This is a genomic window from Pseudomonas sp. FW300-N1A1 (assembly GCF_058789115.1).
Genome location: NZ_JBYTBK010000031.1, coordinates 1 through 56285, shown reverse-complemented (window position 1 = coordinate 56285; position 56285 = coordinate 1). Strand labels below are relative to the sequence as shown.

The window sequence follows — 56285 nt, the reverse complement described above, 5'->3', positions numbered from 1 at the left end:
CAGTGTCGCCAGGGCGATGAACAGGTGGCGAACCTGCCAGGTCCGGGGATCCCAGCCGGGGAAAAACGCCATCACTTTCTTGCCGTCAGCCTGCGCGGCGACGTTCTGACGGTATTCGGCGACATCGCTGACGAAGAAGTTCGGGTGATTGAACATCACGAAATCCTGTTCGCCACGGCTTTGCCGATCCTTGAGCAACTGCGTACCCGGCACATCGAGCAATTTGAGCGCCATGCCCCGGGCATCGCGCAGGCTGTCGAATTGCGGGTAGGGGCTGCCGTTGGACAGGCGCAGGGTGGCTTGCCAGGTCTTGCCGGCCTCGCTGAAAACACCCTGGCGCAGTTCGGGCGTCAGGTCTTGTAGGACCTGAACTTCAGCGTTCAGGCAGCCGTGAGCCTTGGCGTGGGCATCACGCAAGTAGCGGGTGTTCTCCCGGTGCGAGTCGACGATGCGCACGGCAGTCTGAATGACATCCCGGGTCATCGCCGCTTCGTCGGTGGGTATCTGCTCCTGGGCAGGCACGGGCCCGCGGTGCTGCCAGGCCGACCAGGCGGTTGCCACGGCCCAGCCCAGCAGGCCGAGGCCCACCACAAACAGCACGGCCTTGCCCAGCAGAACGCACATGCGCAACCACAGTGTCATCAACATGCAAAACTCCTTGGGTTCGAGTCGGGGGTCATGGCAGTTGCGCCTCCAGCGGACCGCCGAGCACTTTCAGGTACTCCAGCAGTGCCCAGCGCTCCTGTGGTTGCAGCAAGCGTCCGATGACCCCGTTGCCACGTTCGCCGGCACGGAATTCGTGACCGCTGTTGTGGTTGCCGGTGATTCGCGTGTCGAACTCAAAACCGTTGGTAAAGGCTTGCGTGCGATACCCCAGATGCTTCGGGTCGTACTCGAAGGTGCCTTTATAGAAGGTGGTTGCCCGTTCATCCTGGGGTGAGAGCAGCTGGTAAATGCTTGGCACCGATCCGTTATGCAGGAAGGGCGCCGTTGCCCATACGCCCGCCAGGGGCCGGGCTTTGTAGGCAGTCTTTTCGCGCACCCCGATGGGCAGGCCAAAACCGTCCATGGCCGGACGTTCCTCGGGCGTGACAGCGGCCTCGCGATAAGCGCGGCGCTCAACGAAAGCGGTGACGTAGGCCAGGCCTTTGGCGACCGAGAGCTGGCTCAGGTCCAGCGGTTCCTCGGGCGCGGGCTGCAGCTTGACATCGAGGTTGGCCAGTTCCGCCGGGTCCCATTGCAGTGAGCGGAGGTCGAACCGGTGGTTGGCAATGTTGTTGGCCGCTCCCGGGTCGGTGCCAATCACCTCGACCGGGAGCATTTTCAGCTTCTTCTCCGGTCGACCGTTGGCCTGGGCCACGCTCGGAACATGGCAGCCGGCGCAGTTTTCGGCGAACAGTGCACGCCCCTGGGCCGCCAGCGGCTTGTCGATGTTGCCAAACAGTGCTTCGGGCCAGGCGGGCGGTTGGAGGCGTTTCAGGGTTTCTTCGATCAGGTGCAAGTCGCGCACACGGACGCTGGAGGGGTAGCGGTCGTCGCCCTTGAGCGGTTGGCCATTGGCATCGAAGAAGTTCAGCGTCGCGCCGACCCCCAGGGCTTCACCGACATTGCGTGCCATCGGTTGCTGGGCCGAGCCGTTCCATTGCACCCAGTCGAAGGTCCAGATATCCCAGAGCTGTGGATAGTCCACCGGGGCGTTGGCGACGCGGTAGTTGTCGGGGGAAATGGCGTCGCCGAAGGCGGCGTTGGCGATACGTCCGAACGCGTCGGTGCGCCCGGGGCCTTCTTCGGTCGGGTAGAGACCGCGATGGGTATCGTTCCAGGCGACGCCCAGGAAGATGTCCAGTGACGCCTTGACGTCCTGGCGCAGTTGCGAGTGCCCGGCGTCGTAGTCCTGGCCCAACACATTGCGGGCGAAACGCTCGAATTTCCATGGGTTGTAGTAGGTCGAGGCCAGGCTGGCGACCAGCGCCTGGCCGAAGCTACCGCCGCGCAGTGTCGGTACGCTGGAGGGCAGTACATGTTGGGCGGTACCGCCATCGATGCGTACGGCCTGGCCCTTGAACCGCAGTTCGCCGGTGTGGCAGGCGGCGCAGGTAATATCCAGAAACTCTTCTTTGCTGCCGGAATTCTGATGGCGGGTGAAGCCTACCGGCAGATTTCCAGGGTTGCCTGGCGTGGCTTTTTGCGCCGGATCCACCAGGAAACCGAAGCGCGCCAGGTACTCGGGCGCGGCGAAACGTTGCTGCGAAAACGGCAGTTCAAGGGCGTTGAACCAGGTGTAGCGCAAGCCCTTGACCTGGGTGCCCTGGGGCGTGAAATAGAACGTCTGACGGTCGTCGGCGCTCCATTGCGGCAGGTAATGCACCTGCTGGGCAGGCGTATAGGTCGGTAGTTTCGGGTTGGCAACGTAGTACAGCACCACGGCCAGCGCGACCAGCAGCAGGGCCGCGATCAGTAACAGCACACGGAATAAGAGGCGCAAGATAAACATCCTTGTCGATTAAGTATTTTGTTATGCCTGAGGCGCAGTTCAGCAGCAAGTAGCCATTACGCCAGATGTCGTGCGAATCGGCATCCGCAACCATGGGGGTAGGCTGACAGAAATTTCATGCTCACACCTGAGTAAAACGCGTTAAAAGACCTGAACTTATCGGACGTTTACTGCTCTCATGCCGGTAGCCATTGGTCGTGGCGGCCTGATAAGCTCGCGGCTTTACTCGATTGCCCTTTAGGCGCATGAACAAGGAAATAGCATGAAACAGCATCGGTTGGCGGCGGCGGTGGCCCTGGTTAGCCTGGTACTCGCGGGTTGTGACTCGCAGACCAGCGTTGAGCTGAAAACCCCGGCGCAAAAAGCTTCCTACGGTATCGGCCTGAACATGGGCAAGAGCCTGGCACAGGAAGGTATGGATGATCTGGATTCCAAAGCTGTAGCCCAAGGCATCGAAGATGCTATCGGCAAGAAAGAACAGAAGCTCAAGGATGATGAACTGGTCGAAGCTTTCGCTGCGCTGCAAAAGCGCGCTGAAGAGCGTATGGCCAAGATGAGCGAAGAGTCGGCTGCCGCCGGCAAGAAATTCCTCGAAGACAACGCCAAGAAAGCCGGTGTGACCACCACGGCTTCCGGCTTGCAGTACGAAGTCGTCAAGAAGGCCGATGGCGCTCAGCCGAAGCCGACCGACGTGGTGACTGTTCACTACACCGGCACCCTGACCAACGGCACCGTTTTCGACAGCTCCGTCGAGCGTGGCAGCCCGATCGACCTGCCGGTCAGCGGCGTGATCCCGGGTTGGGTTGAAGGCCTGCAACTGATGCACGTCGGCGAGAAGTACAAGCTGTACATTCCTAGCGAACTGGCCTACGGCGCACAAAGCCCTAGCCCGGCAATCCCGGCCAACTCGGTGCTGGTATTCGACCTGGAACTGCTGGCGATCAAGGATCCTGCCAAGCAAGACGCCGAGAAGTAATCAGCGTCTGGTATGACAACAACGCCCCGCTTATCCGGGGCGTTGTTGCATCTGGTGTCCGGTGGCCGGGCATTCGATTGAACGGATGCCCTGGGCTGGCGTGATAGCACTGAAAGTAGTGCCGATAGCCCGGAAGGTTGCCAAGTCAATGAAATATTGGGTTTTTTTATGTGAGTAAAAAACGCCCGATCTGACTGGGGGCCTTGTAAAACGGGGCTTTGAGGCGTGAAATAGGGCTCTGTTCACAAGGTTATCCACAATTTGTGTGGATAACATTTCAGTGGAGGGATGATGAAAGCACCCTGGAGTTTCGCTCGGTTTCTGCCGCTGGCCGGTCGATTGATCAGTCGTGGACGTTTGCCGACACTGCTGTTCGCGGTGGCCCGCAAGGGCGCCAATCAAGGCTGGCGGCTGGGTAAGCTCAAGGATGACCTGCGTTTGCTGCAGGCACTGTGCCTGGCGTACTGGCGTGGCGAGTACCGTGCCATCAGCCCCAAGGCGTTGGTGGCGGTGGTGGCGGGGCTGATGTATTTCCTTAGCCCGATTGACGCCATTCCTGATTTCCTTCCCCTGTTCGGCATGTTCGATGACATCGCCGTGCTCGCCTGGTTGATGAAAACCCTGGCCGATGAACTGAATGCTTTCCGTGTCTGGCGCAGCCGTCAGCGGCCGGAAAAGCTGGCCGTGGTGGAGCGGTTGCCCGATACACCGGAGCAACTGCAACTGCAGGGCCCGAAAAAAACCTGAGCCGAATCAGGTTCATCTGCAGATTGATCCCCCCTCGCGACCTTGGCGGCTGTTAGGATTACACTTCTAAGGAAAAGTGCCGACTCGCTAAGTGTTGTTGTCCTACGGGGTAGTCATGGATATTCAGATCATTGCACGTGATGGCGAGCCCGAGTATGCGGTGTTGCCATGGGCTCAGTATCAAGCGTTATTGAAAGCAGCAGGCGTTAGCGAATCACCTGCACGTGAAGCAACAGCTCGTCACGTGTCCTCCGCAGACCAGGAACTTCCAGGTCTGGATCAACTACGCAGTTTGCGTGAAGCAAAGGGCATCGCGATCGAAGCGCTGGCCCGCACGGTAGGCATCAGTCCTTCTTACCTGGCCCTGATTGAAAGTGGCGAGCGTCAACCTGACGCTGCGATCCGCCGCAGCCTGGCCTGGGAGTTGAAGGTGCAGGGATGGAGGGATGAATCGTGAGTGTGCGAATCAGTCGTCAACATTGGGACGGTTTACTGGGCGAGCTGGACCAGGCCCGTCGACAGCGCCACCTGCTGACTTATCGTGCGTTGCTCGAGCGCTTGCAACTCCCCACGCCGGCCATGCAAACCCTCACTGCGGCCCTTGAACACCTGGCGGCCCTGGATGCCAAGGCCGAGCAGCCCTTGCGCAGTTCGCTGGTGATCAGCCAGGGCGCCAGTCGCCTGCCGCGCACCGGTTTCTTCGAATGTGTCGAGCGCCTGGGACGGTTTTCCGGGCCGTCCGATGGCGTCGCGGCGGCATCCTGGCACGCCTCGGAAGTGGTTCGGGTGTTTGAATACGAATACCCTGAATCCGCGGAGGCCTGAGTGTTTCTACGACTCAAGGCGCATGTCGGTTACTGGCTGGCACGCCGGTTGTTTCACTGGTCGTGGTTCGTGCGCCAGCCGCGCGGCTGGCACTGGCTCGAAGGCCAGTTCGCACGCATGGCCAACCTGGGAGATGTCGGCGCCCAGAGCTTCTATGGGCACATCCTGGCGTTTCGCGGCGTCGGCCTGGGTGCTCGTGAGGAGGGCGTGCGCTTGCTGCGCCTGGCAGCCTTGGCGGGCGATGGCAAAGCAGCCTATCAGGTAGGCGTGATCAGCCTGGCCGGAACGCCGGGCAAGGCCCCGGACGCTGCCGAGGCGGCGCGCTGGTGGCGGATGGCAGCCAAGGCCGGGCATCCCCTGGCCGAGCACAAGCTCAAGGCGCTGGAGCCCGGTTCGCACTAGCCGTGCCGGCGCTGGCGATCTTGCGGGCGCCCGGTTTTTCAGGCGCTTGCCAGGCTATCAATCACATGCACGCTATACCCCGGCACATGCTTGGCGTGGTGCTTGGCATGTGACGCCAGCTCCGCCAAGCGGCTGGCATCGAGTTGCCCGCAGGCCTGTGGGTGCAGATGCACGACGCCGATGGACAGGGACAACAACGCATATTCCTGGCTTACACCCTGGCGATTGACGGCGATAAAACAGCCGGCCTCCAGGTGATCGGCGCGGTAGAAGCGCCGGCACTGACGGTGGAAGTCGTCGTGCAATTGGTTCAGGCGTTTTTGCCAGTCTTCCGGGCCCAGTACCAGCAGGAAGTCATCGCCGCCGATATGGCCGACGAAGTCGCGGCCGGGATCGATACATTCGTTCAGGCATTGCGCCAGGCAGAGCAGGACTTCGTCGCCACGCCCGTAGCCATAGATATCGTTGAACGGCTTGAAACTGTCGATGTCGACGTAGCAGATCACTGACTCGCGGCGCTGTTGCAGCAACCGGGTCAGGCACTGCTGGATGGGCACATTGCCCGGTAGCAGGGTCAGCGGGTTGGCGTATCGGGCCTGCTGGATCTTCAGTTCGGTTATCAGTTTAAGCACGTCGATCACCCGTCCCAGCCCCAGGTAGCAACCATTGAGGGTGATGATGAAGTCCTCTTCAATGCGTTGGCGAGCGCGGCTGGTGATCAGGCGGCTGACCTGTTGCAGCGACTGGCTGAGCTCCACGGCGAGGAAATCATCGTTCATCAGGCGGCTGATGGGTTTACGGGCGAACAGATCGGTGGCAAACGGCTTGAGCAGTGCGTCCGAGAGCGAGTGACGGTGAACGATGCCGCAGGGTTGGCTTCGCTCGTCGAGCACCGCCAGCGAGTTCAGGTTGGCTTGGCGGCGAAAGGCTTCGAGCACGTTGGCCGTTGGCGTGTCGTGGCGCACGGCGGGTTGCTCGTTGAGCAAGGCGCTGAGGTCGCGCAGTTCATCGTTGAGCGTCACGGCGCTGCTGTCATGCCTGGGCAGCAGGTTGCGGGCTTCCCGCGGCGGATGTTCCTGCGGGCGGCACAGCAGGTAGCCCTGGACCAGGTCGACGCCCATTTCGCTCAGCACCGCGAGTTCTTCCGGCAGTTCGATACCTTCGGCAATCACCTGGGCCCGCGAGGCTTTGGCGATTTGCAGGATCGAGCCGACGAACTCGCGCTTGAGGGCGTCCAGGTGAATGCCGTCGATGAAATGCCGGTCGATCTTCACATACTCCGGACGTAGTTCCGACCACAGCCGCAGGCTGGAATAGCCAGCCCCCAAGTCATCGAGGGCAATCGAAAACCCCATCGACCGATAGTGATGCAGCGCGTTTTGCAGCAGCTGGAAATCATCGGTCGGTGTTTGTTCGGTCAATTCGATCACCACCTGGCTCGGCGGGATACCGAGTTCCTGGAGCATGTGCAGGGTTCTGCCGGGTTGATGGTCGGTTTCGAGCAGGGTTTCAGGGGAGACGTTGAGAAACAGCTTGCCTGGCAACCGTTGTTCACTGAAACGACGGCAGGCGCTGTGCCTGCAGGCGATCTCCAGTTCGCTGAGGCGCCCGGCCTGACGGGCCACGGAGAACAGGGCGAGCGGGGAGTGCAGGGGGTTGTTGGAGGGGCCCCGGCTGAGGGCCTCGTAACCGAGAATGCGTCGTTCAGAGAGCGAAACGATGGGCTGGAACAGGCTGTGCAAGGCCCCTTGAGCCAGAATTGAACTCAAGGCACTCAGCTGTTCGGTGGTGGTCATGGCAATCTCTGGCGATAAAAAAGGACCGGGTCCGCCCTGTGTTGGAAGGCGGACCCGGTCCTGTATTTCACGACAGATTGATGACTGTTTGATGACGCTCCAGGGGGGAGCGTAAACATTAAATTGCCATCACTTCTTGGCGCTGGCGACCGCCGTGTTCAGCTTCAAGTAATCCAGGAGAATCCGCCCGGTTTCGCTGAGGTAGGCGTCGTCTTCCGGCTTGGTCTTGTCTGGCTCGGCGGCGATGGCGTCTTCGTCTTCTTTCTTCAGTTCTTTGAGCGGCGCTTCACCCTTGGCCTTGCGACGAAGGTTTTCCATCGCCAGCTGCTTGGCCTCGATGTCGGCGTGCTGAGCCCGGCGCTCGGCTTCGTTGAGGCTGACGGTTTTTTCCGCCATCAGCTTCTGGGCCAGTGCCAGTCTGTCACGGATGAACACGAACTCTGCGTCCTTGTCCGTGCGCGCGTCATGCTCGGCCTTGAGTTGGGCGAGGAATGGTTTGAACGGATCGACGGCAGGCTTGATCGCAGGCCGAATGGTGTCCCACGGCATCGCTTCGGGCAGGGCGCTTTCACCGATTTCCTTGGTGTCGATCAGCGATGGGTAGTCGATGTCCGGCAGTACGCCCTGATGCTGGGTGCTCTGGCCGGAAACCCGGTAGAACTTGGCCAGGGTCAGTTTCAGTTCGCCATGGTTCAGCGGCTGAATGGTCTGCACGGTGCCTTTGCCGAAGGTCTGGCCGCCGATGATCATCGCGCGGTGGTAATCCTGCATGGCGCCGGCAAAAATCTCCGAGGCGGATGCAGACAGGCGGTTGACCAGCAACACCAGCGGGCCTTTGTAGAAGGCGCCGGGGTTTTCGTCTTCCAGCACGTCGACCCGGCCATCGGCATTGCGTACCAGCACGGTCGGGCCCTTGTCGATGAACAGGCTGGTCAGCTCGGTGGCTTCCTGCAGGGATCCGCCGCCGTTGTTGCGCAGGTCGATGACGACGCCGTCGACTTTTTCCTTCTGCAGTTCGGTCAGCAGTTTCTTGACGTCGCGGGTGGTGCTCTTGTAGTCCGGATCACCGGCACGGAACGCCTTGAAGTCCAGGTAGAAGGCCGGGATCTCGATGACGCCCAGCTTGTAGTCCTTGCCGTCCTGCTTGAGGTTCAGCACCGACTTCTTCACCGCCTGGTCTTCCAGCTTCACCGCTTCGCGGGTGATCGGCACGATCTTGCTGGTCTGGTCGTTCGGTGCGTTGCTGGCCGGAATCACTTCCAGGCGCACCACGGTCCCTTTTGGCCCGCGGATCAGCTTGACCACTTCGTCCAGGCGCCAGCCAACCACGTCGACCATCTCTTTGTTGCCTTGGGCAACGCCGATGATCTTGTCGGCCGGGGCGACCATCTTGGTCTTGTCGGCCGGACCTGCCGGCACCAGGCGCACGACTTTTACCTGATCGTTGTCGCTCTGCAACACGGCGCCGATGCCTTCGAGGGACAGGCTCATGTTGATGTCGAAGTTTTCCGCGTTATCCGGTGACAGGTAGTTGGTGTGCGGGTCGTAAGACATGGCGAACGTATTGATGTACGCCTGGAAGATATCTTCCGCACGGGTCTGCCCCAGGCGCGACAGCTGGTTCTTGTAGCGCTTGGTCAGGGTTTCCTGAATCTGTTTCGAGTCCTTGCCGGCGATTTTCATGCGCAGCACTTCGTCCTTGACGCGTTTGCGCCACAGGTCGTCGAGCTCGGCAGTGGAGGTGAGCCACGGAGCGTCCTTGCGATCGATCAGCAAGGTTTCCCGGGTGGTGAAGTCGATCTTGTCGACCCCTTTGTTCAGCTCGACCAGAGCGAATTCCAGACGCGCTTTGACGCGGTCCAGATAACGCTTGTAGATCGTGAACCCGGCGTTCAGGTCGCCGCTTTTGAGGAAGTCGTCAAACTGGGTTTTCCATTTGTCGAATTCGGCGATATCGCTGGCCATGAAGTAGCTGCGCGACGGGTCCAGCAGCTTCAGGTAGCTGTCATAGATGATCAGCGAACGGGCGTCATCCAGGGGCGGCTTGCTGTAATGATGGCGCTTGAGCAACTCGACGACGTTCAGGCTGGCAATCACCTCGTCACGACCGGGCTGAAGCTTGTCCCAACTATTGGCTGCGAACGTATCGGGCGCGAGCGACAAGCTGCCCAGGCCAATGAATAGAGCGAGTGCGGTGCTGGAGAACAAATGCTTCATGCCGATTCGACGCGGGGACAATTGATAACGCATATTAGGCCGTCTTTGAAGTCGCCGGTTCCACAAGAACCGGTCGCATAATGCAAAAAACCCGGCGCTATAGCACCGGGCTCAGTCCAGACTCACTATGGAGGCACTGTGAAGGCATTGCAAGGCGTTGACGGACATGTGGCGTGGGTTGAAGCGCCGACACCGGTCTGTGATGTGGGGCAGGTTCGCATTCGTGTGGCGGCTGCGGGCTTGAATCGGGCGGACTTGTTGCAGAGGGCCGGGCTCTATCCTGCGCCCCCCGGGGCCAGCCAGGTGTTGGGGCTAGAGTGTTCCGGGGTGATCAGCGAGGTCGGCCCGGGATCTGCCTGGCAGGTCGGTGATCGCGTGTGTGCGTTGCTGGCCGGTGGCGGGATGGCTGAAGAGGTGGTGGTCGACGCTCGCCACGTATTGCCGGTGCCAGAGGGCCTGTCGCTAACCGAAGCGGCAGCCTTGCCCGAGGTGTATAGCACGGCCTGGTCGAACCTGTTTCAGCTGGCGGCACTCAAGCCGGGTGAAAAGGTGTTGTTGCATGCCGGGGCAAGTGGTGTTGGTTCAGCCGCCATTCAGCTGTGCAAGGCGTTTGGCAACCCGTGCTGGGTCAGTGTCGGTTCCACCGACCGCCTGGCCTACTGCCAGGCACTGGGCGCGCAAGGCGGGGTGGTGCGCACCGATGGGCTGGAGGGTTTGAGCGAGCTGGGGCCCTTCGATGTGATTCTCGACCCGGTGGGGGCCAGCTATGCCGAGTTGAACCTGAAGGTATTGGCGCGTGATGGGCGTTGGGTGTTGATCGGCTTGATGGGCGGTCGCGAGACCCGGCTGGACCTGGCGCAAGTACTGGCCAAGCGGATCCAGTTGTTGGGGTCGACCTTGCGCAATCGTGACGATCAGTTCAAGGCTGATCTGTTCAGCGATCTGAGCGTGCATGTCTGGCCACTGTTCACCGAAGGGCGCCTGAGCCCGCAACTGGCCAGGGCCTTCCCGATCCAGGACGCCGAAGCGGCGTTTGCCGAGCTGGCGAGCAACCAGGTGTCGGGCAAGCTGGTGCTGGTGATCGACGAGAGTCTGGCCTGAAGGTGGCGAGGGAGCTTGCTCCCGCTGGAGCGCGAAGCGCTCCCAAAACCGGCGCGCTGCGCGACCGAGCGGGAGCAAGCTCCCTCGCCACAGGGTTTGTTTGCTTACTTCCAGAGATGGATCGGCCAGCCGGCCTTTTCGGCGTGTTCGTGCAGTACCGGATCCGGGTTGACCGCATGGGGATGGTCGACCTTGAGCAGCAACGGCAGGTCGTTGCGTGAGTCCGAATAAAAGCTCGCGCCTTCAATGTTTTCCTCTTCGGCGTCCAGCCATTCCAGCAGGCGCGTGATCTTACCTTCGCGGTAGGTCAGGGTGCCGACGGTTTGGCCGCTGTAGACCCCATGCCGGACATCCAGCTCGATGCCGAGTATCTCGTCGATACCCAGGCGCTCGGCAATCGGCCCGACCAGGTGGGTGCCCGAGGCGGAGATGACCAGGATCCGGTCGCCGGCCTTGCGGTGAGCGGCAATGGTCCGGGTGGCCTCGCTGAAGATGATGGGCTCGATGAAGTCCTCCACCCAGGGCTCGACCAGGTGCCGGACTTCTTCCGGTGTCCGGCCGATCAAGGGTTCCAGGCTGAACGCCATGTACTCCTCCATCCGCAGCTTGCCGTGACTGTAGGCGTCCATCAGCGCGTTGTTCTGGCGCATGAACGACTCAGGGTCGACCCAGCCCAGGCGGCCCATCTGTTCACTCCAGAGGGTGGCGCAGTCGCCATGGATCAGGGTTTCGTCCAGATCAAAAATTGCCAGGGCCATCAGTGCAACTCTCTCTTCAGAATCGGTGGGCGCCGCCAGAACATCAGGCTACCTCACACAGGGCAGTGGGATCGATGGAAAGTGCCAGGCGCTGACCGTCGGCATGCAGGTCGGCCGCCGAGCGGTTCAGCACATCCACCACCAGTTCCACACCGCGCGCTTCGATCCGATAGCGAATCACATTGCCCAGCAGGCTATGGCTGCGGATCAACGCATCCGGCTGGCCATCGAGGCTCAGCTCGATGGCTTCGGGGCGAATCGCGATGCGGCTGTTGATGGGCCGTTGCAGCAGTTGGCTGGCGCTGGCCGCGTCGAGCAGGTTGTAGTTGCCAATGAAGCCGGCGGCGAACGCATCGACGGGTGCAGTGTAGAGCGTCTCGGCATCGCCGCTCTGTACGATCTTTCCCTGGTTCATCAGGAAAATCCGGTCAGACATCGTCAGGGCTTCTTCCTGATCGTGTGTGACGAAGATGGTAGTCAGCCCCAGTTCGCGCTGGATCTGCCGGATCTGCTCGCGCAGGTGTTTGCGGATCCGCGCATCCAGCGCCGACAACGGCTCATCGAGCAGCAACAGGCGCGGGCGGGTGACCAGTGAACGGGCAAGGGCCACGCGCTGGCATTGGCCGCCGGACAGTTGATGGGGGTAGCGCGCGGCGAAGTCGGTCAGTTCCACCAGTTGCAGCACCTCCAGTACGCGCTTGCGACTGTCGTCGGCGTTGACCTTTTGCATGCGCAAGCCGAAGGCGACGTTCTGTTCCACGGTCATGTTGGGGAACAGCGCATAGCTCTGGAACACCATGCCAATCCCGCGCTTCTGAGGGCTGAGGGGCACCAGGTCCTGGCCCTCGAGCAGGATCTTGCCCGCGTTCACCTCGGTCAGCCCGGCGATGCAGCGCAGCAGGGTGGATTTGCCGCACCCGGACGGACCGAGCAGGGTGACGAATTCGCCTTTCTGGATTTCGCAGTTGATGTCGCTGAACACGGCGGTGCCGGCGTAGCTTTTTTGCAAGTGTTGGACGCTGACGAAGCTCATTGGCTTTTGTCCTTGTTCAAGATATTGGCAGCCCAGGTCAGAACCAGCACAAAGAAGAAGTAGGAGATCACCAGCGCGCTGGTGAAGTGACCGCTGCTATTACGCATGTTGTTGAGGTAGACCTGCAGGGTTTCGTAGCGAGTGCCGACGAGGATGTTGGCGAACACGAACTCGCCGAACAGGAACGAGAACGACAGCAGCAGTGCCACCATCAGGCCTTTGCGCAGGTTCGGCAGCACCACCAGGAACGCCGCCTGCCAGGTACTGGCGCCCAGCAGTTGGGCGGCATCCATCAGGTCGCGCAGGTTGATCGCCTGCAGGTTGTTGGTGATCGCCCGGTACATGAACGGCAAGGCGACGGTGAAGTAGCACCCCACCAGAATCCACGGCGTACCGACCATCGCGAAAGGCCCCGAGCCATAGAGCTGCAACAGCCCCACCGAAGACACCACCGGTGGCACGGCAAAGGGCAGCAGGATCAGGATGTTCATCAACGGGTCGAGTCTTGGAAAGTGGTAGTGCACCACGAACAGCAGCGGCAGAATCAGCACCACCGAGAGTATCAGCGCCCCCACGCACACCAGCAGCGATTGACCGAAGGCCGCGAGAAAGCGCGGGTCGCTCCACAGCTGGATATACCACTTGAAGGTAAAGCCGCTGGGCAGGATTGTCGCCGACCAACTGCTGGCGATCGAGTAGATCAGGGTGCCGGCCAGTGGCAGCAGCAGAATGGCAAACAACAGGTAAACCACCACGCGGTGGTACACGGCGACAGAGCCGGATTCAACGCGAGACATGGTAGCTCCTCTTCAACAGCAACTGATGGACCACGGTCACCAGGGTCATCAGGCTCACCAGCACGACCGCCAGGGCACTGGCCATGTTCGGGTCCAGGGAGATGTCACCCGAGACCATCGCCGCGATGCGGATTGGCAGCACGTTGAAGTTACCGGTGGTCAGGGCGTAGACAGTGGCGTAGGCCCCCAGGGCATTGGCCAGCAGGATCACGAAGGTCCCGAGCAGGGCCGGGGTCAGTACCGGCAGACCGATGTGCCGCCAGAATTGCCAGCCGTTGGCACCCAGCAGCGCCGCCGATTCACGCCAGTCTTCGCGTAAGGCGTCGAATGCCGGATACAACAGCAAGACGCCCAGGGGAATCTGGAAGTAGGTGTAGAGAATGATCAGCCCGGTTTTGGAGTACAGGTTGAAGTCCTGGATGATCCCGGCTTGCTTGAGCATGATGGTGATGCTGCCGTTGAAGCCCAGCAGAATGATGAAGGCAAAGGCCAGGGGCACGCCGGCGAAGTTGCTGGTCATGTTGGCGAAGGCGTTGACGAAATTGCGCAGTTTCGAGTCGACCCGGCGCAGCGAGTAGCTGCCCAGGATTGCAATGACGATGCCGAACACGCTGGACCAGAAGCTGATCTCCAGGCTGTACTGGATCGCTTGCAGGTAAAACTTCGAGCTGAAAATCTTGCTGAAGTTGGCCAGGCCCCAGCCGAACTCCTCCGATTGCAGGCTGTTGATCATCACCCAGGTCAGCGGGGCGATCTGGAACACGATAAAGAACAGCGCGAAGGGCACCAGGCACAGGGCGGCCAGCCATTTGCCGCGAGTCATGGAGTTCACTTCAGCAGCTCCCTGCACACAGGTTTGTCGTGGGCCACACCCAGCAGTTCGCAGACGGTGCCGCAGATGTCGGTCTGTCTGGGGGCGGCGCCGGCATCGAGGCTGAAGGCATCGCCAAGGACGAACAGCGGCACTTCCCGTTCCTCGGCGAGCAGGCCGTTGTGGGAGCGGTCGTTGTTCATGCCGTGATCGGCGGTTACCAGCACCTGATAGCCGGCGTCGAGCCAGCCTTGCAGGTAGTCGGCCAGGATGATGTCGGCCGAGCGGGCGCTGTTACGGTATTGCGGGGTATCGAGGCCGTGCTTGTGCCCGGCATCGTCGATGTTCATCGGGTGCACCAGCATGAAGTTGGGTGCATGGCGCAGGCGCAGGTGTTCGGCATCGGCGAACAGGTGCGAGTCGGGGTAGTGATCGTTCCAGTAGAAGTGACCGTGCTGGATCGGCAACGCCGTGTCGTCGGTGTGTCGGTCCCGTGCCGCCACGAACGGCGAGCGGTTGTACAGCTCACTGACCCAGTGATAGGCCGCCGCAGCGGTCGTGAGGCCGGCCTCGGTGGCGTAGTGATAGATGCTGCGCTGATTGGACAGGCGCGAGATGTTGTTGTGGACAATGCCACTCTCGATCGGTGGCACGCCGGTGAGGATGCATTCGTAAAGCGGTCGGGACAGGGAAGGCAGTTCGCACTCCAGTTTATAGAGTGCCGCGCGTCCTGCGCCGATGTAGGCCTGCAAGTGCCCCATGGCGTGCCGGGCAACCTCGTAGTTGAGGCCGTCGAGCACGACAAGGATGACGTTGTGCTTCATAGGGGCGATGACTCCGAAAGCGAAACTGGATCAAATCGTCGTAGACGCTGCCGCAGCCTGCGGCAGCGCCTACAGTTTCAGCATTACTGCATGTTGATAATGACTTCTTCCTGCCACATCTGAGGAAGAGCCTTGGAGGTCTTTTCCCATGCATCTGCGTCTTTGATCGGGGTCACGTTTTTGTACTGCTCGTTAGGCAGCAGCTTGGCCTTCACGTCTTCCGGCAGCTTGATGTGCTCGGCGCGAATTGGACGGGCATTGCCTTTGGCCAGGTTGATCTGGCCGGCGTCGCTGAAGATGTATTCGCGGGCCAGTTTGGCTGCGTTCGGGTTCTTCGCGTACTTGTTGATGATGGTGGTGTAGCCGGAAATCACCGAACCGTCGGATGGGATCAGCACCACGTAATCATCCGGATTGGCCATCTTGGCCTTGTAACTCAGGCCGTTGAAGTCCCAGACCACGCCGACTTCGATTTCACCCTTTTCCATGGTGGCAATCGTCGGGTTGGCCATCGACAGGCGGCCTTGCTTGGCGATATCGGCGAAGAGCTCCAGCGCCGGTTGAATGTTCTTCTCGTTGCCGCCTTTGGAAATAGCGGCGGCCAGCACGCCGTTGGCCGCTTGTGCGGCGGTGCTCACGTCACCGATGGATACCTTGTATTTACCCGTCTTGAGGTCAGCCCACTGGGTGGGTGCTTCGGAACCGTGCAGCAGCTTCTTGTTGACGATGAAAGCGATAGTGCCGGTGTAGGCCAGTGCCCAATTGCCGTCCTTATCCTTGGCCCAGGCCGGAACCTGATCCCAGGTGCTTGGCTTGTAAGGCTGCACCACGCCTTGCTTGACCGCGATCGGACCAAACGCCGCACCGACGTCGCCGATGTCGGCGCTGGCGTTGTCTTTTTCGGCGGCGAACTTGGCGATTTCCTGAGCCGAACTCATGTCGGTGTCGATATGTTTGAGGCCGTAGGTCTTGGCCAGGTCTGCCCAGGTGCCTTTCCAGTTGGCCCAGTCATCGGGCATGCCGACGCTGTTCACGGCGCCTTCCGCCCGCGCAGCGGCTTCCAGGGTTTTCAGATCGGTATCAGCGGCCATGGCACTGGTGCACATGGCAATGGTCGAGCCTAACAGTGATGCCAGGAAAAGCTGTTTCATCGAAAGCTCCTTTGGGCGTATTCAACGCTGCGTTTTATCGATCGTTTGCGGTTGGGTTGGTCTAGGTCAGCAATACCTGAGCCAATTTAGGTGCGCTGGATGACACTTTGATGTCGGCCTTGCGCACTCCCGCTTTTCTTTCGCTTGGGCGCAATGCTCGCGAGGTAAGCGTAGACCATGGTTACGGTCCCGGTTTTCAAGGACTTGGCCGTTAATTTGCACAGACCTTGCGTCGCCATCCGGCGGCTTTGTCATGGATCAGTCATATGGAATGCCTAGGCTTGCGCTACGTTTGAGGAGGCGTCTTTTGGCGCGTTCCGGCCCCGAATCAGTGCTGGTCTAGTCCAGATAGGTAACGTTGATGCGTGAAGAGGCAATCAAGGCGGTGACAGCCATCGGTCAGGTCCTGCAGGAACAGATCGATCATGGCTTGCTGGCACCGGCGAGCAAGTTGCCGGCCGAGCGCAAGCTCAGTGAGCTGTTCGGCACCACGCGCATCACTGTGCGTGAGGCGCTGTTGCAGCTCGAAGCCCAGGGGCAGATTTATCGTGAGGAGCGTCGCGGCTGGTTTGTATCGCCCCCGCGCCTGGCCTACAACCTGATGCAACGCAGCCATTTTCACGCGATGGTCAGTGCCCAGGGGCGGGAGCCATCGACCGAGGTGATCTCGGCGCGTTTGCAGCCGGCGTCGGCGGCGGTGTGTGACTGGCTGCAGTTACCGGCGCTGTCGAGTGTGATTCAGATCTGCCGGTCTCGGCGCATTGATGGGCGGTTGGTACTGTATGTGGAGCATTACCTGAATCCGCAGTTTTTTCCGGGGGTTCTCGAGTTCGATTTGAATCAGTCGATTACCGAGTTGTATGCGCGGCATTACGATTTGCATTATGGGCGGGTGCGGTTCGAGATTGTGCCGACGTCGTTACCGGTGGATGCGGCGGCGGCGTTGCGGGTGTCGCTGGGGAGTCCGGGGTTGCGGATTGCTCGCGTTAATTATGATCAGTATGAGCGGTTGATTGATTGTGATCTGGAGTTCTGGCGGCATGATGCGATTCATGTGGGGGTTGATGTGGTTTGAATGATTACGGGGGGGGGGCGTGATGGCGGCCTGGCTCTTGCGGGGGTACATATCCGTTGCTGCGGTCATGGCGACTTATGGTTTCGCCTGACGGCGACTCACTTTTTTTACAAGCGCCTAAAAAAAGTAAGCAAAAAAACGCTTCGGTATGACTCACCCACATAGGTAACAAAACAGTTCAAGCACATAGGTAACAGTCTTTAACTGGCACTGGTCGATTCCGAGGATCTGACCATGCCGTGGCGAGGGAGCTTGCTCCCGCTGGGCTGCGGAGCAGCCCGCTTTGGTTGTTTGTGGCTGGTGGGAATGCGGCCCTGAACGCTTCGCGTCCGCTTGTAAGGCTTACTCCTTCTCTTGCCCGCCACCGGCGGTCATCACTTGAATGTTCATCCTCGGTGTTGCCAGGTCCAGCCCGGCTTCGTCGAGGTGGCGTTTGAGGGACAGGTTGAAGGCTCGCGACACCTCCCACTGCTTGATCGGTGCGGTTTTGAATCGGGCGCGGAGGATGGCGTTGCCGGATTCGAAGCTTTCCACGCCCTGGATTTCCAGGGGCGACCAGATGTTGCGTCGTTGCAGGGGGTCGGTGCGTATTTTCTGGCCGACTTCGCGCATCAGTTTGATGGCGTCGTCGATTTCCATATTGGAGGGCACGGCCACGCGGAAGATGGCGTAGCCGAATTCCCGTGAGTAGTTCTTGATGCTTTTGATTTCGCTGAACGGGATGGTATGGACGATGCCATCGATGTCCCGCAGGCGCACGGTGCGGATGGTCAGGCCTTCGACGGTACCCAGGTGGCCGCCGACGTCGACGTAGTCGTCGATGGCCAGGGAGTCTTCGATGATGATGAACAACCCGGTGATCAGGTCGGCCACCAACGACTGCGCACCGAAACCGATGGCCAGGCCGATCACGCCGGCACCGGCCAGCAGTGGCGTGACGTTCATGCCCATATTGGCCAGGGCCACGATCAGCGCAACGATGAAGATCGCCACGAACAGCACGTTGCGGATCAGCGGCATCATGGTCTGGGCGCGGGCGTTGGCCAGGCCCTTGCGCGAGCGGGTGAGGGCGTGGTGCACGGCGGTGTCGCTGAGGATCCAGATCAGCCAGGCGAAGATCAGGGTGCCGGCCAGGCTGAACAGTTTGACGCTGACATCGTGGCCTTCGCCTTCGGTGAAGCGGATCAGTGACAGGCCCCAGACCCGCAGGCCGAGTTCGATGAACGCCAGCCACACTATCAGGTGCACCAGGGTGTAGCAGAAATTCTTGAGGCGCTCCGAATACAGGGCATGGCGCTTGGCGCCGCGTTGTGGCTTGAGTGCCTGGCGGTGGACCAGGCCGTTGACGACCATGCACACCACCAGCAGCACGGTGCAGATCAGTGATTGGCGCAACGCTGTGCTGGTATCGCCGGCTGACAGGAAGGTGGCAAACAGCGAGACCCCCACCAGTACCAATGCAGGCAAGTACCAGAAGGTCCCGAGAATATCGATGGTGTCGCTCAATGCCCGGCGGGTCAGGCGCCTGGACAGTGGCTGGTTGCGGATCAGGTGGGCGATGGGCCGGCGAAAACGCAGGATGAACAGGCCGGTGAACAAGGCGGCCAGCACATTGGCCACGGTCGCGGTGCTGTGGGCCAGGTGGACGCCGAGGCTGGTGACCAGTCGCGGGTCGTTCAGGGCTTCGCCGAAGGCGGCAAAGCTGCCGATCAGCCACAGTGGGCGGAAAGCCTGATGCCGCAGGATGTACAGGGCGCGGTGGCGGTGCGGGCCGTCGAGCAGGGAAAATGCGATGACGCAGACAGCCGAGAAGCAGGTGCCGACCACCAGCGCATAGGCCAGCACCATGGCCAGGTATTTCCCCAGCGACGACGGTAGCGCATAGCTCATGTACACGGTGATTAGCAGGGCGATCAGCCAGGGGCCGAGTTTGCGCAGGGCGAACCGCAGCAGGTCCCAGGTCTTGGGGTGTTGCGGTAATTCTTCGGTCAGGCCGAAGCGCGTGCGTAAACGATGGCTGAGCCAGATCAATGCGGCCGCCAGCAGGCTCCAGAGCATCAGGATCAGGGCGAAGGCAAAGACGATGGGCAGCCATTCACTGGCGGGCAGTAGCAACGCGTTGAATTCTTCCTTGGCCAGGTCGAACTCGGCGGACCAACGTGCGAGTGGACTGGCGTCGCCGTAAAACTGTTTTTCGAGGTTACCCAGGGTACTGCCGATCAGGCCGAGCACCCCATCTTCGACGGGCGGCTGGGCTTGTTTGGTGGCGTCGCGCAACTTCTTCAGGTCAGCCAGCAGCCGGGTCCGTTGCTGATCGTTTTCCAGCGACTTGATCACCTCGTCCAGCGATTGCCCCAATGGTTCCGTGGCCTCGGGCTGGGCCTTGGCTGAGCCGCCGAGCAGGCCCGGCAAGCCGACCGCATGGGCGGGTGCCATGGGCAGCCACATCAGCAGGCAAATCAACAGAGCGGATGGCAGGGCAAGCAGGCGAGCGAACACGGGGGCGGTCAACCTCGATAGGTACAGGTTGACCGAGTGTACGAGGGGGGCAATACCAATGCGAGCGCAGTGCGCTTTTATTCGTTGAGTTTGGCGAGGATCTTGATCACGACGGTGGCGAGGATGGTCAGCATTCCGACCCACATTGCAAACACGCCGGCGTTTTTGTCGCGAAAATTGAAGCCGATGGCCAGCAGGATCATGCCCGTCAGGATAGGGATGAGCAGGGCGTTGAACAGAGACATCGAGATCATGGCGATGGCCTTAGAAATGTACAGGTTTGAGTTTAGGTGGCTTTCGTGCGGGACAGATTGATGTTTGTCACTGATGGCTCAAGTAGCCCGGGTGCCGGATGGGGCGAGGGAACACGGTCCCTCGCCACCCCCAGGCTCAAGGCAATTGGCGAGAGGCGTAGAACGCGCTGAGCACTTTCACCAGGTGGATCAGGTCATGGCTGCCGCACAGTTCACGGATCGAGTGCATGGCGAAGGTCGGCAGGCCGATATCCACGGTGCGCACACCCAGGTGGCTGGCGGTGATCGGGCCGATGGTCGAGCCGCAGCCCATGTCGCTGCGGACCACAAAGCTCTGCACCGGGACTTCTTCGGCCATGCACAGGTGGCGGAAGAACCCAGCGGTTTCGCTGTTGGTGGCGTAGCGCTGGTTGCTGTTGACCTTGATCACGGGACCGGCGTTGAGTTTCGGACCGTGGTTGGCGTCGTGCTTGTCGGCGTAGTTGGGGTGTACGCCATGGGCATTGTCGGCCGAAATCAGCAGGGATTTCTGAATGGTGCGTACGAACTCTTCGCCTTCAGGCAACAGGCGCCGCAGGGTCTGCTCCAGCATCGGGCCGTCGGCACCGCAGGCCGAGCAGGAGCCGACTTCTTCGTGGTCGTTGGCGACAAACACGCAGGTTTCGTCGGTCTCGGCATTGAGCAATGCTTGCAGGCCGGCGTAGCACGACAGCAGGTTGTCCAGGCGCGCGCCGGCAATGAAGTCACCATGCAGGCCGATCACGGCAGCGCTCTGGGTGTCGTAGAAGCTCAGCTCGTAGTCGAGCACCACGTCGGCGTTCAGGCCGTGCTCCAGGGCGAGCTGATTGGTGAGCACCGCGCGAAAGTCCACGCGCTCGTCACCGGCAAACTGCGCGAGGATCGGCGGCAGTTCGGTCTGTGCATTGATGGCCCAGCCCAGGTTGGCATCACGGTTGAGGTGGATGGCCAGGTTGGGAATGGTGGCAATCGGTGTCTTGAAGTCAATCAGCTGGCTTTCGACCTTGCCGTCACGGCGGAAGGTCACACGGCCGGCCAGCGACAGGTCGCGGTCAAACCACGGGGCGAGCAGCGCGCCACCGTAGACTTCGACGCCCAACTGCCAGAATCCCTGGCGTTGCAATTCAGGTTGCGGCTTGACCCGCAGGCAGGGGCTGTCGGTATGGGCGCCGACCATGCGTATGCCGTCGTACAGTGGGGAGTTGCGGCCCATCTTGATGGCAACGATCGAGGAGTCGTTGCGGGTCACGTAGTAACGACCGTTGGCTTCGGTGGTCCAGGGCTCGCGCTCATCGAGGCGCTGATAGCCCGCCGCTTCCAGACGCTGGACAAGGCTGGCAGTAGCATGGAACGGGGTAGGGGAGGCCTTGAGGAAGTCGATCAGGCCTTGGTTCAACTCTTCGCGCATAAGTAGCTCCAGACAGCAGTGTCGCGAGTTTAACGTATTGGCCCAAGGCTTTGGGCAAGTGCTTTGGGGGCACGGCAACGGACTCGCGACAGGGGATCAATGTGTCAAACGCTTGCGCAGATAGGCAATGATGGTCTGTTCATCGGCCGACTTTGCAGGCTTGGGCAAGTGTTTTGGCCAGCGACCTTTTCCGTTCCCGAAGAATTTTTTCTGCGTGCTTTCGTCCCAGCGCAGAATCTCCCGGGAGGCGGATTCCCACCACTCATGCCGACAGACTTCGTAGTACGGGTGATCGGGAGCTGCGCTGCCATACAGCAGGTCGCGGCCGACTTTTTTCACGCCGCCACGCGTGTTGCGCAACTTCCATTTGATCCGCAGGCGCTGCCAGGGCGAGGGAAAGGGTTTGCAGCGTGGCACTTCGGTGCAGAGCACCGGGAGTTCGGGGCGAAACGCTTCGCCATGTCGGGTGAAGAAGTGCTTTTGCATGGCATGGAAAAAGCGTTTCTCGGCGAAGTAGTGATAAATGAACTTCTTCGCTTCTTGAACCGGCTTGCCGCGCATCGCGAATGACAGGGCAATCTGCTCGATCGTATGGATATCGAACGAGTCCCGGGTCCATTCGTCGATGAGCTGGACGGTCGTTTCAAGCAGCGGGGTATCGGCGTCGGTAACGCCACACAGGCCGCTGTTGTATAGCTTGAAGCTGTTTTGCGCGCAGATGCCATGGGCGAGCAGGCACTGGCCCAGCTTCACATAGTCCGGGCGCTCGCACACGTAGCTCCAGTCGTACTCAAAGCGGTCCATCACATACTGTCCTGGCCCGATCCGCTCGAAGAGGCGATGGGGGTTTTCCAGAAACAGGGTGTCGGTGTCGACGAACAGGGTCTTTTGCGCCAGTTTCAGCCCTTCGGCGATGGCGCAGGCCTTGCGTCGGTGGTGATAACCGTTTTCACCCTGCCAGGCGGTGAGGGTCTGCTCGCTCAAGGCGATGGTGTCGACCGGCCAGCCCGCATAGTCCTGCGGGCGATCGGTCATGACCCTGATGCACAGTGACTCGCCCCGTTTGAGTTGGGACAGGGCGGTGAGCATGCTGAACTTGGCTTCGCGCCGGTACACGTCTTTGTCGCCGTAGACGAGATAAAGCAGCTGTTGCGGGGCTTTCTCGAGGGGTGTCGACAATGGGAGTGAGTTAAGCGTCATCGGTCCGGGGTCCTTCAGGTGTCGATGGGTTACACGAGCAAGGTCAGGCACTTAAAACGGTGCCGGGCACTCAAAGCGCAGGCGTTCGCCACTTTGCGGGTGGGTAAAGCTGAGCATGCTGGCATGCAGGCATAACCGCGGCCAGGCCGCCAGGGCCTGAGGGTGGGCATAGAGCCCGTCGCCCAGCAGCGGATGACCGATGGACAGCATGTGTACCCGCAACTGGTGCGAACGGCCGGTGATGGGCGTCAGCTCCACGCGGCACCAGTCGCCGCAGCGCTCCAGCACGCGCCAGAAGGTCAGCGCATGTTTGCCGAACTCATGATCCACCACATGCCGTGGCTTGGTCGGCGGGTCATAGCGCAGTGGCAAATCGATGCTGCCACTGTCCAGTTCCGGTTGGCCCCAGCACAGTGCGGTGTAGGCTTTTTCGGTTTCACGGTCATGAAACTGCCGAGACAGTTCGCGATGGGTATCCGGGTCGCGTGCCAGCAGGATGATCCCTGACGTTTCCCAATCCAGTCGATGGACAATTCGGGCTTCCGGGTAGCCGTTTTCTTGCAGGCGGGTGATCAGGCAGTCCTTGTTGTCATCGGCGCGACCGGGCACCGAGAGCAGCAGCGTAGGCTTGTCCACCACCAATACGGCGGCGTCCTGATGGATGATGCGGATATTCGACAGCGGCATTAAAACAGCCTCGTAACAAACGCCAACGGCGGCTCAGGCCCTTTCCTGTTCGGAAAGGGCCTGAGCCGCCGTGGCTCCAGCCGGATCGACTCAGCGATCTGGCAGGGTGATATTGAGTTCCAGAATCGAGCAGCTGCCCTGGTTTTCCAGTGCGACATGCACATCATCGGACCCGATATTGACGTACTTGCGGATCACCTCGACCAACTCCTTCTGTAGGGCTGGCAAGTAATCAGGGGAGCTGCGTTGGCCGCGTTCGTGCGCCACGATGATCTGTAGACGCTCTTTCGCTACCGATGCGGTGTTTACTTTTTTGTTGGCACGAAAGAAGTCAAAAAGGTTCATTATCTACCTCCAAACAGGCGCTCGAAGAATCCCTTCTTCTCGACATCAAGGAACCGGTGTTCGCGGTCTTTACCCAACAGGCGATCAACGGTATCGCTGTAGGCCTGGCCAGCATCGCTCTGGTCATCGAGGATCACCGGAACACCCTGGTTGGATGCCTTGAGCACCGCCTGGGATTCAGGGATCACGCCGAGCAAGGTCACCGAGAGGATGTCCTTGACGTCTTCGACGCCGAGCATTTCGCCCTTGCTCACGCGCTCTGGATGGTAACGGGTGATCAGCAGGTGTTCCTTGATCGGGTCTTCGCCTCTTTCGGCGCGACGGGACTTGCTGGCCAGCAGGCCCAGCATGCGGTCGGAGTCACGTACCGAGGACACTTCCGGGTTGGTCACGACGATCGCTTCATCGGCGAAGTACATGGCCAGGTGGGCACCTTTCTCGATACCGGCCGGGGAGTCGCAGACCACGAACTCGAAATCTTCCTTGAGTTGCATCAGGACTTTTTCCACGCCTTCGACGGTCAGCGCGTCTTTGTCGCGGGTCTGGCTGGCGGCCAGGACGTAGAGGTTCTCAAGGCGCTTGTCCTTGATCAGGGCCTGCTGCAGGTTGGCTTCGCCGTTGACCACGTTGACGAAGTCATACACCACGCGACGCTCGCAACCCATGATCAGGTCGAGGTTACGCAGGCCGACGTCGAAGTCGACGATGACTGTTTTGTGACCACGCAGAGCGAGGCCGGTACCGATAGCGGCGCTGGTGGTGGTTTTACCCACACCACCCTTGCCGGATGTAACCACGAGAATCTTGGCCAAGGTGTTTTACCCCTAAGGAAAAAGGACGTTTAGCCCCGAAAAACATCTCTTGAAAACTACTGCAGTCGGACAGCCTTGGCTGGAATCCGGCCTGGGGCGGGGTTTACCTCCGGTAAACACAGCCTTGTGCCTTTTCCCTACTTCGTTTGAGCCGTTTTCACTACGTTTTAGAGATGCTTGGAAAATGCGGCAGTATCCGTTAAAGCCGAATGATGTTCAACACGTCGCCCGACAGGCTGACTTGTACGCCAGTGCCCCATAGCGGATCACGGCGCAGGTCCTCGGAAACCTTGTAATGGCCGGCGATGGACAGCAGTTCAGCGCTCATTTGCTGACAGAAAATCCGTGCCTTGGTGTCACCTTTTACACCGGCCAGCGCACGACCGCGCATCGGGCCGTATACATGGATGTTGCCATCGGCGAGAAGTTCCGCCCCCGGGCTGACCGAGGAAACCACTACCAAATCGCCACCCTGGGCGTAAATCTGCTGGCCACCCCGTACTGGCGAAGTGATGATTCGCGTCGGTTTTACCGTGGGCTCCGGCGGTTTTTCCGGTTTTTTCCTGATTTCGCCTTCCAGCGGGTCGAGCGGCCGTTCACGGGCGCCGGACGGTGGCAAGACTGGCAGGTCGACCGCAATCGCCGCCGCAATGTCTTCGATGCGGCTGGCGCGGATGGCCAGTGTGCGCAGGCCATGCTGGCGACAAACACGCATCAGCGCGGGCAGGTCCACGGCGCCTTCGCTGGCCGGGAGCTTGTCCAGGGCCAGCACCAGCGGGGCATTGCTGAAGAAATTGGGGGCCAGAGCAACCTTCGCCGCCAGTTGACGGTCGAGGTTTTCCAGGTCGTTACGGGCCAGTTCCAGCACCGTAATGGCGAGCATGCTGCCCTTCAACTGGAACACGGGATCTTGGTCTAGCGGGTCGATTTGGCTCATGGTCGGCATAAAACGGCTTGTCACTAAAAGTGCCGAGACTTATAACGAGAACGCCCGCAGGCCGCAAGCCGGGTCGAACCGTTGTAGAATGCGCGGCCATTGTCTTTCCGGAATCGTTAATGGATCGCCCGCAATTTCGAGCTGCATTTCTTTCGCCACGTTTTTGGCCGCTATGGTGCGGTCTAGGGCTGCTGTGGCTGGTCGTTCAATTGCCGTATCTGTGGCTGCTGCGCATCGGTCGCGTGCTCGGTGCCGGCATGTATCGGGTCGCCAGCGACCGCCGCCGCATTGCCAAGCGCAACCTTGAGTTGTGTTTTCCGGAAAAAACACCTGCCGAACGCAAGCGGTTGCTCAAGGAAAACTTCGCCTCTACCGGCATCGCCTTCTTTGAAATGGCCATGAGCTGGTGGTGGCCGCGCGAGCGTCTGGCGCGCCTGTCCCACATCGAGGGCCTGGAGCACCTCAAGCAGGCTCAGCGCGAAGGCAAGGGCGTGATCCTGATGGCCCTGCACTTCACCACCCTGGAAGTCGGTGCGGCCTTGCTCGGCCAGCAACACACCATCGACGGCATGTACCGCGAACATAAAAACCCGCTGTTCGATTTCATCCAGCGCCGGGGCCGCGAGCGGCACAACCTCGATTCGTTGGCCATCGAGCGCGAAGACGTGCGTGGCATGTTCAAGTTGCTGCGCTCGGGCAGGGCGATCTGGTATGCACCGGACCAGGATTACGGCGCCAAGCAGAGTATCTTCGTGCCCTTGTTCGGGATCATGGCGGCCACGGTTCCGGCCACCAGCAAGTTCGCCAAGCTGGGCAAGGCATTGGTGGTGCCGTTTACCCAGGAGCGTCTGGCCGATGGCAGTGGTTACCGACTGGTGATCCATGCGCCGTTCAACGATTTCCCCGGGGAAAGCGACGAAGTGGATTGCATCCGCATCAACCAGTGGATCGAACGCGCCGTCAGTGCGTGCCCGGAGCAGTATCTCTGGGCTCACCGACGCTTCAAGAGCCGCCCGCCAGGCGAGCCGAAACTGTACGACAAGCGTGGTTGAGCCAACCCCGCTGGATTGAAGCCCCCAGGCACCATGGAGTGTTGCGATGAGTTCAGCTGAGCCGGTTACAGGACTGATTCTTTCCGGCGGTGGGGCTCGTGCGGCATATCAGGTGGGGGTGCTGGCGGCCATTGCCGAATTGCTGCCCCCCGGGGCTGCCAACCCGTTTCCGGTGATCGTCGGCACGTCGGCCGGGGCCATCAATGCGGTGAGCCTGGCCAGCGGGGCGACGGACTTTACCGCGGCGGTCGAGCGCCTGACCGCATTCTGGCAAGGCTTTCGCAGCCGACAGGTACTGCGCAGCGACTGGCCAGGGGTGATCCGCCAGGCCAGTCGCTTTGTCATTCACAGTTTGCTGGGGATCGGCGCCAAGGTCCCGGTGGCGCTGCTCGACAGTTCACCGCTGCGGGAACTGCTCAACGACAAACTGGATCTGTCCGGGATTAACCAGGCCATCGCCCAAAAGCAATTGCACGCCGTGGCATTGACCGCGTTCGGCTACGAGTCCGCGCAGGCCGTGACCTTCTATCAGGGGGGCCGAAGCATCGATGCCTGGCTGCGCCATCGGCGCATCGGCGTGCCGACGCAATTGACCGTTGATCATTTGCTCGCCAGCTCGGCGATCCCGTTGTTGTTTGCCCCGGTGAAAATCGAAAACGAGTATTTCGGCGACGGGGCCGTGCGGCAGTCGGCCCCCATCAGCCCGGCATTGCACCTGGGCGCCAACAGGGTGCTGGTGGTGGGGGTCAGCGGCAATCCGCGCGGTGTCGACCCGGATAACCCCTTACAACGTACCTACAGCGGACAGCAGCCGTCACTGGCGCAGATCGGCGGGCACATGCTCAACAGTACATTCATTGACAGCCTGGAGAGCGACATCGAGTTGCTGCAGCGCTTGAACCAGTTCAGCCATGTGATGCCCCCGGGCAGTTCGGCCCGCAAGCTGGGGGTGGCGCCCGTGGAGGTGCTGGTGATTGCGCCGAGCCAGCCGATCGACGAGATCGCCGCGCGTCACCGCCAGGAGCTGCCGGCGGCGTTGCGCCTGTTCCTGCGCGGGCCGGGTGCGACCAGGACCAGCGGTGCCGGGGTGTTGAGCTATTTGCTGTTCGAATCCGGATATTGCAGTGAACTGATCGAGCTTGGCCGGCGCGATGCCTTGGCCAAGCGCGATGAGTTGTGCCGGTTTTTGCGGTTGCAGGAGCCTGCCATCCCGGCTTGAGTACCGTGCGCGGCCATCGCTAGCTGGCTCGCGATGGCTTGGTTGCAGGCGTGGAGCACCTCAGGCGGTCAGCCGGTCATCACGAAAGTCCCGGAGCGCCTGTTCGATCTCGTCCCGGGTGTTCATCACGAATGGCCCGTACTGCACGATCGGCTCACCCAGTGGCTTGCCAGCCATCAACAGCACGCGGGCTCCCGACTGGCTGCTCAGGTGAACGGTTCCTTTATCCGACAAACGGACCAGTTTACCGGCGCCCACACTGTGCGGATGGCCCGGCAATTCGATGCTGCCTTCGTAGACATACAGCAGCGTCCGATGCCCGTCCGGCAGTTCTGGCGTGATGTGGCTGCCCGCTGGCAGGTGCAAGTCGAGGTAGTGGGGTTCAGTGTCTGGCCGTTGTACCGCGCCAGCCTGTTTGACCACACCCTCTTCGAACAGGCCGGCGATCACCAGCACCTCGACACCTTGCGCGGTTTTCACGCGTGGCAGTTCGGCCGGTGCAATGTCGCGATAACCGGCCGGGTCGAGTTTGTGCTTGCCCGGCAGGTTCAGCCACAGCTGGAAGCCACGCATCACGCCTTGTTCCTGCTCCGGCATTTCGCTGTGGATGATGCCTTTGGCCGCCGTCATCCATTGCACGCCACCGCTTTGCAGCAAACCGACGTTGCCCAGGTGGTCTTCATGGCGCATCCGGCCTTCGAGCATATAGGTCACGGTTTCGAAACCACGGTGCGGGTGAGGTGGGAAGCCCGCGATATAGTCGTCGGGATTTTCCGAGCCGAATTCATCAAGCATCAGAAACGGATCGAAGCGCTCGACCCCCGGGCCACCGAAGACGCGAGTGAGTTTGACCCCGGCACCATCAGAGGCGGGTTGGCCGGCGTGCAGGCTGAGAACTGTACGAAATGAAGTCATGGGTGCACTCCCTTGAAAGAATGGAATGGCACCATGCTATGCCAGTCATATCGATCAATGGTTGCGAATTTTTTGATGGTTTAATCAGTTTTTTAGATGTAGATCATTCCCGCGCAGCGCAGGGGAATGATCCATCACCGCCGGCATGGCCCCTTGCACTCGATGCGCTCGTGCAGGGGGCGGCCGGAGACTCGATCGGGTTGAACCGGATCAGAAGTGCACTTTCACCAGGAAGCTGGTCACGCTCTGGTCGGTCTTGAAGCCTTGGCTGTCTTCGATACCGTACTTGTTTTTCCAGTAATCGTATTCGACACCCACGTACAGTTGCTTCTCGCCAAAATGCAGCGCCTTGCCCAGGTCGTACTTGATCTGTGGGTTGAAGTGCAGGTTGGCGTGGTATTCGCCTTTGTCGTTCACGTCGTTGTCGACTACCCAGTCCATGAAGCCGTCGATCAGTACGTCAGAGCTGCCCACTGGAATGGTGTAGGACCAGACCGGAGTGACCTGCCAGACATCATCACCCGGGCGGCCCCCTTCGGTGTGGCGGTTGTAGAAGTTCAGCTGGAAGTAGTCAAAGCCCGGAATCGCCAGGTCGAAGCCTGGACCAATCAGGTAGGACTCGGTGTCGTCTTCGCCAAACTCATAGGTCATGGCCAGCAGGACGTCCTTGATCGGGCCGAATTCAAATTTCTGGTCGAAGATCTTGCCGAACGACAGGCGCGGCTGGAGTTCGCCGTAGTGGCTGTTCTCACCCGCGAAGGCATCCTCTTTACCGTTGTAGAAAATCTTGTCGATGAAGAAGAAGTTGTCGCCGTACTTCCAGGCATCGGCGTGCTCGAACGTCACGGTCTGCTGGATACGCGGATTGACTTGAAAGTCTTTGCCGTAGAGATAACTGAGGCTGTTGTTCTGCCACAGCAGCAGATCTTCGGCCATTGCCTGGCCCCCTGCCAGCAAGGATCCCGCGAGCATCAGGCTAGCGCACATACGTTTCATTCGGTTGCTCCCAAAGTAGGTGGTTCCACGTTTTTTTTGTCAGACGGCGCTCTGGTGTGGCGCCTTTTCTCGGTATTGCAAAAATCATCCAATCGGTCAGCTTCAGAGCACCCGGCAAACGCTGGGCCAAGGCTTTTAAAAAGCAAAAGAACGCCTGCCCGCCTGTTCGAAAACAGTCGGTCAAGCGTCCATTCGGCTTTTAGTTGACTCTGCCTCGTGACCGTCCAGAGCCGGGATAAGTTGGCTTTCTGGTCAGGATTTAGATCCGGGCTTTTTTTTAGACCAGATTCAGACGGCCGCGGAGAATACTGGCTCCCGCGCCATGGCTCAAGCGCCCCGCAACGGAGCACCGGAAACAGACCTGGGGCATCGTTGCGGGCCATTCTAGAAGTGCACCTTGACCAGCAGGCTGGCGGTGTTTTGGTTGGTGTCCAGGTTCGAGCTGTGCTCGACGCCGTACTTGTCTTTCCAGTAGCTGTACTCGGCACCGACATAGAGTTGTTTCTCGCGGCCGCTCAGCGCCTTGCCCAGGTCGTACTTGATCTGCGGATTGAGGTGCAGGTTGGCGTGGTACGTGCCGCGCGAGTTCTGGTCGTTGTCCACCACCCAATCGAGGTAGCCGTCGATCAGGACGTTGGAGCGGCCAACAGGGATGGTGTAGGACCAGGTCGGCGTAATCTGCCAGACACCGTCGCCAGGGCGTGGGCCTTCGGTCTGGCGGCGGTAAAAGTTCAGCGTGACGTAGTTGAAGCCAGGCACGGCGAGATCGAAGCCGGGACCGATCAGGTAGGCCTCGCTTTCGCCTTCGCCGTATTCATAGGTCATGGCCAGCAGCACATCCTTGATCGGGCCGTATTGCAGTTTCTGATCGAAGATCTTGCCCGCGGACAGGCGTGGGCTGAACTCGCCGTAAAAGCTGTGGGGACCTTTGTTGGGGTCTTGCTGGCCGTTGTAGAAAATCTTGTCGACGAACAGAAAGGTGTCGCCGTACTTCCAGCGGTCGGCGTGCTCGAACGTCACCGTCTGCTGGATCGAGGGATTGATCGCAAAATTCTTGCCGTACAGGTAGCTCAGGCTGTTGGTCTGCCACAGCAGCAAGTCCCCGGCCATGGCCTGGGTGGCCGCGAACAGTGTGCCGCTCAAGAGCAGGCTTGAAGGTGTACGTAACATGGTATTGCTCCCTGATTATTCTTATTTTTAAAGCGCAGGCAGCCGCCGACTGCGACCGGATCGGCTGCCGGTCTGCCTGTCATGCGTGTACGTCGTCTTGCGGGTCGAGCGGTGAAAAGGGCGGCCATTGCGCCGCCCGTCAATCGATCAATGGGCGTTTGCGTGACAATCGTTGATGGCCGCGCGTTCGCTACCGCCGAGGATGTTGAACAACAGGTTCAGCGTCAGTGCGCTGAGGGTGGCCATGGCAATGCCGCTGTGGGTGATCGGGCTCATCCACAATGGCAGGTGAGCAAAGAATTCCGGGCGAACCACGGGAATCAGGCCCATGCCGATACTCACCGCGACCAGCAGTTGATTGCGACGGTCGGCGATGTCGGCTTCCTGGAGTATCTTGATCCCGGTGGCCGCGACCATGCCGAACATGGCAATCGCCGCGCCGCCGAGTACCGCCGGTGGAATCGAGGCGACCAGAAAGGCCGCTTTGGGCAGCAGGCTCAGCAGAATCAGCAACCCGCCGGCGACGATGGTCACCGAGCGGCAACGCACGCCTGTCATCTGCACCAGGCCGATGTTCTGGGCGAACGAGGAGTGGGTAAAGGTGTTGAGGAAGCCGGCAAAGAAGGAAGCGCCGGCATCACACAGCAAGCCGCGGCGCAGCATGCGGGGGCAAACTTCCTGGCCAGTGATCTTGCCCAGCGCCAGGAACATCCCGGTGGATTCGACGAAAATGATCACCACCACCAGGCACATCGACAGGATCGGCGCCAGGTGGAACTGCGGCATGCCAAAGTGCAGCGGCGTGACCACCTGAACCCAGGGAGCCTGGGCCATGCCACTGAGGTCGACCATGCCGATCAGGCCGCAGAGGATGTAGCCCAGGCCCATGCCGATCAGCACCGAAATGTTGACCCAGAAACCGCGCATGAAGCGGTGGATCAACAGGATGGTGCCCAGTACCAGGGCGGCGATGGCCAGGTAAACCGGAGAGCCAAACTCTGCCGCGGCATTGCCACCACCGGCCCAGTTGACGGCGACGGGGAACAGCGACAAACCGATCGAGGTGATGACGGTGCCGGTCACCAGGGGAGGGAAGAGGCGCACCACTTTGGACATGAACGGTGCGATGAGCATGCCGAAGAACCCGGCGGCGATGGTTGCGCCGAAGATTCCCTGCAGACCTATACCAGGCATGCCGGCCATGGCCACCATGCTGCCGACGGCGGCGAAACTGGCGCCCATCATCACCGGCATGCGGATCCCCATGGGGCCTATCCCCAGGGATTGCACGATGGTGGCAATACCGGCGACGAGCAGGTCGGCATTGATCAGGAAGGCGATTTCCTCACGACTCAGGCCGGCGGCCTGTCCGATGATCAGCGGAACCGCAATGGCTCCGCCGTACATCAGCAGAACATGTTGCAGACCCACCAGGATCAGTTGCAACACAGGCAATCGCTGAATGGCGGGTGCGTCGGGGATGCGCGCTTCGGGTGACACGGACATGCAACACCTCGGATCTTTTTTATTCTTGTGATTGAACAGCGGCGGGGGTGCGAGCCACTGTCTTTGCATCATTTCTTGTGGCGAGGGAGCAGGCTCCCTCGCCACAAAAGCCCGCTAATCACGTAATGCTGTTCAGTTAACGATAGGGTTGCTCAATACATCCCCGTGGCGAGCGAGCTTGCTCGCGCTGGGCTGCGCAGCAGCCCCAAAAACTATCGCCGAGTTCGTTCAGAAAGACCGCAGTCACTTTGTTGGGTGCGCTTCGCGCCCCAGCGCGAGCAAGCTCGCTCGCCACGAGTCTCTCACTCGCTTCAAGCGTTTCTTAACTGAACCGCATTACGCTAATCACGGGCTTTTGCTGCATTTATTTGGTCCGCGCGCCCTGTGCGATCCAGGCGCCGATCAGGTCACGCTCCTGCTGGGTCATCTGGGTGATGTTGCCCAGTGGCATGATCTGGGTGGCCACGGCCTGGGCCTGAATGCGCGCGGCGTTCTGGCGGATCTGTTCCGGGGTATCGAACATCACGCCAGCCGGTGCCGCGCTGAACAGCGGGCTGGTGGGCTTGGCCGAGTGGCAGACCGAGCAACGTTCCTGGATCACGCTGTGCACCTTGTCGAAGGCAGGGCCTGCATTCGATGCCTGGGTCGGCTCCGGCGCAGGGGCAACGGCTGGTGCGGCTTCAGCGGGTTTCGCGCCACCACCGACAGCGGTTTCCGGCAGCGGCTGGTACTCGATCTTCGCCGCAGACTTGGCCACGTCGGGGTTCATCATCGGCGCAGGACCGGTGACGTACGCCAGGCTGATCATGCCCACGGCTGCCACCGGCAGGGTCCAGGCAAACTTGTGGCTGTCGTGACGGGTGTTGAAGTAATGGCGTACCAACACGGCCAACACGGCGATCCCGGCCAGGATCAACCAGTTGTACTGGCTGCCGTAGGTGCTCGGGAAGTGGTTGCTGATCATGATGAACAGCACCGGCAAGGTGAAGTAGTTGTTGTGACGCGAACGCAGCAGGCCTTTGGCCGGCAGGGCTGGATCCGGCGTGCGGTTCTCGGCGATCGCCGCTACCAGGGCACGCTGAGCCGGCATGATGATGCGGAACACGTTACCCACCATGATGGTGCCGATGATGGCGCCAACGTGCAGGTAGGCACCCCGACCACTGAACACTTTGCTGAAGCCGTAGGCTGCGCCGATGATCAGTACGAACAGGATCCCACCTAGCAGGGCAGGGCGTTTGCCCAGGGCCGAGTCGCACAGGAAGGAGTAGACGAACCAGCCGACGAACAGCGAGCCGAGGCCCAGCAGTACCCCTTCAGGACCGCTCAGGCTGCTGCCTGGGGCCAGCAGGTACAGGGTCGGGTTGGAGTAGAACACCACGCACAGCAGTGCGACCCCCGATAACCAGGTGAAGTAGGCTTCCCATTTGAACCAGTGCAGGTTGTCCGGCATGGTCGGTGGAGCCAGCTTGTATTTTTCCAGGTGGTAGATCCCTCCACCGTGAATCGCCCAGAGATCGCCGGCCAGGCCGCTCTTCGGGTTGACCCGGTTGAGGTTGTTCTCCAGCCAGACGAAATAGAACGACGCGCCGATCCAGGCCACGCCAGTGATCATGTGAACCCAGCGCACGCTCAGGTTCAGCCATTCCAACAGATGTGCTTCCACAGTCTTTACCTCTCGCCTGTCACTCTGTTATCGAGTGATCAGACCTTCTCTTATTGGTGGGGGGCAAGGATCAAACGCTCATCCTCTTTGAAAAAATGCTCATCGCAGTTATTGCCTGTGCCACTGCGATCAACCACCAGGAAGTCATCCCGCTTTTCGATCGTCAGCACCGGGTGGTGCCAGACGCCGCGATGGTAATTAATGCCCTGCCTGCCGTTGGTGACGAAGGCGCGGACCAAGCCTGATACAGGTTCATCGCCAAGTGGCGCGACCACGATCAGAAAGGGGTTGCCGAGCAGCGGAATGAAAGCCTGGCTGCCCAGCGGATGGCGCTCCAGCATGCAGACGGTCAGCGGCATGTCCTGCGCGTCGGCGCGGAAGATGCTGATGATCGCCTTATCCTCTGGCGTGGCGGTTTCGACCGTCGCCAGTTTGTGAAAGCGCATGGTCGAACCGTTGTTGATCATGAAGTGATCGCTGCCGTCGGTTTCGATGACGTCACCGAAAGGGGCGAAGGCTTCTTTGGTCAGCGGTTCAATCGTCAATGTGCGCATGCTGGTCTTCTTACCTTGAATTCGTTGTTGTCTGTTCTGCTGTTTGTGGCGAGGGAGCTTGCTCCCGCTGGAGTGCGCAGCGCTCCCGTTTTTTTGGGGCCGCTTCGCAGCCCAGCGGGAGCAAGCTCCCTCGCCACAGGTTCAGTGCTTACTTGGCGACCTTGCCCAGTACGCGCAGGCGACTCACACCACCGTCCGGGAACACGTTCAGGCGGATGTGGGTGATCGGGCCCAGGGCCTTGATCTGCTCGGCGAAGGTGTGTTCGGCGTGCATTTCCAGCTTCTGGCTTGGCAGCAGTTCACGCCAGAACAGCGACTGGGTTTCGATCTGGCTGTCGGTGCCGCCCTTGACGAACGCGCCCTGGATCGAGCAGGTGTCCGGGTAGTTGCCCTTGAAGTGCAGGGTGTCGACGACGATTTTTTCGATCTCGCCCGGATGGCCCAGCGCGACGATGACCCAGTCATTGCCCGGGGTGCGACGACGGGCGGTTTCCCAGCCATCGCCCATGTTGATGCCACGGCCCGGGTTGAGGATGTTGCTCATGCGGCCAAAGTGTTCATCGGAGCAGGCCAGGGCGCGACCGCCGTTCAGGGCGGCAGCCAGGTCAACCTGCTCGTTGTCGCCCACCGCCGACCAGTCGCGGAACGGAACGCCATACACGCGCAGACGGGCTACGCCACCGTCCGGGTAGATGTTGAAGCGCAGGTGGCTGAACGCCTGGTCGTTGTTGATTTCGTGGTAGTGGTGGCTGTTGCCTTGCAACTCGACGGCCGACAGCACTTCAACCCACTGGGTGCTTTCGTTCGGCTCGCCGCTCGCCAGGAAGCAGGCTTCCAGGGAGGCAGACGGCGGGAAGTTGCCGGTGAAGAATGAAGTATCGATGTCCACGCCCTTGATCGAGCCCGGTACGCCCAGGCGGATCACCGCGCTGTCGTAGCCTTCGAAGCGCTTGCGGCGCGACTCCCAGCCGTCCATCCACTTGCCGTTGTCATCGAACACGCCCTCCTTCCATACGGCCGGGGTCGGCTGGAACAGACGGTTGGCATCGGCGAACCAGTCATCGGTGACCGAGATGATTTTGGTGCCCAGACGGGCGTCGGCCAGGTTGACGAACTTCTCGAAAGGTACGGCGTAAGCTTTCATTCTTCTTGTCTGCCTTTAAGTAAGTGGCTTGGGATGCTTGCAGGGCCCGGAGTGAATTCGGCGTTCATGAATTCACGAGGGCCAGGCTTGCTATAGGGTCAGTAATCGGAACAGGGCGATCTTGTTGATCTCCGCCAGCGCGCATTTGAACTCGATGTCGACCGGGTTGTGGATGCGCGTTTCGAACGCTGCGAGGATCTGATGCCGGTTGCTGCCTTTTACCGCCATGATGAAGGGAAACTTGAACTTGGCTTTGTAGGCATCGTTCAGCTCGGTGAAGCGTTGAAACTCTTCGGCCGTGCATTGGTGGATACCGGCGCCGGCTTGTTCATTGGTGCTGGCTTCGGTCAATTGGCCCTGGACGGCCGCACGGCCTGCCAGGTCCGGGTGAGCGTTGATCAGGGCCAACTGGCGGTCATGATCGGCGCTCAACAGGATGTCGCTCATGCGCTGGTGCAGGGTTTCGATCTCGTCGATCGAAGCGTCCTGGCCCAGGTCGAAGGCCTTTTCGGCGACCCATGGCGAGTGTTCATAGATATCGGCGAAGGCATTGACGAACGCGTCGCGGCTCAGGGTCGATGGCTTCAGGGTTTGGAAGTGGCTCATTGTGCAGGCCCTTGGTACGGGTGGGTTTCATGCCAGTGACGAGCGATGTCAACGCGACGGCTGAACCACACCTGTTCATGACTTCTAGCGTATTCGAGAAAACGCTTGAGCGAGGCCAGGCGCGCCGGACGGCCGATCAGGCGGCAGTGCAGGCCGATCGAGAGCATCTTCGGGGCCTCGGCACCTTCGGCGTACAGCACATCGAAGGCGTCCTTGAGGTATTCGAAGAAGTCGTCGCCCTTGTTGAAACCCTGGACCTGGGTAAAGCGCATGTCGTTGGTGTCCAGGGTGTACGGGATCACCAGGTGCGGCTTGCCAGTCGGGTTGTTCGGTTCCCAGTAGGGCAGGTCGTCGTCGTAGGTGTCGCAGTCGTAGAGGAAACCGCCTTCTTCCATCACCAGCTTGCGGGTGTTGGGGCCGGTACGACCGGTGTACCAGCCCAACGGACGCTCGCCGGTGATTTCGGTGAGGATGCGGATGGCTTCGAGCATGTGCTCGCGCTCTTGCGCTTCGTCCATGTACTGGTAGTCGATCCAGCGGTAGCCGTGGCTGCAGATTTCGTGACCGGCCTCGACCATGGCGCGGATCACGTCTGGATGGCGCTGGGCGGCCATGGCGACGGCGAAGACGGTCAGTGGAATGTCGAATTCCTTGAACAGTTTCAGGATCCGCCAGACGCCGGCACGGCTGCCATACTCGTACAAGGATTCCATGCTCATGTTGCGCGCGCCTTGCAGCGGCTGCGCCGAGACCATTTCCGAGAGGAAGGCTTCCGACTCCTTATCACCGTGCAGGATGTTGCGCTCGCCACCTTCCTCGTAATTGAGCACGAAGGACAGGGCGATGCGGGCATTGCCCGGCCAGTGTGGGTGGGGAGGGTTACTGCCGTAACCGATCAGGTCGCGTGGGTAATCAGCGCTCACTGCAGTCTTCCTTCTTGTTCGAGTTTGCTTATTCGCGATAAGGGTGGTGTGGCGGCCTGGTGGTGAGGTGACAGGCTGACGTCACAGCGATGGAATGATTGTATACAACTTTATGTGCGCTTTGTAAGCCTGAATTTTTGCATTTTTCACCAACTGTCATCTTCAGGTGGTACTGCAATAAACCTGCCTGAGTGGTCAGCTATTAGATGATGGGTCGTTGCAGCGCATGGTTTGGCGGATGATTGGTATGAAAGCCCGGTTGGTCGGGGTGCGTAGAAAAATGTCGTTTTTATTGTGTACAATTTTTTTGAAAAGTGTCTTAATCAGTCGCTCGCCGCCGCTTTCGGTACTCCGAAAGGGTGCGGTCTCCTTTTTAACTGACTCCGGGAGGCGCGAAGCCTGGCTGCTGTGCATGCAAGCAGGCGCGCAGAATCAATGGGACGTTTGACTACACACGTTTTGGACGCAGCACACGGTTGCCCGGGCAGCTCGATCAAGGTCGAGTTGTACCGCGTTGAAGGTTCGCAGCTGGAATTGGTCGCCAGCGCACTGACCAACAGCGACGGCCGTTGCGATGCGCCTTTGTTGCAAGGCGATGACTACCGCTCCGGGGTCTATCAGCTGCAGTTTCATGCCGGCGACTACTACCGCGCTCGTGGTGTGCAGCTGCCGGAACCTGCGTTTCTGGATGTGGTGGTGCTGCGCTTCGGCATCTCGGCAGAGCAGGATCACTACCATGTGCCGTTGCTGATCTCGCCGTATAGCTATTCGACCTACAGAGGAAGCTAGATCTCCCCCAAGAATCTGCGCAAAAAGCTTCTTTGGTCTTTCGCCCGCTCACACTGCGGGCTTTTTTTCGTCTGTGGAAATGTAGTGCCTGGACCGTCGCTTTTGCTGGCAAGCCAGCTCTACAGGTATTGCACAGGTCCTGTAGGCGTTGGCTTGCCAACGATGCTCTTAGCGGCTCAACAGCGATGCAGCACCCGCTCCGCTGAACAACCCGGCACTGACCCGGTTGAACCAGCTCTGACCCTTGCCGCTCCGCAGGTAGTGCGCCGCGCCGTGGGCACCCAGGCCGTAGGCCAGCTTGCAGCACAGGTCGAGCACGGTCCAGGTAAGGATCATGATCAGCAACTGCGGCAGGAAGGGTTGTTGCGCCGTGAGGAACTGCGGCAGGAAGGCGGCAAAAAACAGGATGTCCTTCGGATTGCTCGCGCCCAGTACAAACGCGCGTCCGAACAGCGCCCGAAAGCGCGGGACCGCTGCCGCTTGCGGGACTTCAGTGGCGTGAGCCGGTTGCCGTGACTGCTGCCAGCTTTGCCAGGCGAGGTAGAACAGGTACAGCGCACCGACAATCTTCAGGGCGCTGAACAGTTGCTCCGATGCCAGCAGCAGGGCGCCGAGGCCCAGCGCCGATGCGCTCAACAGGCAGATCGAGGCGAACACCCCGCCGAGAAACGCCGGGTAGGAACGGCGCAAGCCGTAATTCAGGCTGTTGCTGATCATCAGCAACGACAAGGGGCCCGGGATCAGGATGACCACCAGGGCAGCGCCGCTGAACAGCAGCCAGGTTTCCAGACTCATTACTTTCCTCCTTATGTGCAAAAGCCCCACCCGACCGGGTGAGGCGTTTAAAGCACCAGGCTGCGAGCGTTTCGCCGCAGCCGACAGTGCGTCCTACCTACAAGAAAATGAACTTGGCGATGAAGATCGCGCACAGGACCCACAGGCTGACCGAGATTTCCTTGTGTTTACCGGTACCGGCCTTGAGCACCACGTAGGTGATAAAGCCCAGGGCGATACCATCGGCTACCGAAAAGGTCAGCGGCATCATGATTGCGGTGACGATCGCTGGAATGCTGTCGGTGGCATCGCTCCATTTGATGTGCTCCATGCCGCCCATCATCAGCATCGCCACATAAATCAGTGCGCCAGCGGTGGCGTAGGCGGGAATCATCCCGGCCAGCGGTGCGAAGAACATCGCCGCAATAAATAGCACGCCAACGGTTACCGCGGTAAGACCTGTCCGACCACCCGCAGCCACGCCCGCGGCGCTTTCTACATAGCTGGTGACTGGCGGCACACCGACCACCGCGCCAAATACGCTGGAAGCACTGTCGGCTTTCATGGCTCGGGAGAGGTTTTCGATCTTGCCGTCTTCACCGACCAGATTGGCACGCTGGGCCACGCCCATCAGGGTACCGGCGGTGTCGAACATGTGCACGAAGAGGAACGCCAGCACCACGCTGATCATGCTGACGTTGAACACGCCGGCAACGTTCATGGCCATCCAGGTCGGGGCCAGGCTGGGTGGAGCGGACATGATCCCTTCGTAATGCACCAGGCCCAGGCCCCAGCCGGCCAGGGTCACAGTGATGATACTGATGAGGATTGCACCGAACACGCGGTGGTAGCTCAGTACGGCGATCATCAGGAAGCAGATGGCCGCGAGCAGCGGGCCGGGCTCGCGCAGGGAGCCGAGTTTGATCAAGGTCGCCGGGCTGTCGACAACGATGCCGGCGGTTTTCAAACCGATCAGCCCGAGAAACAGGCCCACACCGGCACCCATGGCGAAGCGCAGGCTGACCGGAATACTGTTGAGCAGCCATTCACGGATCCGGGAGAACGTCAGAATCATGAACAACACACCGGACACGAACACTGCGCCCAGTGCGGTTTCCCAGTTGTAGCCCATGGTGCCGACCACGGTGTAGGTGAAGAATGCGTTCAAGCCCATGCCCGGCGCCAGGCCGACCGGCCAGTTGGCGTACAGGCCCATCAGCAGGCAACCGAGTGCCGCGGCGATACAGGTCGCGACGAAGGCGGCGCCGTGGTCAATCCCCGCATCGGCCATGATGTTGGGGTTGACGAAAATGATGTAGGCCATGGTGATGAAGGTAGTAAGACCTGCTATCAGCTCGGTCTTCACCGTGGTGCCATGCAAGCTGAGTTTAAACAGGCGCTCCAGCCAGCCAGTGCGTAAAGGCGGCGAGAGATCCAGCGTCGATGCTTCGGATTTGCGGCTTTCCACAGCGAGTACTCCTCAAGAGTTTTATTGTTATTTCCAGAGCCGGACACGCAAGGAGGGCAGCGGCTCTTTGAGGCACTTGCGAATTTGTTGACTATTAGGTCAGGAACTCGCACGAAGCGAATTATGCTTTTGTATACAAAGAAAGCAAATAATGTTTTTGATTTTGTCGACGAAAAGATCGGCAATAGGGATATATCGCCGGTCTAGACGTGTTTGCTGTGGGGGCGGGCGGCGCTTCGGTGCCCGCGAAAGCGCCAGAACAGGCGTCAGAAATGCTCAGTCTATCGATGCTGGTGTTTTCCCCGGCGCCAGGCCCAGGCTGCGCAGGCGGCTGAGGGGAGGGCGGAAACGAATAAACCGGCCAAAGGGCTAATGCCGATCAGTTAAGTCAAAGACCAGCCGAACATAGGACCGTGGCGAGGGAGCTTGCTCCCGCTGGGGCGCAAAGCGGCCCTCTTTTGGGGCTGCTACGCAGCCCAGCGGGAGCAAGCTCCCTCGCCACGGGTTTCGTGTTCGGCTTTGTTTTTCTTAACTGACCGGCATTAGGCCAACGGACCGGTTTATTGTTGTCTGAAATGTGCGGTGTCCGGGCCGTCCGGCCGATTCCCGCAGACGTCAGTGCACCGCAGCGTTATCAGGCTGCCGCGAATCGCTTGTCCAGATACTCGATGATCACCTTGGACTCATACATCCAGGTGGTCTGGCCGTTTTCTTCGATACGCAGGCACGGCACCTTGATCTTGCCGCCTTGATCCAGCAGGGCCTGGCGATCCTGTTCGTTGTTCTTCGCATCACGCAGGGCCACCGGCACATTCAGGCGGCGCAGGGTGCGGCGGGTTTTCACGCAGAACGGGCAGGCGTGGAACTGATACAGGGTCAGGCCTTTGGCGGCCTTCTCGACCTGGGCTTGAGCGGCAGCCGGGCGCTGCTTCTTGCTTGGGCGGGTGACGAAATCGATGAAGATGATCAGCTGGCCGAGGCCGACACGAAGCGCTTTGACTAACACGGGACAAGCCTCACGGGGCGAAGTAGAAAGGCGCGCAGCTTACCTGATTTTTCGCAGGCGAAAAAAAACCGGCGATGAATGCCGGTTTTCTTCGTGCTGCGCGTTACTTGATCAGGCTGAGAAACTCGCTGCGGGTGGCCGCGTTTTCGCGGAACTCGCCGAGCATTACCGAAGTGATCATCGTCGAGTTCTGTTTCTCCACACCGCGCATCATCATGCACATGTGTTTGGCTTCGATCACGACGGCAACGCCCAGGGCACCGGTGACCTGCTGGACCGCATCGGCGATCTGGCGGCTGAGGTTTTCCTGGATCTGCAGGCGGCGGGCGTACATATCGACGATCCGCGCGACTTTCGACAGGCCCAGTACCTTGCCACTCGGAATGTAAGCGACATGCGCCTTGCCGATGAAAGGCAGCAGGTGGTGTTCGCACAACGAGTAGAGCTCGATGTCCTTGACCAGCACCATTTCGCTGTTGTCGGAGCTGAACAAGGCACCGTTGGTGACTTCTTCAAGCGATTGTTCATAACCGCGGCAAAGGTACTGCATGGCTTTGGCGGCACGCTTGGGCGTGTCGAGCAGACCTTCGCGGGAGACGTCCTCGCCCAACTGGCCGAGGATCGCCGTGTAATTCTGTTCCAGGGACATGAAACTACCTGTGGGATTTTACGCAAAGGGCAAGGGTACGGTGGCCGGCACGGCGCTGCAAGCGCGACGCGTCAGCTTTACTCGTCGCGACCTTCCATCATGGTGCGTTTGAGCATCACATAAACTGCTCCGGCGCCACCATGTCGGGCCTGGCAGGAGGTGAAGCCAAGCACCTGCGGATGCTGGCGCAGCCAGGTGTTGACGTGACTTTTGATCATCGGCCGTTTGCCATCCAGGCGGACAGCCTTGCCGTGGGTCACGCGCACGCAGCGGATTTCGAATTTTGTCGCTTCGGCGAGAAACGCCCAGAGTGTTTCGCGGGCCTTTTCGACGTTCATGCCATGCAGGTCGAGGCTGCCTTCGAACGGGATCTGCCCGATCTTGAGCTTGCGCATCTGGCTTTCCTGCACACCGTCACGCGCCCACATCAACTCGTCTTCCGGGCCGACGTCGATCACGAACTGGTCGGACAGGCCGTCTACCGCGGCAACGTCGGTACGGATGGTCGCCGCTTGACGCAGCTTGGCAATCTGCGCGCGGTCAGCCTTGGGTTTGCCGGTTTCGGCGCGATCGTGCTTGATCGGCTTGACGCCTTGGATCGCGCTTTTGAACAGGGAAAAATCGTCGTCTTGCATGTCAGCCTCCGCGAAGGGCGGCCAGTTTACCCAAGTCGAGGTGAATCGGGCGCGTCAAAACGCAGTGGGCGCGACTCAATCATGTTTTTTCATCAAGTGCGGCGCCATGTTCAGCCCGCTGGGTTGACGCATCCGGCGCCGGCAGCGACGCCACAGTGCAACGCCTGCGTAGAGCAGGAACAGGCCCAGCCCGAGAACCACCGCCGCGCCCGCCGGGCTGGCGTTCAGTTCACCCAGTGCGGGCGGGTGGCCCAACAGGCTGGCGGCACCGGCCATTGCCAGCAGCACGCCGAACGCGGCGAGCAGGGCAGAGCAGGCTGCGGCGATGCGAAAGCGCCAGTTGCGCGGCCCCTTGGGTCGCAAGCGGCGAGCGTCAAATCCATCGGATATCTTCATTCCGATCTTCCTCAATGGGTATCGGCCCTTCGACCGGGAGATGACCGGGTGGTTCCTGAGGCTAATTCAATTATAGGGAATGAGAGACCTTTGCGGATGAGCGGCGCCAAGGGCCGCTCATTCCAGGGCGATCAGATCAGGTCTTTGGTCAGCGCCAGGGTGGCGAAGTTGTCCGCCATGATCGCCATTTCGGTCTGCTGAACGTGCTCGGCACTCAGCACGCCGCCTTTGAAAGGCAGGTCCCGGGTGGCGCAGGCATCTTCGACCAGGGTGCAGCGAAAGCCCAGGTTTTTGGCGGCACGCACGGTAGTGCTGACGCTGGAATGACTCATGAAACCGCACACGATCAGGTCCAGGGAGCCGAGGTCTTGCAGGCGCTTTTCCAGCGGCGTGCCGTGGAACGCGCTCGGCAGCAGTTTGCCGATGATGGTTTCGTCGGCCAGGGGTTCCATCCCGGGAATGAACTCACCGCGTTCGCCCTGCGGGTCGAATAGGCCACCGACGGTGCCCAGGTGACGGACATGCACGATCGGTCGACCGGCGGAGCGGGCGGCCGCAAGCAGTTGCTTGATGTTGTCGACGGCAGCATCCATGCCGGACAGGGCCAACGGGCCGCTGAGGTACTCTTTCTGGGCATCGATGATCACCAGCGTCGCGTGAGCCAGGTTGGCTGGCGCGTAACCACGACCGCTGAGTTGAAACATCGTCTTTGGAACGGACATTCGGGGGCTCCTTCGAGTGGGGCTTTTGCGCCATTGTCCTCTGGCTGAGCGGTTATGTGAACCGCTACCATCGTAGGCACCGTCGTTGCTGGCCTGCAGACTCTCAAGAGCCGGGCGGATGTTCAATACAAAAGCTGAAAGTACGGATTAATCCTACTTCGGCGCCATTGATTTTCTTGCATCGTCGGTGCCGGTCAAGGCTGGTAGAATCACCAGTCGTTTTTTCAGGAGTTTACCCCGTGATCACTTCCCGTCTGCGCACGTTGCGCGACCATATTCGTTGGGCCGTCAGTCGTTTTCATGGGGAGGATCTGTTTTTCGGCCATGGGACCGACAACGCCTGGGACGAAGCCCGACAGTTGGTGCTGGGCGCGTTGCACCTGCCCTGGGAAATCGCCGACAGCTATCTGGACTGCGCGCTCGAAGAAGACGAACTGGTCAATCTGCAACGGTTGCTCAAGCGGCGTATCGACGAGCGCATCCCGACCGCCTACCTGTTGGGTGAGGCTTGGTTCTGTGGCATGTCGTTCATCGTCGACGAACGTGTCTTGATCCCGCGTTCGCCGATTGGCGAGCTGATCGAAAACCGCTTCACGCCGTGGCTGGGCACTGAACCGGCGCGCATTCTCGACCTGTGCACCGGTTCCGGCTGCATCGGCATTGCCTGCGCCTACGAGTTCCCGAAGGCCGAAGTGGTGCTGGCGGACCTGTCGTTCGAAGCGCTGGAAGTGGCTAATCAGAACATTGAGCGCCATGGCGTCGATGAGCGGGTGTACACCGTTCAGGGCGATGGCTTCGACGGTTTGCCCGGGCAGCGTTTCGACCTGATCGTGTCCAACCCGCCCTACGTGGACGCCGAGGACTTTGCCGATATGCCGGACGAGTACCAGCACGAGCCGGAACTGGGCCTGGCCTGCGGCGACGATGGCTTGAACCTGGTTCGGCGGATGCTGGCCGAGGCGGCCGATCACTTGACCGAGAAAGGTTTGTTGATCGTTGAAGTGGGCAACAGCCAGGTGCACGTCGAGGCGTTGTACCCGGAAGTCGACTTCGCCTGGCTGGACTTCGAGCGAGGCGGCCATGGCGTGTTCATGCTCAGCGCCGAGCAATGCCGTGAGCATCAGGCGTTGTTTGCTGCCAGGATTTAACACGGTCAACGTGGCGAGGGAGCTTGCTCCCGCTCGAGTGCGAAGCGCTCGCAATCCTGTTATCTCATTGCTGAGACAGAGGGGCTGCTGCGCAGCCCAGCGGGAGCAAGCTCCCTCGCCACAAAAATCACCGCGACCAGCGGTTTCTAGCGGTGCGTAGCAATCCAGATCAGCAATCCCGCCTGGAACACCGAAAACGCCACCAGACAGGTGATGGTGAAGCGCAGTCCGGTGTCTTCGCGTTTGTACTGGCTGACTTTCTCTTCCTGCTTTTGCAGTTTGACTTCCTGTTCGGCCAGGTTCTGCTCGGCTTGCTGCAGCATCTGCGCGGCTTCGAGGATCTCCACGAACTGCAGCTTTTCGGTGTTCCAGTCGGCGAGCAGGTCGCCGACCTTGCCGGCCTTGACGCTGCCTTTCAAATGCTGGGCATCGGCGTAGACCACATCAAAACCGTGTACCCGCAGGAAGTGATCGCGGCGCAGGCGGGTGTCTTCGTTGAGGGCGTCCTTGTTGTTCAGGTCGACACCGTCAACGGTGTAGCTCGACCATTTCTTCTTGGCCCAGGTGATGCCCTGAGCCGCCAGGAAGCGGCCAATGCCGCGGTTCATCGGCTCGACCTGCAGGCCGTTGGCTGGCTCGAAGTGCACGCGTCGGGCCTCGTGATCAACCCAGACATCCAGGTGGTTCTGCTCTTTGCGTACCCGCTGGCCGGGCAGGGCGATGCTCATGCGCAGCAGGCTGCGTTCGTGGTTGTTGCGCTCGGCGTAGCCGAATTCCACAAAGCGCAATGGCCGCCCGCCGGTCGCCCGGTCGGTTTTCAGCGGCGCCAGGCGCAGCATTCTGTGGTGCTCGGGCTGGACGTCCGGCCACGGCAGCTCAACCGCTTCTGTGGCCGTTGCTGCTGGCGCGGTGTCGGGTGAATTCTGGGTATCAGTCATAGCGGTGAGGTCCTGTCCAAGCGCTGCTTGTCGACCGTTCATCAACGGTCGACATCGGCTTATCGGCCGCTTTTTCCAGGACTGGAGGGTAAAACCGGCTTAACTGGGACGAAGTCCGTCAATAAAGCTGAGGATGCGCGAGCCAAGTTCGGCGGCCAGGGGCAGTTGCGGGTCCTTGTAGGAGGCCACTTGCCGCTTGACGTCGATGGGTACGATACGCATTACGTGGTTCATGCCCTCGATCACCGCCAACTCAGCGTCGGGTTTGGCGGCCTTGAGCATCTGTGCATCACCGACACTCACCTGGATGTCGTGGCTGCCCTGGACGATCAGCGCCGGCATTTTCAGCCTGGCGAAGGCCGCGGCCGGGTCCTGGCGAAACAGGCTGATCAGGTATGGTTGCACGCTGGGGCGGAAGATCACTTGCAAGGCGGACGGGACATTGTCATCCACCTGTCCGGCCTTGAGGCTGTCCAGCAGTTCGTTACTGCGCAGCATCAGTTGCGGGGGCAAGCGGTAACTCAACTGCTGGCGCAGGATCTGGTCCACCGGCCTGGCACTGCCGGCCACGGAGATCAGCCCGGCGGCATCCACCTGAGGCGCGGCGAGCGTGGCAATCAGCGCACCTTCGCTGTGCCCCAGCAGGATCAACGGCCCCAGGCGCGGGTCGGTCTTGAGTTTCTGGCCCCAGGCCACGGCGTCCGCCACGTAGGCCTCAAGGGTCAGGTTGCGTTCGTCCGGGGTGGCCGCCAGGCTCGCCGCCACGCCACGCTTGTCGTAGCGCACGCTGGCGATGTTGTGTTTGGCCAGGACCCAGGCCAGGCGCTTGAGGCTGTCGTTTTTGCCGCCTTCCGGGTTGTTGCCATTGCGATCCGTCGGACCCGACCCGGAAATGATCAGAACCACCGGCACCGGGGCGTCGGATTTTGGCAGCAACATCGAGCCGAACAGCTCGCCGTTGCCGGTCTCCAGGCTGATGGGGCGTTGCAGGACGGTGGCCTGGACCACACTGGAAAGCAGGCCGGTAAACAGGGTAAGGCTCAAGGCTATTACTCGAAGCATCATCTCGCCATCATTCACAAGGTGTCGGTTGGACTCACGGGCACCGATAAGGTTCGAGGATGAACTACTTGGTGAGCCTGCGTATACTGGCGCGCACTTAGTTCAGCGATTTCACGGAGCGCCCTGCATGTCCGGCAATACCTACGGCAAGCTGTTCACTGTCACCACCGCGGGCGAAAGCCATGGTCCGGCGTTGGTCGCCATTGTCGACGGCTGCCCGCCGGGCCTCGAGTTGTCCCTGGATGACCTGCAGCGCGACCTGGACCGGCGCAAGCCGGGCACCAGCCGCCACACCACCCAGCGTCAGGAAGCCGACGAAGTCGAAATCCTCTCCGGCGTGTTCGAAGGTCGCACCACCGGGTGCTCCATTGGCCTGTTGATCCGCAACACCGACCAGAAGTCCAAGGACTACTCGGCGATCAAGGACCTGTTCCGCCCGGCCCACGCCGACTACACCTACCACCACAAATACGGCGAGCGCGACTATCGCGGCGGCGGCCGCAGTTCCGCCCGCGAAACCGCCATGCGCGTGGCCGCCGGGGCGATTGCCAAGAAATACCTGGCCACCCAGGGCATCGTGATCCGTGGCTACATGAGCCAGCTGGGCCCGATCGAAATCCCGTTCAAGACCTGGGACTCGGTCGAGCAGAACGCTTTTTTCAGCCCGGATCCGGACAAAGTGCCCGAGCTCGAGGCGTACATGGATCAACTGCGCCGCGACCAGGATTCGGTTGGCGCGAAGATCACCGTGGTGGCCGAAGGCGTGAAGCCGGGTCTGGGCGAGCCGATCTTCGACCGTCTCGATGCCGAACTGGCTCACGCGCTGATGAGCATCAACGCGGTCAAGGGCGTGGAAATCGGCGCCGGTTTCGCCAGCGTGGCCCAGCGCGGCACCGAGCACCGCGACGAGATGACCCCTGAAGGGTTCCTCAGCAACAACGCCGGCGGCATCCTGGGCGGCATTTCGTCCGGCCAGCCGATCGTTGCGCACCTAGCCCTCAAGCCCACGTCGAGCATCACCACGCCGGGCCGTTCGATCGATATCCACGGCAATCCGGTGGAGGTCATCACCAAGGGCCGTCACGACCCGTGCGTCGGCATTCGTGCTACACCGATTGCCGAGGCCATGATGGCGATCGTGCTGATGGACCACCTGCTGCGCCATCGCGGGCAAAACGCCGACGTGCGCGTCAGCACTCCGGTGCTGGGCCAGCTGTGAAGCCATGCCCTGACGTCGCTGCGGTCTGATGGCCGTGGCGGCACTCCCGTACTGGCGGCTCTCCAGCTTTTATCTGTTCTATTTCGCCTTGCTCGGTTCGACTGCGCCTTTCCTGGCGTTGTACTTCGATCACCTGGGTTTTTCCGCTGCGCGCATTGGCGAGCTGGTGGCGATTCCGATGCTCATGCGCTGCGTCGCGCCCAATATCTGGGGCTGGCTCGGTGACTACACCGGCCGGCGCCTGGCCATCGTGCGCTTCGGCGCGGTCTGTACGCTGCTGACGTTCTCCCTGATTTTCATCAGCAAAAGCTACGCCTGGCTGGCGATGGTCATGGCCCTGCATGCGTTTTTCTGGCACGCGGTGTTGCCGCAGTTCGAAGTCATCACCCTGGCGCATTTGCAGGGTCAGGCTGCACGCTACAGTCAGATCCGTTTGTGGGGCTCGATCGGCTTCATCATCACCGTGGTGGCGTTGGGGCGGCTGTTCCAGTGGCTGAGCCTGGACATCTACCCGGTGGCGCTGGTGCTGATCATGGCCGGGATCGTCGTCAGCAGCCTGTGGGTGCCGAACGCGCAGCCGGCGCAAGGCAATCGCCCGGCCGGGGAGGGTTTCCTCAAGCAACTGCGCAGCCCCGGCGTGCTGGCGTTTTACGGGTGCGTGGCGCTGATGCAGATGAGCCACGGGCCCTATTACACTTTCCTGACCCTGCACCTGGAGCATCTGGGCTACAGCCGTGGCGTGATCGGCCTGCTCTGGGCCCTGGGCGTGGTGGCCGAAGTCTTGATGTTCTTGTTCATGAGCCGGATCCTGGCGCGGTTCTCGGTGCGCCGGGTGTTGATGGCGAGTTTCCTGTTGGCGGCCTTGCGCTGGTTGTTGCTGGGCTCATTCGCGGAATTTTTGTGGGTGCTGCTGTTCGCGCAGATACTGCACGCGGCGACCTTCGGCAGCTTTCACGCCGCTGCCATCCATTTCGTGCAACGTAGTTTCGGCGCCCGCCAGCAAGGGCAGGGCCAGGCGTTGTACGCGGCACTGGCCGGTATCGGCGGTGCATTGGGTGCGTTGTATTCCGGTTACAGCTGGAACGCCATGGGCGCCACCTTGACCTTTAGTATTGCCAGTCTCGCAGCCCTGGCTGCAGCCGTTATCATTGCCACACGCATGCAAGAGGACAGGCCATGAGCCTTACCCGTGAACACCTCGCCCAGCAAATCATCGACGCCGGGCGTTTTCTCTATGGCCGCGGTTGGTCGCCGGCCACCAGCAGCAACTACTCGACGCGGCTGTCGGCCAGCGAAGCGCTGTTGACCGTTTCCGGCAAGCATAAAGGCCAACTGGGCCTGGATGACGTGCTGGCCACCGATCTGGCGGGCAACAGCCTGGAACCGGGCAAGAAGCCGTCCGCCGAAACCCTGCTGCACACTCAGCTGTACAGCTGGCGCCCGGAGATCGGCGCGGTGCTGCACACCCACTCGGTGAACGCCACAGTGCTGTCGCGCCTGACGCCCCAGGACTGCATCGAGTTTGAAGACTACGAACTGCAAAAAGCCTTCAGCGGCGTTTCAACCCACGAGTCGCGCGTGCAGGTGCCGATCTTTGACAACGATCAGGACATTGCCCGCCTGGCGGCCAAGGTGCAGCCTTGGCTGGACGCTCACCCGGAGTGTGTCGGCTACCTGATTCGCGGGCATGGCCTCTATACCTGGGGTGCCGGCATGAGCGATGCCTTGCGCCAGATCGAGGCTTTTGAATTTCTGTTCGAGTGCGAGCTGAAAGTGCGCTCGCTGACCCACCGTCAAGGCTGACTTCACTGAAGTCGCCCACCGCCTGATGAACCGCGCTGCCCAACCGGTCTGTAGAAAAACGGACGGCAGCGCCGCTAACGAGGAATCGCCCGCATGAGCAGCCTGTCTGTTTACCACGTCTCAAGTCCTGACCTGCCAAACAAGGTCCTGACCCACTTTGACGACATCGCTTCGACCCTGGCCGAACAGGGTGTGCGCTTCGACCGTTGGCAAGCGGCGGCGAAGATCCAGCCCGGCGCGAGCCAGGAAGAGGTGATTGCGGCCTACCAGGTGCAGATCGACCAGCTGATGACCGAGGGCGGCTACGTCACCGTCGACGTGATCAGCCTGAACAGTGATCACCCGCAAAAAGCCGAGCTGCGGGCCAAGTTCCTTGAAGAACACCGGCATGGCGAAGACGAAGTGCGGTTTTTCGTGGCCGGGCGCGGCCTGTTCACCTTGCACATCGACGACTACGTGTACGCGGTGCTGTGCGAGAAAAACGACCTGATCTCGGTCCCGGCCGGTACCCGGCACTGGTTCGACATGGGCGAACACCCGCACTTCGTGGCGATCCGTCTGTTCAACAATCCCGAAGGCTGGGTGGCCAACTTCACCGGCGACGACATCGCCGGCCGCTTCCCGCGCCTGGAGGATTGAGCACATGACCATCAAAGCCATTCTGACTGACATCGAAGGCACCACCAGTGCGGTGAGCTTCGTGTTCGATGTGTTGTTCCCCTATGCCGCCCAGCACCTGCCGGCGTTTGTCCGCCAGCAGGCGCAACGTGCGGACGTGGCTCTACAGCTGGACGCGGTGCGCCAGGACAGTGCCGAGCCCGATGCCGATGTGGAGCGAGTCATCGAGATTCTGTTGGGCTGGATCGCCGAAGACCGCAAGGCCACGCCGCTCAAGGCGTTGCAAGGCATGGTCTGGGAGCAGGGCTATCAGGCCGGGCAGTTGAAGGGGCACGTGTACCCGGACGCCGTGGATGCGCTGAAACGCTGGCACGACGCAGGGTATCAACTGTTTGTTTATTCCTCGGGATCGATCCAGGCGCAGAAGCTGATCTTCGGTTGTTCGGAGGCGGGCGACCTGACACCGCTGTTCAGCGGTTATTTCGACACCACGTCCGGCCCCAAGCGTGAAGCGCAGTCCTACCAGCGCATTGCCCAGGCCATTGGCTGTGAGGCGGCGCAGATCCTGTTCCTGTCCGACATCGTGCAGGAACTCGACGCCGCCCGCGAGGCCGGTATGGCCACCCGTGGCCTGGTGCGCGAAGGGGGGGAGCTGGCCGGGCATGTGAGCGTCACGACCTTTGCCCAGATCGATCCGGCGCACCTGTGACGTAAAAAGGGCGGCCAGGCGCAACGCCTGGCCGCCCAACGGGAAGCGGTACTGCTCAGGCCGAGTAATAGGTCGGCAAGGCGAAGCGCTGCTGGCTCTGCAGCATGGATATCTGTGGCAGCTCACTGGCCTGCTCGGCCAAGTCGCGACGTATGGCGCTGATTGCCCAAGACAATTGATCGCCGGCATGCAACTGGGCATAGGAAATCGAACGCTTGAACTCTCTGCCGTCGCTGCTGCGCAAGGTCAGCAAAATGCCGCCATCGGGACGCTCCTGTGTCGTGACGTCGAAGTGGGAGAACAGCGAGGAAAACTTCTCTTGGATCAGGTCCATGTCTATCAGCTCCGTGTGTGCATGAAGGGCCACGTGGAGTGATAGGTGCACCGATTGTGCCAGCATTCAGTTTTTATAAAGTTCTTATAAATCAATAGGTTAATAAGCTCTCTGATTTTTGGTTTCGTGCATTTTGCATGAGTGGCCATCGTGCATCCTGCATTTTGCGCGGAGCGCGGCGGGCGCTGTCATTCATTCCCGCGTCATTGCCGATGACGCTCTCCCGGATACAAAACATTTCAAAAACCGCGTGTACAGCGACAGAACCGCTGGCGTACTTTTTGGCCTGCAGCCAGGCGTCCGTGGGTTTTCCTGTCGTTTTCCGTACCGGGATGAAGTTGCCCCGAACACCCCGTCATGCATGTTCGCCCGACAATAACAAAACAGGCCCGACGCAGTGGGTCATACGGGAGCAACCATGAGCAGCACGCACAAGGACATGATTACCTGGGGCATGATGCTCCGTAAGTTACCGTCCATCGTCAAAGCCCTGCCACGGGTGGTCAAGGGGCTCAAAGTCGCCAACGTCAAACAGCCGGACCAGCCCTGCGGCCTGGCGTTTACCTTTGAGCAGGCAACGCAGCGCAACCCCGAGGGGCCGGCGTTGCTGCACGGCACGGTCAGCCTCAGTTATGCCCAGGCTAACCAATGGGCCAACCGGATCGCCCATCACTTGCATGCCCAGGGTATCGGCAAGGGCGACGTGGTCGGGATCTTCATCGAGAACCGTCCGGAACTGCTGGTCACGGTACTGGCCGTCGCCAAGCTCGGCGCCATCAGTGCCATGCTCAATACTTCGCAAACCCAGCAGGCGCTGGTGCACAGTGTGAATCTGGTCAACCCGGTGGCCATCGTGGTCGGCGGGGAACTGGTCGAGGCTTATTCGGCGATTCGTGACCGGGTGTCGATCGATGCCGCCAGGACCTGGTGGGTGGCTGACCAGGATACGTCCCGGGACCCCGGACAGGTGCCAGCCGGCTTCATCAACCTGATGCGCGTCAGTGCCGACGGCTCAAGCGAAAACCCGCTCAGCAGCCAACAGGTGTACCTCGACGACCCTTGCTTCTATATCTACACCTCCGGCACGACCGGGTTGCCCAAGGCCGGCGTGTTCAAGCACGGTCGCTGGATGCGCTCGTCCGCCAGCTTCGGCATGATCGCGCTGGACATGGCCCCCGGGGACATCGTCTATTGCACCTTGCCGCTGTACCACGCCACGGGGCTGTGCGTGTGCTGGGGTTCGGCGATCAATGGCGCGTCGGGCTTTGCCATTCGGCGCAAATTCAGCGCCAGTCAGTTCTGGAACGATGTGCGCAAATACCGGGCGACCACCATCGGTTACGTCGGTGAGTTGTGCCGTTATCTGATCGATCAACCGGCCTGCGCCGACGACCGTGATAACCCGGTGGTCAAGATGGTCGGCAACGGCCTGCGCCCCGGCGTCTGGAGCGAGTTCAAGCAGCGCTTCGGGATCAACCACATATGTGAACTGTATGCCGCCAGTGACGGCAACATCGGCTTCACCAACATTCTGAATTTTGACAACACCATCGGTTTTTCGCTGATGTCCTGGGAGTTGGTCGAATACGCCCACGACGGTTGCGCGCCGATCCGCAACAGCAAGGGCTTCATGCAGAAGGTCGGCAAGGGGCGGGAAGGCCTGTTGCTGGCAAGGATCGATGACAAGGCGCCGCTGGACGGTTACACCGACCCGCAGAAAACCGCGAAGGTCGTGCTCCATGATGTGTTTGAAAAGGGCGACCGCTACTTCAATACCGGCGATTTGCTCAGGAACATCGGCTTCGGCCATGCCCAGTTCGTCGACCGTCTTGGCGATACCTACCGTTGGAAGGGTGAGAACGTCTCGACCACCGAGGTCGAAAACATCCTGCTGCAGCATCCGCATATTGCCGAGGCAGTGGCCTACGGCGTGGAAATCCACAACACCAACGGTCGGGCGGGGATGGCGGCCATCACGCCGGCCGAATCCCTGGCCACCCTGGATTTTGGCGAGTTGCTGAGTTTCGCCCGGGCGCAAATGCCGGCGTATGCCGTGCCGTTGTTTTTGCGGGTGAAAGTGAAAATGGAAACCACCGGGACCTTCAAGTACCAGAAGACCCGCCTCAAGGACGAAGCCTTCGATCCGGGAAAAACCGGCGACGATCCGGTCTATGCCTGGTTGCCGGGCTCTGACACCTATGTGCAAGTCACCGAACAGGTGTTGGCGGATATCCATGGCGGCAAGTTTCGTTATTGATTCTGGCTATGGCCGCAGGAGAGAAAAAAGGGGTGACAGGTGCAAGGCCGCTTGAGGACACTAGCGGCTTTGCGATTGACCGAATGTGGAGCCCCCAATGTCAGACAAATCCCGCCAGATGACCCCGGAAGAAGCCGCGGAGTTTGCCGAACAGGTATTCAACAAGGCCCGCGACGGCGACGCGGCGATGCTCGCCGCACTGCTGAGCAAGGGCCTGCCACCGAATCTGCGCAACCACAAGGGTGACACCTTGCTGATGCTGGCCGCCTATCACGGTCATGTCGATGCCGTGAAAGTGTTGCTGGAGCACAAGGCCGATCCGGAAATTCGTAACGACAATGGCCAAAGCCCGATTGCCGGGGCTGCCTTCAAGGGCGACCTGGACATGGTCAAGGTGCTGGTCGAAGGTGGTGCCGAGGTGGAGGGTTCATCCTTTGACGGGCGCACGGCATTGATGATGGCGGCGATGTTCAACCGTCCGGCCATCGTCGACTACCTGATCAGCCAGGGGGCCGACCCCAAGGCCAAGGACGCCAACGGCATCACCGCACTGGAAGCGGCCAGGACCATGGGCGCGACCGACACCATGGCGCAGTTGCAGAAACTGCTGGGCTGATCACTTCACTGGAGTGAGTGAGATTTTGTGGTGAGGGAGCCTGCTCCCGCTAGGCCGGGCTGGCGCTCCAGCGCGAAGCTACCCTGAGTTCTGAAAATCGGTGGTATCTGACACTCCGAGTGTTCCCGTTTACGGCTGCTACGCACCCGAGCGGGAGCAAGCTCCCTCGCCACGGGTAGGTGCCCTGACTTCTGGTCTCGGTATCTGCCTTGGAGTGCGTTATCCTTCGCGCCCTGACATTCCCCACGCCACAGGATCCGCCATGAAAGCCGCACTCATCGAACTCATCAGCAAAATCAGCTCCGGCTGCATGAGCGAGGCGCAGATTGTGCAGATCGCCGACGAAGCCACCCAGGCTTACGCCGATCCAGACGCCTTTCTGGCGGCCAATCCGGATATCAACTACGACGACACTTTCCCGATTCCGCTGGGTGAGTGGGTGGTGGTGGGCAGTTTGCCGGACACCGTGCTGTTCCAGGCCGACACCTACATGGACCTGTTCGCCCAGATCGTCGCTTCGTTCGGCCCGGATGTGGCGTTCAACATCAAGCCCAAGCAACTGGCCAAGACCGAAGCGCTGACGGCGCTCAACCGTATCCAGATACAGATGGGCAGCATGAACCCGGAAAACGGCGGCTACACCCTGATGAACCTCAGTCAGCCGCTCGATGACGAGATCCAGGCCGTGCTGGTCTTCGGTAAAGACGTGGAGCGGGTACTGGAACTGTGTACCGAGGCCGGCATCAGCGCGGCGCCGTCCCTGGAAGCATTGAAAGTGGCGATCCACGTTTAACGCGCAATAAAACGGAGCCCTCGCAGGACCCGGCTATCCTGAGGGGGAATGCCTTCTTTCGGGAGCGACACCATGGGTTCCACCTTCAATAGCCTGGTTGGCCTGATTATCCTGGCGCTGGATATCTGGGCGATCCTCAACGTGTTCAAAAGCAGCGTCGGGGCCGGGACGAAAATCATCTGGGTCGTGGTGATTCTGGTCCTGCCGGTGCTGGGCCTGATCATCTGGGCTATCGCGGGGCCAAGAGGCAACGTGAGGATCTGACGGCGTTGGCAAAGCCGGCACAGTTCCCCTGCGCAAGCATTGGAATTGTCTTCTGTCTGACTAAGGTTCGACCTGTCATGTTCCGCGTCGTAGAATGCGCGCCTTTGCTGGCCAATCGAGCTGATCGATTGGCCATCATGGGCGGGTAACCGTCCGTTGCCACCAGCATTCACCGGGGGACTTCCCATGAGCACCAACACGACCAACGACTACCTGGAAACCCTCTACGAAGGCTACGGCCAGCGTTTTCGCATGGACAAGCTGCTGCACGAAGTGCGTACCGAGCACCAGCACCTGGTCATTTTCGAAAACCCGCGCATGGGCCGGGTCATGGCGCTGGACGGTGTGATCCAGACCACCGAAGCCGACGAATTCATCTACCACGAGATGCTCACCCACGTACCGATCCTCGCCCACGGCACCGCCAAGCGCGTGCTGATCATTGGCGGTGGCGACGGTGGCATGCTGCGTGAAGTGGCCAAGCACCGCAGCGTCGAGCACATCACCATGGTCGAAATCGACGGCACCGTGGTCGACATGTGCAAGGAATTCCTGCCGAACCACTCCAAGGGCGCCTACGATGACCCGCGCTTGAACCTGGTGATCGACGACGGCATGCGTTTCGTGGCCACTACCCAGGAAAAGTTCGACGTGATCATCTCCGACTCCACCGACCCGATTGGTCCGGGTGAAGTCCTGTTCTCGGAGAACTTCTACCAGGCCTGCCACCGTTGCCTGAACGACGGCGGTATTCTGGTGACCCAGAACGGCACGCCGTTCATGCAACTGGGCGAAGTCCAGACCACCGCCGGTCGCCTGCGTAGCCTGTTCGCGGACTGGCACTTCTATCAAGCGGCCGTCCCGACCTACATCGGCGGTGCCATGACCTTTGCCTGGGGGGCGAAAAACACCGCCTACCGCAAGCTGTCCCGCGAAACCCTGCAGCAGCGTTTCGCTGGCAGTGGCATCGTCACCCGTTATTACAACCCGGAAATTCACATCGGCGCGTTCGCCTTGCCGCAATACGTGCTGCAAGCAGTGAACAAGCCAAGCAATGATTAAGCGGTAACGATGAAAAAGGGCCTTGCGGCTAATGCCGATCAGTTAAGCCAAAGACCAGCCGAACATAGTACCCGTGGCGAGGGAGCTTGCTCCCGCTGGGCTGCG

Annotated in this window: 58 protein-coding genes (1 of these 58 running past the window's edge); 21 read left to right on the top strand and 37 right to left on the bottom strand. The window is 60.6% G+C overall.

The window, feature by feature from the left end:
* Together AC3WQN_RS19400 and AC3WQN_RS19395 are read right to left on the bottom strand one after the other, a co-directional pair.
* On the bottom strand, window positions 1-648 hold the 5' portion of the coding sequence (locus tag AC3WQN_RS19400; protein ID WP_103400746.1) for a catalase family protein. Its footprint begins 489 nt before the window's first position; the window shows 648 of its 1137 coding nt (coding positions 1-648); the start codon lies at window positions 646-648; its stop codon lies beyond the left edge, outside the window.
* A gap of 28 nt (window positions 649-676) precedes the next feature.
* A complete protein-coding gene (locus AC3WQN_RS19395; RefSeq protein ID WP_103400747.1) occupies window positions 677-2485 on the bottom strand; it encodes a di-heme-cytochrome C peroxidase in 1809 nt (602 codons plus the stop codon).
* Window positions 2486-2756: 271 nt separating this feature from the next.
* On the opposite strand from AC3WQN_RS19395, the gene bamJ reads away from it, so the two are divergent.
* The 5 genes from bamJ to AC3WQN_RS19370 all read left to right on the top strand — a co-directional run bounded on the left by bamJ (window position 2757) and on the right by AC3WQN_RS19370 (window position 5444).
* Complete coding sequence (gene bamJ, locus AC3WQN_RS19390) at window positions 2757-3470, top strand: BamJ family beta-barrel-assembly machinery protein (protein ID WP_095078378.1); 714 nt, start codon at window positions 2757-2759, stop codon at window positions 3468-3470.
* A 291-nt stretch (window positions 3471-3761) separates the two neighbouring features.
* The gene (locus AC3WQN_RS19385) at window positions 3762-4217 is read left to right on the top strand and encodes a YkvA family protein (RefSeq protein WP_103400748.1); all 456 of its coding nucleotides are present in this window, start codon (window positions 3762-3764) and stop codon (window positions 4215-4217) included.
* Between the two features lie 115 nt (window positions 4218-4332).
* Window positions 4333-4674 (top strand): helix-turn-helix domain-containing protein, encoded by a 342-nt coding sequence (locus AC3WQN_RS19380; RefSeq protein WP_095144002.1) that lies wholly within the window; start codon window positions 4333-4335, stop codon window positions 4672-4674.
* A complete protein-coding gene (locus tag AC3WQN_RS19375) occupies window positions 4671-5042 on the top strand; it encodes a hypothetical protein (RefSeq protein WP_003223109.1) in 372 nt (123 codons plus the stop codon). The genes AC3WQN_RS19380 and AC3WQN_RS19375 overlap by 4 nt, the downstream gene beginning before the upstream one ends.
* Window positions 5043-5444 carry an SEL1-like repeat protein gene (locus AC3WQN_RS19370; protein ID WP_103400749.1) on the top strand — a complete coding sequence of 134 codons (402 nt, stop codon included), beginning with the start codon at window positions 5043-5045 and terminating at the stop codon, window positions 5442-5444.
* Between the two features lie 38 nt (window positions 5445-5482).
* Here AC3WQN_RS19370 and AC3WQN_RS19365 read toward each other — a convergent pair whose 3' ends face one another.
* Together AC3WQN_RS19365 and AC3WQN_RS19360 are read right to left on the bottom strand one after the other, a co-directional pair.
* On the bottom strand, window positions 5483-7240 hold the full coding sequence (locus tag AC3WQN_RS19365; protein WP_103400750.1) for a bifunctional diguanylate cyclase/phosphodiesterase: 1758 nt from the start codon (window positions 7238-7240) through the stop codon (window positions 5483-5485).
* Window positions 7241-7369: 129 nt separating this feature from the next.
* On the bottom strand, window positions 7370-9457 hold the full coding sequence (locus AC3WQN_RS19360) for a carboxy terminal-processing peptidase (protein ID WP_178081915.1): 2088 nt from the start codon (window positions 9455-9457) through the stop codon (window positions 7370-7372).
* Window positions 9458-9595: 138 nt separating this feature from the next.
* Here AC3WQN_RS19360 and AC3WQN_RS19355 point away from each other — a divergent pair, with 138 nt between their 5' ends.
* Complete coding sequence (locus tag AC3WQN_RS19355) at window positions 9596-10558, top strand: NAD(P)H-quinone oxidoreductase (protein WP_103400752.1); 963 nt, start codon at window positions 9596-9598, stop codon at window positions 10556-10558.
* A gap of 104 nt (window positions 10559-10662) precedes the next feature.
* On the opposite strand, the gene AC3WQN_RS19350 is transcribed toward AC3WQN_RS19355, so the two are convergent.
* The 6 genes from AC3WQN_RS19350 to AC3WQN_RS19325 all read right to left on the bottom strand — a co-directional run bounded on the left by AC3WQN_RS19350 (window position 10663) and on the right by AC3WQN_RS19325 (window position 15932).
* Window positions 10663-11316 carry an HAD family hydrolase gene (locus tag AC3WQN_RS19350; RefSeq protein ID WP_103400753.1) on the bottom strand — a complete coding sequence of 218 codons (654 nt, stop codon included), beginning with the start codon at window positions 11314-11316 and terminating at the stop codon, window positions 10663-10665.
* Between the two features lie 43 nt (window positions 11317-11359).
* Entirely contained in the window at window positions 11360-12349 is a 990-nt protein-coding gene (locus tag AC3WQN_RS19345) for an ABC transporter ATP-binding protein (protein ID WP_103400754.1), read from the bottom strand.
* The gene (locus tag AC3WQN_RS19340; RefSeq protein WP_103400755.1) at window positions 12346-13146 is read right to left on the bottom strand and encodes an ABC transporter permease; all 801 of its coding nucleotides are present in this window, start codon (window positions 13144-13146) and stop codon (window positions 12346-12348) included. Before AC3WQN_RS19340 ends, AC3WQN_RS19345 begins: the two co-directional genes overlap by 4 nt.
* Window positions 13133-13969, bottom strand: a complete 837-nt coding sequence (locus AC3WQN_RS19335) for an ABC transporter permease (RefSeq protein WP_178081916.1) — start codon at window positions 13967-13969, stop codon at window positions 13133-13135. The genes AC3WQN_RS19340 and AC3WQN_RS19335 overlap by 14 nt, the downstream gene beginning before the upstream one ends.
* Before the next feature lie 5 nt (window positions 13970-13974).
* Window positions 13975-14781 carry an alkaline phosphatase family protein gene (locus tag AC3WQN_RS19330; protein WP_103400757.1) on the bottom strand — a complete coding sequence of 269 codons (807 nt, stop codon included), beginning with the start codon at window positions 14779-14781 and terminating at the stop codon, window positions 13975-13977.
* 83 nt (window positions 14782-14864) lie between these two features.
* Window positions 14865-15932: an ABC transporter substrate-binding protein gene (locus tag AC3WQN_RS19325; RefSeq protein ID WP_095143992.1), complete on the bottom strand. Its 1068-nt coding sequence runs from the start codon at window positions 15930-15932 to the stop codon at window positions 14865-14867.
* Window positions 15933-16293: 361 nt separating this feature from the next.
* On the opposite strand from AC3WQN_RS19325, the gene AC3WQN_RS19320 reads away from it, so the two are divergent.
* Window positions 16294-17007, top strand: a complete 714-nt coding sequence (locus AC3WQN_RS19320; protein WP_103400758.1) for a UTRA domain-containing protein — start codon at window positions 16294-16296, stop codon at window positions 17005-17007.
* A gap of 342 nt (window positions 17008-17349) precedes the next feature.
* On the opposite strand, the gene AC3WQN_RS19315 is transcribed toward AC3WQN_RS19320, so the two are convergent.
* From AC3WQN_RS19315 to minC, 8 genes are all read right to left on the bottom strand, one after another.
* Window positions 17350-19506, bottom strand: coding sequence for a mechanosensitive ion channel family protein (locus tag AC3WQN_RS19315; protein ID WP_103400759.1), 2157 nt, complete (start codon window positions 19504-19506; stop codon window positions 17350-17352).
* A gap of 77 nt (window positions 19507-19583) precedes the next feature.
* On the bottom strand, window positions 19584-19760 hold the full coding sequence (locus AC3WQN_RS19310; RefSeq protein WP_178081912.1) for a hypothetical protein: 177 nt from the start codon (window positions 19758-19760) through the stop codon (window positions 19584-19586).
* A 136-nt stretch (window positions 19761-19896) separates the two neighbouring features.
* A complete protein-coding gene (locus tag AC3WQN_RS19305) occupies window positions 19897-21186 on the bottom strand; it encodes a M18 family aminopeptidase (RefSeq protein ID WP_095143990.1) in 1290 nt (429 codons plus the stop codon).
* 96 nt (window positions 21187-21282) lie between these two features.
* Entirely contained in the window at window positions 21283-22386 is a 1104-nt protein-coding gene (locus AC3WQN_RS19300) for a hypothetical protein (RefSeq protein ID WP_103400760.1), read from the bottom strand.
* A 51-nt stretch (window positions 22387-22437) separates the two neighbouring features.
* Window positions 22438-23073 carry an RluA family pseudouridine synthase gene (locus AC3WQN_RS19295; protein WP_007940846.1) on the bottom strand — a complete coding sequence of 212 codons (636 nt, stop codon included), beginning with the start codon at window positions 23071-23073 and terminating at the stop codon, window positions 22438-22440.
* 90 nt (window positions 23074-23163) lie between these two features.
* Entirely contained in the window at window positions 23164-23418 is a 255-nt protein-coding gene (minE, locus tag AC3WQN_RS19290; protein ID WP_095078363.1) for a cell division topological specificity factor MinE, read from the bottom strand.
* Window positions 23418-24230, bottom strand: a complete 813-nt coding sequence (gene minD, locus AC3WQN_RS19285) for a septum site-determining protein MinD (RefSeq protein ID WP_095143987.1) — start codon at window positions 24228-24230, stop codon at window positions 23418-23420. The genes minE and minD overlap by 1 nt, the downstream gene beginning before the upstream one ends.
* Window positions 24231-24429: 199 nt before the next feature.
* Window positions 24430-25167, bottom strand: coding sequence for a septum site-determining protein MinC (gene minC, locus AC3WQN_RS19280; RefSeq protein WP_103400781.1), 738 nt, complete (start codon window positions 25165-25167; stop codon window positions 24430-24432).
* Between the two features lie 119 nt (window positions 25168-25286).
* On the opposite strand from minC, the gene AC3WQN_RS19275 reads away from it, so the two are divergent.
* Together AC3WQN_RS19275 and AC3WQN_RS19270 are read left to right on the top strand one after the other, a co-directional pair.
* A complete protein-coding gene (locus tag AC3WQN_RS19275) occupies window positions 25287-26219 on the top strand; it encodes a lipid A biosynthesis lauroyl acyltransferase (RefSeq protein WP_103400761.1) in 933 nt (310 codons plus the stop codon).
* A gap of 46 nt (window positions 26220-26265) precedes the next feature.
* Window positions 26266-27438 (top strand): patatin-like phospholipase family protein, encoded by a 1173-nt coding sequence (locus AC3WQN_RS19270; RefSeq protein WP_103400762.1) that lies wholly within the window; start codon window positions 26266-26268, stop codon window positions 27436-27438.
* A 60-nt stretch (window positions 27439-27498) separates the two neighbouring features.
* Here AC3WQN_RS19270 and AC3WQN_RS19265 read toward each other — a convergent pair whose 3' ends face one another.
* The 9 genes from AC3WQN_RS19265 to puuE form a co-directional block, all read right to left on the bottom strand.
* On the bottom strand, window positions 27499-28353 hold the full coding sequence (locus AC3WQN_RS19265; RefSeq protein ID WP_103400763.1) for a pirin family protein: 855 nt from the start codon (window positions 28351-28353) through the stop codon (window positions 27499-27501).
* Window positions 28354-28563: 210 nt separating this feature from the next.
* Window positions 28564-29349 (bottom strand): outer membrane protein OmpK, encoded by a 786-nt coding sequence (locus AC3WQN_RS19260; RefSeq protein ID WP_103400764.1) that lies wholly within the window; start codon window positions 29347-29349, stop codon window positions 28564-28566.
* A gap of 384 nt (window positions 29350-29733) precedes the next feature.
* Complete coding sequence (locus AC3WQN_RS19255; protein WP_103400765.1) at window positions 29734-30519, bottom strand: outer membrane protein OmpK; 786 nt, start codon at window positions 30517-30519, stop codon at window positions 29734-29736.
* A gap of 147 nt (window positions 30520-30666) precedes the next feature.
* Window positions 30667-32025: a nucleobase:cation symporter-2 family protein gene (locus AC3WQN_RS19250; protein WP_103400766.1), complete on the bottom strand. Its 1359-nt coding sequence runs from the start codon at window positions 32023-32025 to the stop codon at window positions 30667-30669.
* 364 nt (window positions 32026-32389) lie between these two features.
* On the bottom strand, window positions 32390-33691 hold the full coding sequence (locus tag AC3WQN_RS19245; protein ID WP_103400767.1) for a urate hydroxylase PuuD: 1302 nt from the start codon (window positions 33689-33691) through the stop codon (window positions 32390-32392).
* 50 nt (window positions 33692-33741) lie between these two features.
* Complete coding sequence (locus tag AC3WQN_RS19240) at window positions 33742-34245, bottom strand: ureidoglycolate lyase (RefSeq protein WP_007898831.1); 504 nt, start codon at window positions 34243-34245, stop codon at window positions 33742-33744.
* 148 nt (window positions 34246-34393) lie between these two features.
* The gene (alc, locus tag AC3WQN_RS19235; protein ID WP_095078355.1) at window positions 34394-35389 is read right to left on the bottom strand and encodes an allantoicase; all 996 of its coding nucleotides are present in this window, start codon (window positions 35387-35389) and stop codon (window positions 34394-34396) included.
* A gap of 90 nt (window positions 35390-35479) precedes the next feature.
* Complete coding sequence (gene uraD, locus AC3WQN_RS19230; protein ID WP_103400768.1) at window positions 35480-35995, bottom strand: 2-oxo-4-hydroxy-4-carboxy-5-ureidoimidazoline decarboxylase; 516 nt, start codon at window positions 35993-35995, stop codon at window positions 35480-35482.
* A complete protein-coding gene (gene puuE, locus AC3WQN_RS19225; RefSeq protein WP_103400769.1) occupies window positions 35992-36918 on the bottom strand; it encodes an allantoinase PuuE in 927 nt (308 codons plus the stop codon). Before puuE ends, uraD begins: the two co-directional genes overlap by 4 nt.
* A gap of 408 nt (window positions 36919-37326) precedes the next feature.
* On the opposite strand from puuE, the gene uraH reads away from it, so the two are divergent.
* Entirely contained in the window at window positions 37327-37707 is a 381-nt protein-coding gene (gene uraH, locus AC3WQN_RS19220) for a hydroxyisourate hydrolase (RefSeq protein WP_178081913.1), read from the top strand.
* Window positions 37708-37875: 168 nt separating this feature from the next.
* On the opposite strand, the gene AC3WQN_RS19215 is transcribed toward uraH, so the two are convergent.
* The 7 genes from AC3WQN_RS19215 to AC3WQN_RS19185 all read right to left on the bottom strand — a co-directional run bounded on the left by AC3WQN_RS19215 (window position 37876) and on the right by AC3WQN_RS19185 (window position 43357).
* Entirely contained in the window at window positions 37876-38502 is a 627-nt protein-coding gene (locus AC3WQN_RS19215; protein ID WP_103400770.1) for a LysE family translocator, read from the bottom strand.
* 97 nt (window positions 38503-38599) lie between these two features.
* The gene (locus tag AC3WQN_RS19210; protein WP_095078350.1) at window positions 38600-39949 is read right to left on the bottom strand and encodes an NCS2 family permease; all 1350 of its coding nucleotides are present in this window, start codon (window positions 39947-39949) and stop codon (window positions 38600-38602) included.
* A gap of 634 nt (window positions 39950-40583) precedes the next feature.
* Window positions 40584-40955: a glutathione S-transferase N-terminal domain-containing protein gene (locus AC3WQN_RS19205; RefSeq protein WP_103400771.1), complete on the bottom strand. Its 372-nt coding sequence runs from the start codon at window positions 40953-40955 to the stop codon at window positions 40584-40586.
* 103 nt (window positions 40956-41058) lie between these two features.
* On the bottom strand, window positions 41059-41604 hold the full coding sequence (gene folE, locus AC3WQN_RS19200; RefSeq protein WP_095078348.1) for a GTP cyclohydrolase I FolE: 546 nt from the start codon (window positions 41602-41604) through the stop codon (window positions 41059-41061).
* A 77-nt stretch (window positions 41605-41681) separates the two neighbouring features.
* Window positions 41682-42239: a Smr/MutS family protein gene (locus AC3WQN_RS19195; protein ID WP_095078347.1), complete on the bottom strand. Its 558-nt coding sequence runs from the start codon at window positions 42237-42239 to the stop codon at window positions 41682-41684.
* A gap of 75 nt (window positions 42240-42314) precedes the next feature.
* Window positions 42315-42635, bottom strand: a complete 321-nt coding sequence (locus AC3WQN_RS19190) for a hypothetical protein (RefSeq protein ID WP_103400772.1) — start codon at window positions 42633-42635, stop codon at window positions 42315-42317.
* 131 nt (window positions 42636-42766) lie between these two features.
* On the bottom strand, window positions 42767-43357 hold the full coding sequence (locus AC3WQN_RS19185) for a cysteine hydrolase family protein (RefSeq protein ID WP_095078345.1): 591 nt from the start codon (window positions 43355-43357) through the stop codon (window positions 42767-42769).
* Window positions 43358-43596: 239 nt separating this feature from the next.
* Here AC3WQN_RS19185 and prmB point away from each other — a divergent pair, with 239 nt between their 5' ends.
* Window positions 43597-44505, top strand: coding sequence for a 50S ribosomal protein L3 N(5)-glutamine methyltransferase (gene prmB / locus AC3WQN_RS19180; RefSeq protein ID WP_095078344.1), 909 nt, complete (start codon window positions 43597-43599; stop codon window positions 44503-44505).
* A gap of 146 nt (window positions 44506-44651) precedes the next feature.
* Here prmB and AC3WQN_RS19175 read toward each other — a convergent pair whose 3' ends face one another.
* On the bottom strand, window positions 44652-45443 hold the full coding sequence (locus AC3WQN_RS19175; RefSeq protein WP_103400773.1) for a hypothetical protein: 792 nt from the start codon (window positions 45441-45443) through the stop codon (window positions 44652-44654).
* Window positions 45444-45542: 99 nt separating this feature from the next.
* Entirely contained in the window at window positions 45543-46553 is a 1011-nt protein-coding gene (locus tag AC3WQN_RS19170; RefSeq protein ID WP_103400774.1) for an alpha/beta hydrolase, read from the bottom strand.
* A gap of 79 nt (window positions 46554-46632) precedes the next feature.
* Here AC3WQN_RS19170 and aroC point away from each other — a divergent pair, with 79 nt between their 5' ends.
* The 5 genes from aroC to mtnC all read left to right on the top strand — a co-directional run bounded on the left by aroC (window position 46633) and on the right by mtnC (window position 50854).
* Complete coding sequence (gene aroC, locus AC3WQN_RS19165; protein WP_095143950.1) at window positions 46633-47724, top strand: chorismate synthase; 1092 nt, start codon at window positions 46633-46635, stop codon at window positions 47722-47724.
* Window positions 47725-47752: 28 nt separating this feature from the next.
* A complete protein-coding gene (locus tag AC3WQN_RS19160; protein ID WP_178081914.1) occupies window positions 47753-48904 on the top strand; it encodes an MFS transporter in 1152 nt (383 codons plus the stop codon).
* Window positions 48901-49527 carry a methylthioribulose 1-phosphate dehydratase gene (locus AC3WQN_RS19155; protein WP_103400775.1) on the top strand — a complete coding sequence of 209 codons (627 nt, stop codon included), beginning with the start codon at window positions 48901-48903 and terminating at the stop codon, window positions 49525-49527. The genes AC3WQN_RS19160 and AC3WQN_RS19155 overlap by 4 nt, the downstream gene beginning before the upstream one ends.
* A gap of 93 nt (window positions 49528-49620) precedes the next feature.
* Window positions 49621-50166: a 1,2-dihydroxy-3-keto-5-methylthiopentene dioxygenase gene (locus AC3WQN_RS19150; protein WP_095143948.1), complete on the top strand. Its 546-nt coding sequence runs from the start codon at window positions 49621-49623 to the stop codon at window positions 50164-50166.
* 4 nt (window positions 50167-50170) lie between these two features.
* Window positions 50171-50854, top strand: a complete 684-nt coding sequence (gene mtnC / locus AC3WQN_RS19145; protein WP_095078338.1) for an acireductone synthase — start codon at window positions 50171-50173, stop codon at window positions 50852-50854.
* Between the two features lie 55 nt (window positions 50855-50909).
* Here the strand turns inward: mtnC and AC3WQN_RS19140 are convergent, their stop codons facing one another.
* Window positions 50910-51188 carry a DUF3509 domain-containing protein gene (locus AC3WQN_RS19140; protein ID WP_095078337.1) on the bottom strand — a complete coding sequence of 93 codons (279 nt, stop codon included), beginning with the start codon at window positions 51186-51188 and terminating at the stop codon, window positions 50910-50912.
* A 418-nt stretch (window positions 51189-51606) separates the two neighbouring features.
* Between AC3WQN_RS19140 and AC3WQN_RS19135 the strand changes: the two genes are divergently transcribed.
* The 5 genes from AC3WQN_RS19135 (at window position 51607) to speE (ending at window position 56180) form a co-directional block, all read left to right on the top strand.
* Window positions 51607-53445, top strand: coding sequence for a long-chain-acyl-CoA synthetase (locus AC3WQN_RS19135; protein WP_103400776.1), 1839 nt, complete (start codon window positions 51607-51609; stop codon window positions 53443-53445).
* 97 nt (window positions 53446-53542) lie between these two features.
* A complete protein-coding gene (locus AC3WQN_RS19130; RefSeq protein ID WP_103400777.1) occupies window positions 53543-54061 on the top strand; it encodes an ankyrin repeat domain-containing protein in 519 nt (172 codons plus the stop codon).
* A 262-nt stretch (window positions 54062-54323) separates the two neighbouring features.
* Window positions 54324-54854 (top strand): hypothetical protein, encoded by a 531-nt coding sequence (locus AC3WQN_RS19125; protein WP_103400778.1) that lies wholly within the window; start codon window positions 54324-54326, stop codon window positions 54852-54854.
* A gap of 72 nt (window positions 54855-54926) precedes the next feature.
* Window positions 54927-55118 (top strand): PLDc N-terminal domain-containing protein, encoded by a 192-nt coding sequence (locus tag AC3WQN_RS19120; protein ID WP_103400779.1) that lies wholly within the window; start codon window positions 54927-54929, stop codon window positions 55116-55118.
* Between the two features lie 186 nt (window positions 55119-55304).
* On the top strand, window positions 55305-56180 hold the full coding sequence (gene speE, locus AC3WQN_RS19115) for a polyamine aminopropyltransferase (protein WP_103400780.1): 876 nt from the start codon (window positions 55305-55307) through the stop codon (window positions 56178-56180).
* The last annotated feature ends 105 nt before the right edge of the window (window positions 56181-56285 follow it).

Bases quoted from the DNA above. Each gene is read 5' to 3' on its own strand.
- AC3WQN_RS19260 (WP_103400764.1), bottom strand. From the start codon at position 29,349: ATGAAACGTATGTGCGCTAGCCTGATGCTCGCGGGATCCTTGCTGGCA.
- AC3WQN_RS19295 (WP_007940846.1), bottom strand. From the start codon at position 23,073: ATGCCGCTGTCGAATATCCGCATCATCCATCAGGACGCCGCCGTATTG.
- AC3WQN_RS19125 (WP_103400778.1), top strand. From the start codon at position 54,324: ATGAAAGCCGCACTCATCGAACTCATCAGCAAAATCAGCTCCGGCTGC.
- AC3WQN_RS19340 (WP_103400755.1), bottom strand. From the start codon at position 13,146: ATGTCTCGCGTTGAATCCGGCTCTGTCGCCGTGTACCACCGCGTGGTG.
- AC3WQN_RS19270 (WP_103400762.1), top strand. From the start codon at position 26,266: ATGAGTTCAGCTGAGCCGGTTACAGGACTGATTCTTTCCGGCGGTGGG.
- folE (WP_095078348.1), bottom strand. From the start codon at position 41,604: ATGTCCCTGGAACAGAATTACACGGCGATCCTCGGCCAGTTGGGCGAG.
- alc (WP_095078355.1), bottom strand. From the start codon at position 35,389: ATGAAAGCTTACGCCGTACCTTTCGAGAAGTTCGTCAACCTGGCCGAC.
- AC3WQN_RS19305 (WP_095143990.1), bottom strand. From the start codon at position 21,186: ATGCGCGAAGAGTTGAACCAAGGCCTGATCGACTTCCTCAAGGCCTCC.
- AC3WQN_RS19320 (WP_103400758.1), top strand. From the start codon at position 16,294: ATGCGTGAAGAGGCAATCAAGGCGGTGACAGCCATCGGTCAGGTCCTG.
- AC3WQN_RS19215 (WP_103400770.1), bottom strand. From the start codon at position 38,502: ATGAGTCTGGAAACCTGGCTGCTGTTCAGCGGCGCTGCCCTGGTGGTC.
- AC3WQN_RS19160 (WP_178081914.1), top strand. From the start codon at position 47,753: ATGGCCGTGGCGGCACTCCCGTACTGGCGGCTCTCCAGCTTTTATCTG.
- AC3WQN_RS19150 (WP_095143948.1), top strand. From the start codon at position 49,621: ATGAGCAGCCTGTCTGTTTACCACGTCTCAAGTCCTGACCTGCCAAAC.
- AC3WQN_RS19345 (WP_103400754.1), bottom strand. From the start codon at position 12,349: ATGAGCTTCGTCAGCGTCCAACACTTGCAAAAAAGCTACGCCGGCACC.
- AC3WQN_RS19365 (WP_103400750.1), bottom strand. From the start codon at position 7,240: ATGACCACCACCGAACAGCTGAGTGCCTTGAGTTCAATTCTGGCTCAA.
- AC3WQN_RS19195 (WP_095078347.1), bottom strand. From the start codon at position 42,239: ATGCAAGACGACGATTTTTCCCTGTTCAAAAGCGCGATCCAAGGCGTC.
- AC3WQN_RS19385 (WP_103400748.1), top strand. From the start codon at position 3,762: ATGAAAGCACCCTGGAGTTTCGCTCGGTTTCTGCCGCTGGCCGGTCGA.
- AC3WQN_RS19140 (WP_095078337.1), bottom strand. From the start codon at position 51,188: ATGGACCTGATCCAAGAGAAGTTTTCCTCGCTGTTCTCCCACTTCGAC.
- bamJ (WP_095078378.1), top strand. From the start codon at position 2,757: ATGAAACAGCATCGGTTGGCGGCGGCGGTGGCCCTGGTTAGCCTGGTA.
- AC3WQN_RS19300 (WP_103400760.1), bottom strand. From the start codon at position 22,386: ATGACGCTTAACTCACTCCCATTGTCGACACCCCTCGAGAAAGCCCCG.
- aroC (WP_095143950.1), top strand. From the start codon at position 46,633: ATGTCCGGCAATACCTACGGCAAGCTGTTCACTGTCACCACCGCGGGC.
- AC3WQN_RS19155 (WP_103400775.1), top strand. From the start codon at position 48,901: ATGAGCCTTACCCGTGAACACCTCGCCCAGCAAATCATCGACGCCGGG.
- AC3WQN_RS19185 (WP_095078345.1), bottom strand. From the start codon at position 43,357: ATGTCCGTTCCAAAGACGATGTTTCAACTCAGCGGTCGTGGTTACGCG.
- speE (WP_103400780.1), top strand. From the start codon at position 55,305: ATGAGCACCAACACGACCAACGACTACCTGGAAACCCTCTACGAAGGC.
- AC3WQN_RS19360 (WP_178081915.1), bottom strand. From the start codon at position 9,457: ATGAAGCATTTGTTCTCCAGCACCGCACTCGCTCTATTCATTGGCCTG.
- AC3WQN_RS19310 (WP_178081912.1), bottom strand. From the start codon at position 19,760: ATGATCTCGATGTCTCTGTTCAACGCCCTGCTCATCCCTATCCTGACG.
- AC3WQN_RS19380 (WP_095144002.1), top strand. From the start codon at position 4,333: ATGGATATTCAGATCATTGCACGTGATGGCGAGCCCGAGTATGCGGTG.
- minE (WP_095078363.1), bottom strand. From the start codon at position 23,418: ATGAACCTTTTTGACTTCTTTCGTGCCAACAAAAAAGTAAACACCGCA.
- AC3WQN_RS19190 (WP_103400772.1), bottom strand. From the start codon at position 42,635: ATGAAGATATCCGATGGATTTGACGCTCGCCGCTTGCGACCCAAGGGG.
- AC3WQN_RS19240 (WP_007898831.1), bottom strand. From the start codon at position 34,245: ATGCGCACATTGACGATTGAACCGCTGACCAAAGAAGCCTTCGCCCCT.
- AC3WQN_RS19130 (WP_103400777.1), top strand. From the start codon at position 53,543: ATGTCAGACAAATCCCGCCAGATGACCCCGGAAGAAGCCGCGGAGTTT.
- AC3WQN_RS19120 (WP_103400779.1), top strand. From the start codon at position 54,927: ATGGGTTCCACCTTCAATAGCCTGGTTGGCCTGATTATCCTGGCGCTG.
- uraD (WP_103400768.1), bottom strand. From the start codon at position 35,995: ATGAGCCACTTCCAAACCCTGAAGCCATCGACCCTGAGCCGCGACGCG.
- minC (WP_103400781.1), bottom strand. From the start codon at position 25,167: ATGAGCCAAATCGACCCGCTAGACCAAGATCCCGTGTTCCAGTTGAAG.
- AC3WQN_RS19325 (WP_095143992.1), bottom strand. From the start codon at position 15,932: ATGAAACAGCTTTTCCTGGCATCACTGTTAGGCTCGACCATTGCCATG.
- AC3WQN_RS19255 (WP_103400765.1), bottom strand. From the start codon at position 30,519: ATGTTACGTACACCTTCAAGCCTGCTCTTGAGCGGCACACTGTTCGCG.
- AC3WQN_RS19275 (WP_103400761.1), top strand. From the start codon at position 25,287: ATGGATCGCCCGCAATTTCGAGCTGCATTTCTTTCGCCACGTTTTTGG.
- AC3WQN_RS19250 (WP_103400766.1), bottom strand. From the start codon at position 32,025: ATGTCCGTGTCACCCGAAGCGCGCATCCCCGACGCACCCGCCATTCAG.
- AC3WQN_RS19265 (WP_103400763.1), bottom strand. From the start codon at position 28,353: ATGACTTCATTTCGTACAGTTCTCAGCCTGCACGCCGGCCAACCCGCC.
- AC3WQN_RS19335 (WP_178081916.1), bottom strand. From the start codon at position 13,969: ATGACTCGCGGCAAATGGCTGGCCGCCCTGTGCCTGGTGCCCTTCGCG.
- AC3WQN_RS19175 (WP_103400773.1), bottom strand. From the start codon at position 45,443: ATGACTGATACCCAGAATTCACCCGACACCGCGCCAGCAGCAACGGCC.
- AC3WQN_RS19135 (WP_103400776.1), top strand. From the start codon at position 51,607: ATGAGCAGCACGCACAAGGACATGATTACCTGGGGCATGATGCTCCGT.
- AC3WQN_RS19350 (WP_103400753.1), bottom strand. From the start codon at position 11,316: ATGGCCCTGGCAATTTTTGATCTGGACGAAACCCTGATCCATGGCGAC.
- mtnC (WP_095078338.1), top strand. From the start codon at position 50,171: ATGACCATCAAAGCCATTCTGACTGACATCGAAGGCACCACCAGTGCG.
- AC3WQN_RS19330 (WP_103400757.1), bottom strand. From the start codon at position 14,781: ATGAAGCACAACGTCATCCTTGTCGTGCTCGACGGCCTCAACTACGAG.